This window comes from Bacteroidota bacterium (assembly GCA_016711505.1).
Taxonomy (GTDB): Bacteria; Bacteroidota; Bacteroidia; order AKYH767-A; family 2013-40CM-41-45; genus JADKIH01.
The window spans coordinates 288,358-346,028 of sequence record JADJSV010000002.1; the positions used below are offsets into that span (position 1 = coordinate 288,358).

Genomic DNA, 57,671 nt, shown 5'->3' on the forward strand with positions numbered 1-57,671 from the left:
TACTGTTTCGGTTGAAACTGTTCATTAGGATCAGCTTTTTGCCTTCAGTAACGATAACGTCTATCTCATTTTGTCTGATATTTAAAAAAAGTTGCTTGCCGGAATTGTTGCGCGAAAGTCTGCTGACAGAATTCAGTAACACTTCTGAATGATGAACGAATTTCGGATCCTGAAACAGATGAGAGAGTTCTTTCTGCAATTCATTCTCAATGCTGTAAATTGTAAACAAATCGTAAATACTTATGTGTGCACGATGAACAGAAACATCTGTTGCCTCCTTGAAGTTGAGTTTAAAATATGCTTGTTCATCACCTGGATGATGGAGTGCTTCAGGTATTAGAGTATATTGTGTTGAAGTGATACAGATCCTTGCTTTAGAAAATTCATATTGTCGGAGGATCTTACTTTTCGATGTTGCAACTTCAAGATGATCTTTCCAGGAAAAATTTTCGCGAAATTCGGGATTTGGAAAAACTTCGAATGCCAGAAACTTGTTTGATTTTTTCTCAAGCAACGACAACTGTATTGAAGATTTTTCTGCTAATACCAGCAAATCACACAGTCCTGAACTCTTGTTTTCAAGAGTTGGGTCGATGATCAGCATTGAAGCATCCGTTTGCGGTAAAAAGACATTTGTACTCACAAGGGCGAAGGTACAAAATCAATTGAAATATTATAATGTGGGATTACTTTCTGATTGTAATAGCAGATGTAGTGATCGAATTACTCTGGTGCCCGGCCCGGTCTTTTAAATAGATGGTGTAGGAGACAGATTGCTGAGTGCTGTTATCTGTAATTCCCTGCCCGCCTAGTTCAATATTCAATGTTCCTTCAATCGGAATCGCAGAATCATCCGGTGCAAGCTGACGGATCCGATATTCATATGTAATTCCAATCCGGTTATCTCTTACAAAACAATTTTTTACACCGGTTGTGTTTTCTCCAAGATCGCCATCACCATCATTATATTTAATTGTAACGGTTACCGAATCTGTATATTCATTTGCAGTAGTTGGTGAAATGCCAACGAATTCAATTGCAGGTGTGGAGTCAAATTCAATTTTCTCTTTCTTACAGGCAGAAGAAAGAAATATCAAAATTGAAAATGTCAAAATTTTATTGAACATAGAAGCTATAGATCGTTTTGTAATAATCCAATGAGGAATTTTTTGGGAACTCAGCATCTGAAGTATGATCACCATCGTTCACATAAAAACGGAAATATACTGTCGTTCCTGATGGCCACGTTCCGGTTGGGACGACAACATACCAAACCTGAAATGCTGCGTAATAGATCAGGGCATTGTATTCAACTGCTCCGGTGAAATCATTTTTATTGGTTGAAAGTTTCACCTTTTTAGAAACATAATTTGCAGGATCAGTGGCATCATCGCCATCAGCAGAGTCTGTTGATGCAAAAGCAAAATTTATTGTCTGGCCTTGTTCAATTATAAAAGCAGTATACCATTCATCATCTACTCGATTCGTGTCGAGTCTTACATTTACTGAATCCAGAGCGATGTATCCTGAAAAATTTGGTTGCAGATTTGGTTTTACCGGAAGCGTTCCATCAACATCAGGGCATCCGGCATTGATCGAGTTTTTAACATGACCGATGTCACCCTGAGAAAGACGCACACCGTTCGAAGGCATGTATTCAGTTGTAGCGGTCGTCAGACGCTCTATGATCCAGGAATCGTCGACATTATGCGGAATTGCTCTTAATGTAAATAGCTTCACAGAGTCAAGTGTGGTCTTGTTTACAGACTGATAAACAAGAGTAGAGTAGGCTGATTCTATTGTTCTGAAATCAGGTTCAAATGTTCCGTCATGACAACCGGGATTTGCACATTTTGGCTGAAAAATATTTTTATACAAACCTTGTATAGAATTCGGATCAGGGTTCGGATCGGGATTTGTGTTCGTAGAATAATCTACTTTATCATATGGGTTTTCAGGAACCTCATCTTTTTTACATGCAAAAAAAATCGATGTCAGAAGTACAGCGAAAGCAATGAAGTAAGAATTATATTTCGATCTTATCATATGAAAGCAGCTTGAAGATCACAGTTAGCCCAATTTCGTAAATAGCCGGATGGAATTGCATCGTCAAAGCCAAGTAAGTTTGCAATAGCAGGAACGATCTCAGTACTCTGACCCATTAGTGTATTGAAGACCTGATTTTGTTTGACAACAGAAGGTGGACCAACTACGAGACAAAAGATCTCTCTTGCCATAGTTAAATTCGGATCTCCGGAAAAATCAGGATCGTTTGGAGCTGTATGATCCAGTGCTGTACGGCCGAAGGCATCTACGGATGTATTACCGTAAAAATTTCTTCCGTGTTCCGGAGCGATGATCAGTACGGTATCGTCTGCCATACCCGGTGTACTTTGAATTGTATTCCATAATTGAGCAACAGCAAAATCAGCTTTTCGTAAATTGTTTGCGTATTGGCTGAACTGGAAATGACAGACATCAACATCCTGCATATTGACAACCATCAATTCCGGTTTAAAGGTTTTGATGATCTCATTTGCAAAAAGAATATTATACATATCGTTATTCATTACACCAGCAGCATTCCAGGAATTCTGAAATTGAAAAGTCTGAGCTTTTGTGTAAAGATCTGTTATGAATTGTTGCAATAAAGCAGCATCAGCAGAATCGTTTATTACTCCCGCACTTCCATCTGAATAAGTATGGTTGAATATACCATTAACAAAATCATGGATATTGGAAATGGCCGCTTCTTCAGTACTGGCAAATGTTCGTGGATTTCCGAGTACATCAAATCCTTGTGGACTAATTAATGAAGTCGGTGAAATAAAGTTGGCACCAAAAGAAGCTCCGTATTCACCTGAAGAAGAATAATTCAATGCCGGATATGGGCCTAATGTATTTGCAACCCACCATGAATTCAATGCAGTTTGTTGCGGACTATTGTGTTTTCTATAGTATTCAAAGATCGTAGGATTACGAGGATGTTCACGGATATTCAGATCTATATCTACATAGTTGCCCGTTACAGCAACAGTATGTCCGTTATAATGACCTGTCGGTCCGTTTTTATATCTGAACTCTTTGAATAATGTTCCGAAGGTTTGTAATGGAGCTGATAACGGCGAAGAGGGTAAAGTTTGCATTGCAGCGGCAATATCCGGAGAGATCGCTCCGCCACCTGAAAAAAGGTTCGGCATAAGATTTCCGTCGTTCATATGAACTGACTCAAGGTTCCTGACTCCACCCGCATAAAGACAAAAGACAACGTGATTAACTTTACGTAATCCTGATGCAGCAAACAATCTTCCACTCGGAAGTATGTAAGGTGCAGCAAATACACCTGCGGAGGCAAGGGCTGTTTGCTTTATGAAGTCTCTTCGTTTCATTTTGTTGTGAGTAGTAATTAGCAATACACTAATATTCATTAACCAGAATCTGAAGATATTTTTTCACAGTGTTTAAATTTCCGAAAAAAAATTTCACTTCATTTCACTTCACTTCATTTCATTTCACTTCATTCCACTTCATTAATAAAACCTGTATTCATCCGAAGTCATCAACGCAAAATAAATTGTCATAGGGGTAACAGAGTTATTTGTACGCACGAGTTCCTGCCATTTGAATTTTTCGAATTCATTTGGCTCACGGTTGAAGAATTTTTTATAGGTGTTAGTAATGAATAATATTGTGTCGCCGTTTACAGTTGGAGTTGATGGTAATTGGATCGTTGTGTCATTGAGGAAATTTGCAATGATTCTTTTTTCAATTACCTTGAGATCTCCGAATGAAGAATACGCAACGCTAAGGTTTACAAGTTTTGTCTGTGGGATGACTGTTCCATAAAGATCAGAATATGCAATAGAGATAAATTCTGTTGTTGATTTCTGATTTGTTTTTTGTCCACCGCCTTGCGTTACATCAATTGGATCAATTCCATATTGATATTTCTTTTCCTCTGTACAGGAAAAGATAACGATTGTGAGCAGAAGGAATAATATTTTTTTCATTGAATACCTATAAACTCATTTGATGTCAGAATGACTTTTTGAACTGCAGTATAATCGTTGGTAGAGAGGAACAACTGAGTGCCTGTTGCCATTTCATATCCGGTCGGATTGCGGAACAAATACTTTTGGTATAATAAAACCACTTGCGCTTCATAGTAATTAGAAGCGTTGGTAAGGATTTCCAGATAATCTTCCTTTGATTCCCCTGCTTGCAGAAACAGAAAAGAGTTGTTGTTCTCAACCATATTAATGCCATTGATCTGTTCCGAAGCGGTTGGATTTCGATTGATCAGGTGCTGAAAACTTGAGATAACAAAATTCGCAGAACCCATATTGATCTGATCGTAAATGTAGTTGTTGCACATTCTTCTATGAAGTTCTCTGATGTCAATTGTTGCATTTGTAAATTCAGCGAATGCATTTTGCATTTGAACGAGTCTGTCGACTTCATATTGAATATAGGGCCATTGAAATATTGCCGTTGTGTCGTTCAGGATATTGGAGAAAATAGCGATCCACATAGTAAATTCTGACGTGTCTGCATTATTTAAAATGTTGAATTTATTTTGTTCGTATAGATTAGGAAGGTAAGCACCTGATGAAAAGATAGAATTTACAAAAGTATTTCGTGATGATTCGTTTACATGATTGCTTATAAGACTTGATTCAGCTAACAAGGCTTCTACGCTATCCGGTTCACGACCCAAAGTTAAAATGTAACTTCTTGTGATATATCTCTGGACAGTTGTTGAATCAATCGTATAATCATTCGGTGGCACGTTGTCGGGAATTGTTTCCAGAACTTCTTTTTTACAAGACTGGAACAAAGCGACTAATACTAATAAAAAAATAATTTTCCGCATCGGTGGGAGAATAAACAAACAGGTTTGCCTAACTTTGAATTAGGCATTTGGATGTTGGGGTGTAGTCTGCAGACTACACCCCAACATCCAACACAAATATAACAGAAATATTTTTGGTTAAATTAAACATTAATAACTTTCAGGATCATATTCACTCCGAATCCAACAAGTACTGTTCCTATAACTCTATTGATCCATAGCATTACATTCGGTTTTAACAGATTTTTAATGCGGTGGGCGACATAGCTTTTCAAGAGGTCAGTTAAAAAGACAGTTGAAAGCAGACTTCCGAAGAACATAAGGTGGTGGGAAGGGGTGTAATCTTCTTTTACTGACATAACACTCACAATTCCCAGCCAGAATAATAACACTGCCGGATTGATTATGTTCAGCAAAAAGCCTTTTAGCATAAATTTCGCATGTACCGTTTTTTTATTGTCGTCAATTTCTTTAACGACAACCTTTCTGAAAAAATTGAACAATCCAAAGCCAATCATTAGAATTCCGCCAATCCAACCCATTGTAATTCTATATTGATCTAAAAGATTCAATTGTGATGCAAAAAAAACACAGACTCCAATCAGGGTAGCATCACTGATGAGGACACCAACTGCAAGGTGAACTCCTGCTTTAAATCCTTCATGTAAACTTGTTTGTAAAAGCGTGAAAAAGACCGGACCAAGCATGACGGCAAGTAGTAGTCCGAAGCTGATGCCGGAAATGAGCGGGTCGAACATTTTATTTCTTTTTTGCTAAAAAAGATTTCCATTCTTCAGCTTGCATCGACTTCATAACTCTCGGAAATTTATTCTGTCCACCCATTTTTCCTTTAGTGGTCATATATTCATAAAAATATTCAACCGGAACTGTTTCGATAATTATATCTTTCAATGCAGAAATTCTCTCAACAGCATAATCATCATTTATTTCCTTTAATTTATTATCAAGGATCTGCTTTGCTTTACCAAGGTCAAGTTCTTTATTTACCCCGAGGAACCATTGATGTGCAAATGAATTTTCAAATGGAACTCCGGTCACCATGTATTCGGGAATTTCTATGTCAAGTTCAGCGGATAAATGTTCAATAGCCTTATTCATATTATCGACAGACAAGTGCTCGCCGACAAGACTAAGAAAATGTTTCGTTCTTCCACTGATTATAATATTGCCTTGTGAAACATCTACAAATCTGACCACATCTCCGATCATGTATCTCCACGCACCGGCACAACTGCTGAGCAACAAAGCGTAATCAACATTGTTTGCAGCATGTTCAATAGTTACTGCTTTTGCCGAAAGTTTTAATTCACCTGAGCTATCAAAGTTTTCATCATTGAATGGAATGAATTCGTAAAAAATTCCATTGTCAGTGATAAGTTTCATATGCCGGACATTCGGTTCGTATTGAAATGCAAAAAATCCTTCTGAGGCCGGATACATCTCTATATAATGCACTTTCTCTGAAAAAAATCTTTCGAATCCTTTTCTATAGGGTTCGAAAGAAACTCCACCATGAGCATACACGCGGAGATTCGGCCAGATATCATGAATTGTCTTGAGATTATAATGTGCTATCACTTTTTCCAGGAGCAATTGCACCCAGGAAGGAACGCCGGTAATGATTCCAATATCCCAGTTGTGTGCTTCTTTTGTGATCTCTTCCAGTTTTACATTCCAGTCTTTCTCTTTAGAGATCTTCTTTCCGGGTTTATAGTATTTCTGAAACCAGATAGGAGTACGTCTTGCAGAAATTCCACTAACATCACCCTCATAGTAACCGCCATGTTTTTTCAGATCAGTACTTCCGCCTAGCCATAAAATTCCTTTTTCGAATGTCGTAGCGGGAAGATCATATTTGCCAAGTGTGATGATCTGTCGGATACTAGCCTTACGGAGTGACTTCACCATTTCTGCAGTTACCGGAATGTGCTTGCTGGCAGCTTCAGAAGTGCCTGAACTTAATGCAAAATATTTAATGTGACCCGGCCAACAAACATCTTTTTCCTCTGCCAGACAGCGGTGCCACCATTGTTCGAAAATGGTATTGTAATTATATACCGGAATATTGTTTTGAAATTCGCTTACAGGATCAGATGAATTAAGAATTCCTTCGAAGTTGAATTTTTTACCAAAGGAAGTGTCGGCGGCTTTACTAAGTAAGCTTTTCAATTCCTTCTTTTGATAATATGCCGGACTACGGAATCGAAGTCGAATCTGACTGCTCAGTTTTAATCCTTGTTTAATAAGTACTCCGAGTAATGGCATTTCAATTCCTGAATAAGCCTGCAAAATAATCAGAAGTTTGAGTTATTGGCTATGAATCAGGCAGTAAGTATTCAGTTGAATTGTTGAAAACTGAAGCAGAAACATTTCAAAGGATGAAAGCTTGTTAATAATTTTTGCACGGCCCTTAAGGGCCGTGCAAAAATTTATCATGCAGGAACTGCCAGTTTATTTTTCAAAGTCACATCAATAGCATCCAGAAACTCTTCTGTATACACATAATGTTTTCCATGATCAACCTTGTTTCCATGAATTGTTACTGCAAGATCTTTGGTCATGATACCCTTTTCAACTGTTTCAATACACGCTTCTTCAAGTGTTTTACAGAAACGGATCAATTCCTGATTGTTGTCAAGTTTACCACGGAATTCCAATCCGCGAGTCCATGCGAAAATCGATGCGATCGGATTAGTTGAAGTCGGTTTACCTGCCTGATGATCTCTGTAGTGACGTGTTACAGTACCATGTGCTGCTTCTGCTTCCATTGTTTTTCCATCAGGAGTTACAAGCACAGAAGTCATTAGTCCTAATGAACCGAATCCTTGCGCTACCGTATCAGATTGTACATCGCCATCGTAATTTTTACATGCCCACACAAAATTTCCATTCCATTTTAAAGCTGATGCAACCATGTCATCGATCAAACGATGTTCGTATGTAATTCCTGCAGCTTCAAATTTAGATTTGTATTCTGCATTATAAATTTCTTCGAAAATATCTTTAAACCTACCGTCGTATTTTTTCAGGATTGTATTTTTTGTTGAAAGATAAAGTGGCCACTTTTTCATCAATGCCTGATTAAAGCAAGAGCTTGCAAAACCACGAATGGATTCATCAGTGTTATACATTGCTAATGCAACACCATCACCTTTGAAATTATAAACTTCAAAAACCTGCGCATCACCGCCACCTTCAGGTGTGAAAGTCATGGTCAATTTTCCTTTTCCTTTGATCACAGTATCAGTAGCACGGTATTGATCACCAAATGCATGACGACCAATACAGATTGGCGCAGTCCAGTTTGGCACAAGACGCGGTACATTACTGATCACGATCGGCTCACGGAAAACAGTGCCATCTAAAATGTTTCTGATCGTTCCGTTTGGCGATTTCCACATTTGTTTCAGGCTGAATTCTTTTACACGTGCTTCGTCAGGTGTGATCGTTGCACATTTAATTCCGACACTATATTTCTTAATTGCTTCAGCTGAATCAATTGTTACCTGATCATTCGTAGCATCACGATGCTCCATTCCAAGGTCAAAGTATTTGATGTCAAGGTCAAGATATGGATGAATGAATTTATCTTTAATGAATTTCCAGATGATGCGAGTCATTTCATCGCCATCGAGTTCGACTACGGGGTTGGTAACTTTAATTTTTGAAGACATTTTTCTTATTGGTTAATTTTATGGTTGATGAATAGCCTTAATTTGTCTTTCGTTTTTCGTTTGTGGTCTTTCGAAAGACGAATTACGATTTTGCAAAATTAACAAGAAATTCCAATTTCCATTAAGATATTAAAATCAGCCATCGTTCACAATTTCGTTAAATTTTATACTTTTGCCATCACTTTACCGTGAACGTTTATAATTCAATTGATAATTTCCCTGGCACTGCCAATGCAGTGGTGACGATTGGCACTTTTGATGGTGTACATATTGGTCATCAGCAGATCATACGCAATTTAAGGAAGCTGGCTGCCGAAACTCACGGTGAGACGGTTCTGTTGACATTTTTTCCGCATCCAAGAATGGTTCTCCAGCCGGATGACAATGATTTGAAGCTCATTACCACAATGGTGGAACGTGAAGAGTTATTGCGTTCATTTGGAATTGACCATCTGATAATTCAGCCTTTCAATAAGGAATTTTCCCGGATCAGTGCCACTGAATTTGTCAGGGATCAGCTCATGCAGAAAATTGGTATGAAGACATTGGTCATTGGCTACGATCATCATTTCGGAAGAAACAGAGAAGGTTCATACAAGGACCTTGAGGAAATGTCTCCGGTTTATGGATTTCGTCTCGAAGAAATCAATGAACAAGTGATAAATCACGTTGCAGTAAGTTCAACGAAAGTGAGAAAAGCGCTTCTGGAAGGCGATATTGTATCGGCAAATCAACTTTTAGGTCATCGATTTTCATTCAGGGGAAAAGTTGTGGAAGGGGATAAGATCGGCCGTACAATTGGATTTCCAACGGCAAATATTGAGATCCCGGAGCCATATAAACTAATTCCTGCAATTGGAATTTATGCTGTTAGGATTCAAGTCGGCAACGTAGTAAGAAACGGAATGCTATACATTGGGCATAGACCTGTGATCGATGGTAAAATTTTACGCATTGAAGTCAACATTTTTGATTTCGATGAAGATATTTACGGGCAGGAGATACAGGTCATTTTTGTATCCAGGATTCGCGGAGATATGTCTTTTAAAGATCTGCAGGGACTGAAAGAAAAGCTAAATGAAGACAAAACTGTTGCAACAAAAATCCTTTCCTAACGTTTCCTTTAAAAAGCCCTGACTTGAAACTTGGATCACTCATATTTTTATTATTTCTTTCTGTCTTTTGCAAAGGCCAGGAAACGGAATTGATCCTGAATGATTCGTCCTATATTTATCGGTCAGTTGAAGAAATCAAAGCTCATCCTGAAAGAGTATTCAGGTTAAATCTGAGTAAACAAAAGTTAGACACATTTCCACCGGAAATTTTTGAATGTACAAACCTTATCGAACTCGACTTAAGTAAAAATAAGATTGAGGAAATTCCACCGCAGATCGGTCGATTGATCAATCTGGAAAAACTGTCAATGGCCAATAACGGACTTGTGCATCTTCCAAAAGAAATTGGAAAACTCACACAGTTAAAATATCTGGGATTGAACAGAAATATTTTAGAAGATCTTCCTGCAGAAATTGGAGATCTGGAAAGTCTTGAAGTTTTTGAAATGTGGGACAACGAACTCAAAGATCTTCCTGACGAAATGGGTAAATTAACAAATCTGAAGATCCTCGAAATCCGCGGTATCCTTTTCACAGAAGAACAACAAGCCCGGATCGATAACATGATTGTCAAGACAGCGAAGATTTTGATGTCGCCGGCGTGTAATTGTAAATAACGAATAACGAATAGTGATAGGTGAAACTTATTGGTAGGTACTTACTTTTTTCTTTTTTCTTTTTTTTTCTTTTAAGTTTTCATTATCACTTTATCACTTAGCTATAATATTAATTAAAAACGAACAACAACCCCCGCCATCCAATTCGCTCCTGCTTGAGGATAGTAGTAATTATAATCCGTGCGTTGGTTCGAACTGTAATCGCTAAAAGTATATCCATTCGAACTGTATTTCTCTCCGAAAATATTGTTGAGCATGAACTTGAATTCGATTCCTTTTAATCCTTTGATTGAAGGAGAAAAACTTCCGCTTAAATTGGAGAGAAAGTATGATTCAAGAATGCTATTTTCATTTGATGTATTGTCCAGGAATTGTTGACCAACATATTTTATATTGGTGCTCAGACGGAGAGTTTTGAACGGATTATATACAACTCAACAGCTGGATATTACTGATGGTGAAAAACTGATTGTTGAATTGTTATATGAATTCATCCTTAGTCCATAGATGTGGTAATCATAAGTGAATTCATTATAGACTTTGATTTTATTTTCACTTAAAGTAAGGTTTGAATCCAACACCAGTTTTTTTGAAATTGAATAGCCGAGTTCAATTTCAACTCCTGCGCGATAGCTGTCTTTCACATTTTCACGGATGTATTCGCCCACATCATTTATATTGCCGGTTAGAATGAGTTGATTCTGATAGTCCATATAATACCCGTTAACAGTTGCAGTTAATTTTGTGCCCGTAAATTTGTAACCTGCTTCATAGTCGATCATACTTTCTGCATCAGGCCTTGTGGATGGAGTAGAGTTAAGATAGTCGTCGCGTACCGGTTCTTTATTTCCTATTCCGGCAAATAAATAAATTTGATTTTTAGAATTAAGCTTGTATGATATTCCGGCTTTCGGATTAAAGAAATTGAGATCAGTATTATTCGAAGCGTCAGGTACTAATTTGCTGAAATTGTAATTTACAATTCGTTCCTGCAGATCTCCGGTAAAAGTTATTTTATCATTTAAAGTATAAGTTGCCTTGAGAAAAATATTCACATCGTTTTTAGTAGTGTTATCTTCATAGTAAGTAAACGGAAATGTTGATGCAGGAAATATACCTGCTGAAATTATTTCGTTGAAATGCCTGCCTTCGTAATTGTAAATTCCGCCACCAAGTTTCAACTCAAGTGCTTTCTGTTCGTAGTCAAATGACCATGTTGCACCATAATAATCAGTAGACAGCCATTTCCTTCGTACAATGTCTGTCTGATCGATCGTTGAGTCCCCGATCAATATACTGCCAAGTCCATAACTACTGAAATCGGCACCTGGTTTGAACTCTTCATAATAGCCGTCCCCTTTAGTATAATGTAACCCCAGATTCGCTGTGAGTTTTTTACTAAGAGTCCGTGAATAGAAAAGCTGATAGTAATCCTGCTGATAATTGTCGGTTTGATTTTCATAATAGCGAAGATTTCCAAAGGCATCTGTATATTCTCCTGCAGGATTATAAGTGCGGTCTTTAGCTACTTGTTCTTCTGATATTCCATACCACGCCTGATATGTTTTTTCTTTTCCTGAAATGATCACTGCCCGGATAAATTCTTTTTCATTATAGTAACCGCCACTTAGACTGAGAGATCTTAAATCAGATGTTGCTCTGTCGATATATCCGTCTGAATTTATCATCGACATTCTTCCGTCAATTGTAAAATGTTTGTTCAGTACACCTGTCCCGAATGAGATTGTATTTTTATTTGTATTAAAAGAACCATATGACGAACTAATTGCTCCATATGGATTCTGGGAAATTTTCGTTGTCTGTAAATTAATACTTGCTCCAAAAGCTCCTGCTCCATTAGTAGAACTTCCTAGTCCACGTTGAAACTGAATATTGTCAGTTGACGAAGCGATATCAGGCAAATCGACCCAATAAACCTGATGTGATTCTGCTTCATTAACAGGAATGCCATTGATTGTAACATTCACTCTCGTCGGATCATTACCGCGTACACGAATTCCTGTATATCCAACTCCGTTTCCTGCATCAGAAGTAACCACTACAGAAGGCAGATTACTGAGAAGAACAGGAAGATCCTGACCCAGATTTTTTTGTTCCAGTTCTTCTTTACTTATATTATTAAATGCAGCACCGGTTCTATGATCTACACGTGTTGCATTAATTGTTATTTCGTCGGCTAAATACACTTTCAGTTCAAGTAAAACTTTGTTCGTAGCAGAAGTGGAAATTGAGACAGTCTGTTGATCATAGGCAATATGAGTAATTATAACTTCATAAGTGCCTTCCGGCATTTTGCTGAATGAAAATTTTCCCTGTGCGTCAGATGTTGTTCCAACAAAAGAATTTGTCAATCGTACCACCGCTCCTGAAACAGGTGACTGGTCTTTTGAATCTACGATTGTACCGCTCAAATTATTTTGCGCAAAAATGATAGTGGATGAAAAACACAGTGAAAGAGTTATCACTCTGATTTTGACAAGTAGTCCTGAAATAAAATGCATTGTATAGATCTGTTAGGCAACAAGCGTTCAGGATGGGTGCATGAACGTAAACAAAGTGTTTTACCTTTTCCCTTCGCAGGCATTATCCTGTGCAGGTTTTGTGGGTATAATCTCAGCCCTTTTAAAAGAGCACCCCATAGATTCGGGACAAATGTAGAGATTTTGTTCTTTAATTGACAGAACCCCCAAAATAAAAATTTGTTTGAAAATGGATGCTATTATTGAGTATAATGCTAATAAGCTTCCGGAAGCATGAAGAAAAAGTTCAGATTTATTATTATTTTTACTTTGAAATTTATATTCCGGTTTCTTTATGAAAAATCATTCTTTGCTCTTGTTGATTCTTGTTATTTTTTCAAGTGCTGATATTTTAGCGCAATCAATAGTTATCGATTCAGTAGTTGTTAAAAGTTGCCATTATCAACCTGTAGATGAACCGGAATATAACGCAACTACAATTGATTCATTCAGTGTGGATCGATCATTTGTTAGCAGCACACAATTAGATTCTTTAAATTCCATACTGTCAATTGACAATTACAATTATTCTCCATCCGGAAAAATGTTGTTACATACCCGACAGGATTTTTCACCAGGTGTTAGTGTTGATTCAGCCATCCACTCCTATATTTATAATGCTGCCGACAGTTTATTAAATTATACAATGATGAGTTATAATAACGGTGCATTCATAGGAAGTTCTCGGGTAATTTGTCAGTATGACAGTATTAATCGGACAAAACTGGAAACTAGTGAGACTAGCAATAGCTCAGGGGTTTGGGTTCTTCAATCTCAGGTTTTGTATTCTTTCGATCCTGCAAATAAATTGATTCGTCAGGAAAATAGTAATGCGGTCGGAGGGATTTTAACTTTAAGTAATTCTAAATGGTTTGAATATCTTCCGAACGATTCACTTGATTTATATTACTTCCGTAATTATTCAAATTTACCACAAAACGATTCGGTAATGTATGATTATTCATACGATACAATGGGGTATTTGATTTCAATTGAAAAGTTTATTTGGGATTCTGCAAATGCCACGTTCGGTATTCCTCTTGAACATTGGATAATTTATTATGATTCCACACATACATTGATCGGAAATAGTTCAGCTTGGTATCTTGGAATTCCTGGTGCACTATGGGAACGAATGGATAGTACATACTACGAATATGATACCAAAATCGCCTGATCTATGAACAACAAAGTCTTATTCCACATGGTGGCCACTGGACGGAATACACTTATTATTCGGGGACAAATAATATTGATTCAGTGAATTATTGTCACTGGTGTACGCATTCAGGCAGTTGTTCTTTTTGTAAATATGAGTACTATTCTCTGATCCTTGACATACAGAATTATCAGAAAGAACAGTTCTCGATTTTTCCAAATCCTGCAAACAACGAGTTCGTAATAAATTTGCCGGAGGATTTGTCTGAAAATGTGAGGATAGTCATAACAGATCCTCAGTCAAAAATTGTTTTTCAGAAAACATATCCTCATAAAAGTAATTCTATTTCAATTACAGATTTGGATCTCAGAAGTGGAATTTACTTCATTACCGTTGCAGGGAATCATTTTAACCGGACTCAAAAATTATTGGTCGTTAAATAAGTTTGAAAAATCTCAGGTTGATTAATATTTTGCAATCCCTTTATTTTTTATTTGTTCATTAAATTTCATTTCATACTTTGGGTCAAATTATCCGGGCGTTATGGCAAAAAAGATCTTTATTATTCTTCTGTGTACATTACTCTCAAATAGCACTTTCGCCCAGAAATATTATATGGGCATCGGTGGCCGTGCAGGAAAATTCTACACAGGAGCATCATTCAAATATTTTTTCAATTCTACGAATTCAACAGGGATGCAACTTGAAGCAGCTTATGCTAATATAACTGTTGGCGGATACAATCTGAAAGGCTTTATTATAAAACAGATTCCGTTCAAAGTGCCCATCATCCAACTTCCTCTCGATTTTGTTTATGGTGCAGGAGTTCATGCAGGTTATTTTCCTTTTGAACCTCAGGGTTATTATAAAAAGGTTGATGGCAATGCTATTTATTATACAAAGGATGTAGTAACAGTTGGTGTAGATGCAACGATCCAGATCGAATACAAAATTCCAAGGGTGCCTTTTACTTTAACCATTGATGTCGTACCGTTTTACGAATTTGTAAATCGTGGACCGGAAATTGTTGATTTCGGAGTTTCTATCCGGTATGTTTTTAAATAGAACTGTAATTGTAATTTATTTTTTGAGAAATTCTTCTACAGCATTTAATGCATTCTCAAAACGATCTTCACCTTTTCCTGTAATGACAGCATAATTCAAATTTCTCTCGTCCAGTTCTTTTTTATACCATTCAAAAAAGTAAATTCTCCGGTCACCATTTTCTCTTACATTATCGGCAACAAATTCAATGTCGGGATACGTTAGCAAATACAGGTCAAATGGATTGTTTTTTATTTCATCTAATATCCATTGCGGACAAGAGCCATATTTATGAATCAGCCAGACCATGCCATTGATCGCTTCATTGTCTGCAAAAAGAATTTTGTTGCTCTTGCTTTCTGCAAGTTTATTTTCTTCAATCTGCATCTTTATACAATGTAAAACATCATCCATGGTATAGGGCTGAAGAAGATTTGAAATATACTCCCGTGCATATTCAGGAACCCAAAGCGTATTGTAATGCGAAGCAAGTTGCGCGCACAGAGTACTCTTAGCAGTTGATTCCGGACCTATGAATGCGATTCTTTTCATGCCACGGAATTTGTTTTGCCGAGATCTTTTTTCCATTCATAATAACCTTTAATGGCAAGGATCAGAAAAATAAAATATAAAATAGAAGTCAAAGGGAGTCCCTTATAATAGTACAATGGAATATAAACTGAATTGACAATTATCCAGATCACCCAGTTAGTAATAATTTTTTTTGCAACCATCCATTGTGCGACCAAACTAAGAATTGTCAAGGCGGAATCGAGCCAAGGCAGGGAAGCATCTGTAAACTTCTGAAGGAAGAATGACAGGGAAATAAATGCAAGAAAACTGATTAATATCATGTTTGTTGAAAAAGAAACAAAAGTCATTGCAGGTATAGTGAAACTTTTTCTACTTTTCTTCCAATGTATCCAGCCATATATTAAAAGGAAGAGGTAGATACATTGTAAAAGAGAATCTGCGTATAATCTTATCCCTTCTGAAGAGAACATTATTGCATAAAGAGCGACATTAATAATGCCGACCGGAAAGCAAAGTATGTTTTGTCGTACTGTTAACCATACACCTGTCACGCCGGTGATGAATCCCAGTACTTCAATTAATGATGATTGTTGACCAAGAATTGTGAATTCAAACATAAATGTTTCTGTTCACTTCCCTGAGTTATGGGAAATTGTGCGACAAAAGTAACGAAGTATTAGGAGAAAAAAGTAAAAAAGATTAAGGTCTTATCAGCCAAAAACCCCACTAACGATAAAATATAAAATATGCTTTCAAAATTTATTGAATCATTGCATGTCAGATTTTCGACGGCAAATTTCCGTGAGATAGTTAAACCATTTATTGTAAAATCGAAAGTCGACAAAAGTAATACGATTGTTATGGTCAATCGTGGTCACTTACGAATGAATGATGAATCAGAATTTGCACCGGAAGGTTCGTTCTATTTTATTCCTGCCGGAAGAAAAATGTCGGTCAGTCACGGATTAAATCCTGAAGTTGAATTCAATAGTTATACTCAGATCCTTGAAATCGAAGGTCAGGAATACCTGAAAGCGGTTACTTCCAAAGATCAGCTGGAAAATGTGAAGGAATTACTCACATTTGTGAGATTCGATGTTGAACTATTCGACATCATTCCGTTTTTCAGATCACTTGATCTTCCCATATTTCATATTGAGCCGAATGAAGAGTTGAGTTTTTTGCTTAAGCGAATCGCAATTGAACAAGAATCGAAACGCCTTGGTTATAATAATATCATCACAAATTATATGGGTGAATTGCTCATTTATATTTGCAGGTATATAGAAGCTCAACCTGATCTTCAGCAATATTTAACTAAGCTGGAATTTCTTGCCGATAAGAGACTTGTTGATATCGTAAAGTATGTCGGTGAGAATCTTGACAAAGACCTTTCAAACAAAACCATTGCAAGCATTGCATTCATTTCAGAAGATTATGTTGGCCAGTTTTTCAAATCACTGACAAAAAAGAATCTCCAGGATTATATTGAAAATCAAAGATTGGAAATGGCTATGCGTTTATTGAAAACAATTCCTGACAATATTCAGGAGATAGCACACAAGGTAGGATTTAAAGATCCGGCTTATTTCTCGCGGAGGTTTAAATTGAGATATGGTATAAATGCAAACTCCGTCCGCAGGTAGAAATTAATTATCCTGTAAAGCATGAATGGTAACTGCAATTTCTGAAATGATCATCGGATCTTTTTCAATTGCATTTCCAATCACAATAATATCGGCTCCTGCATTACATAATTCAGCAGCTTTTTCCGCTGTACGGATCCCGCCACCGGCAATAAGAGGAATGTCGATATTCTTTTTAACATCCTTGATCATTGTTGGTGCTACAGGGAATCGGGCCCCACTCCCTGCATCCATATAGATCAATTTCATTCCAAGCATTTCACCGGCAATTGCTGTGCATGCAGCAATATCATTTTTGTCGTGCGGAATAGGAAATGTATTGCTCATATAGCTAACAGAAGTAGGCGAGCCACTATCGATCAGCATGTATCCTGTTGAGATGGCTTCCAGATTATTCTGACGGATCAACGGAGCAGACAAAACATGTTTGCCGATTAGCAGGTCGGGATTTCTGCCACTGATAAGGGAAAGAAAGAGAATAGCGTCAGCAGCAGGTGAGATCTGCATTGTGTTTCCGGGAAATAGCACAACGGGAATTGAGGCACTTCGTTTTAAAACTTCAATGCACGATTCAAAAGATTCAGTCAGTAGAATGCTGCTGCCAACAAAGAAAAAATCTACTTCGGCATTAGTAGCGATACCGGCAATTTTAATACAATCAGCAGGAGATGATTTATCAGGATCAACGAGCACTGCAAGCATTTTTTTTCCTGCTTTTCTTTTTTCAAGAATTGAATTATAAATGTTCATCTTTCGAAGATAATTATTTTGTTACTCTGATAAACCGGTTTTTGGCCAAAGGCAATTAATCACTTGCCCACGTTATCATCATAGGTGCGAAAGTTTCATAATGGACGTGATATCTTTTTTCATGTCCTGACTTTAGTATAGAAGCATATAAATTCCCGGAATGAGCTTCAGTAAATTCTTCAACATTCAGATGTTTTTTGAAATCAACATCACCGATTTCGTGAATTTTGTAAAGCACTTCCTTCGCGCCCCAGATGATCTGAAGTTTTTCAATTGAAGGATTAAATCCTGTAAACTTTATTTCAGACTCATTAAGAAATTTAGTTGCCAACTTGAAGATCCTTTCATTTATCGTTTCCAGATCGATTCCGCCATGGCTGAATTCGCCGACCATAATGGCTACATAGTTTTTTGTATGCGAAATGGAAATGTTCTTTTTTCCTGAAAGATTGGGTTTGCCGTTCTTTGAATAATTGATCAGAAGTTTTTCGGCAGGAAATAATTCCTGAAGCAGAGCTCTGACTGTTAAGAACTCCCTTTTACGGCTATCGCTTTTGAAATTCCGGAGTAAAGCCATTTCATCGGCAGTCAGGACTGCCTTTTGAATCAGGAAATCGGACTCTTCATTACTTTCCCAAACGGCAATAACTGATGATAGGTGTTCTTTTTTATAAACAATTGGCATTCCGGTGTGTTAAGGACTGCAAGATGACACAATTTCTGCTTAAGGACAAATGAACTCTATTGGTTCTTAAGTAGGTATTATTTATCTTTGCCCGCTGAAATTCAACATTTAACATAAAACCTATCTAATGGCTAATCAAGCAACAACAGTAGAAAAATTCGTGAAATACAAGGTAAAAGACATCTCATTGGCCGAATGGGGCCGTAAAGAAATCACTCTGGCTGAAGATGAAATGCCGGGTTTAATGTCGCTTCGTAAAGAATTCGGAGCAAAAAAGCCGTTAAAAGGCGCTAGAATTGCAGGTTGTCTTCACATGACTATTCAAACTGCCGTTTTAATTGAAACGTTGGTTGAATTAGGAGCTGAAGTTACATGGTCTTCTTGTAATATCTTTTCGACTCAGGATCATGCTGCCGCAGCAATTGCAGCCGCAGGAATTTCTGTGTATGCATGGAAAGGTATGAATGCTGAAGAATTCGACTGGTGTATTGAGCAAACGTTATTCTTTGGTGAAGGACGTAAGCCACTTAATATGATCCTTGATGATGGTGGTGATTTGACAAACATGGTGTTTGACAAATATCCTGAACTTATCAAAGACATTAAAGGTCTTTCTGAAGAAACAACAACAGGTGTTCACCGTCTGTATGAGCGTATGGCAAATGGTACATTACCAATTCCGGCGATCAACATTAATGACTCAGTTACTAAATCAAAATTCGACAACAAATATGGTTGCCGTGAATCTCTTGTAGATGCTATCCGTCGTGCGACTGATCTAATGCTTGCAGGAAAAGTTGCAGTTGTGGCAGGTTTCGGTGATGTAGGAAAAGGCTCTGCTGATTCTTTACGTGATGCTAAAGTTCGTGTGATCGTTACAGAGATCGATCCGATCTGTGCACTTCAGGCTGCAATGGAAGGTTATGAAGTTAAAAAGATGGCGACTGCTGTGAAAGAAGCTGACATCATTGTGACTGCAACAGGAAACTGTAACATCATTACCGGCGAACATTTCAAGGCAATGAAGCACAATGCTATCGTTTGTAACATTGGTCACTTCGATAATGAGATTGACATGGCCTGGTTGAACAAAAATCATGGCTCTTCAAAAGTGGAGATCAAACCTCAGGTTGATAAATACACAGTAGGTAACAAAGATCTGATCATCCTTGCTGAAGGTCGTCTTGTAAATCTTGGTTGTGCAATGGGGCATCCATCATTTGTAATGTCAAATTCATTCACGAACCAGACATTAGCACAATTAGAATTGTGGACAAACACAGCTGCTTATACAAACAAAGTTTATACACTACCGAAACACCTTGATGAAAAAGTTGCACGTTTGCACCTTGCCAAAGTTGGTGTTGAACTGGAAGAGTTGACTGATGAGCAAGCTAATTATATAGGCGTTGCTAAGAATGGTCCGTATAAAAATGATATGTACCGTTATTAACGAATAGCTAATATCGAATAACTACTAAAAGCGGCTGTCTCTTGGAGGCAGCCGTTTTTTTTTCTTTTAATTTACTTTTTCAGTCCGTAAAAAATTTTGCGGTAATTAGTTGCAAGTGGGTTTTCGGATAAAATGGGGGGAGCAAGAACAAAACGCTCTCTGACATCCTTGTCAAATTGTGATGCGTCAACTGTAGTAACTGCAAAACCATTTTCTTCCATTTTGCGAACGAAGTCGTCACCATAAATTCTCAAATGATCAAGCTGTCCAAATTTTATAATTCGTTCATGCGGATCAACAACTGAAAGATCTTCGAAAGTGATCTTCAGATTATCTTTTTGCGGGACTGTAAAAATGCAGTAGCCACCTTTTCTGAGAATACGATATGCTTCTTTAATCGCTCCGGTATCATTTGGAACATGTTCGAGAACATCACATGCTATAATACAATCATACGATTCATTTTTGATATCGGGCATGTCAGAAATATCCAGGCGGAAATCAATTTTAGAGTAATCGTAGCCTTCAGCAAAAAAATCTGCAGTCTTGTATTTTGATGTTGTCCCAACAAAAAGTTTTTGCATAAATCCTTCTGGTGCAAAGTGAAGCACTTCTTTGTTTTTTATTGTATGCTCCATCTTTCCGTTTTTCAGTTGGAATAAAGATCCAAAGAGTAAACGATGTCTGACACTTGAAAGGCAGTTAGGACAAATTGAATATAAATGCCAATCGTCACTCTGCAATTTGTCTGTTTTGTAGTGGCAGAAATTACATTCTACTTTCGCTGGTAAAATTGAATAGATGATCTTATTCGAAGCAAGGGAAATTTCTTTTTTTAATCTTCGGTTTATCCGTTTAAAAATATTCTCCATTAAAATCTTTTTGTTAGCTATTTAAATCGAAGATATGAAATAAGTTGATAATGGGAAGTGGGTTGGAGGTTTTTAGCCTATAAGGTTTGAACCCCTGCAACCTGTAACCTGAAAACCTGCAACTCAAACTGTAAGAATTTACATCGATTAGCAAATAAGCATGGAAACAGTTTAAAAATGAAGTCGTTTAAGATAATTACCTTTTCTTGCTTTTTCATGCGCGAAAAAATGGAAATGGGTCTGATTATTCAAATAACTATGAACAAATTTTTACAAAGCCATATTGAGCAAGTTTTGGGTGAGAATGCGGATTTACCTGATAATTTTAAGAAATTATTCAGATTGATCAGCGACTCATTCGATCAAATTATTGAAAGCGAAAATAAGTACAGAAGTCTTTTCGATGAAATGGCTGACGGTGCTTACAAAAGTACTCCGGATGGAAAATTCATTGATGTCAATCCTGCTTTTGTAAAAATGCTTGGTTATGAAAGCAAAGAAGAGTTGATGTCAATTGATATCAAGTCCAAATTATATTTCGAAGCTTCAGAACGTGACAATGCGGTTTTGCAGGATAATACCCAGGGCCTGGCAGTTTTTAGATTACGTAAAAAAGATGGTTCGGAAATCTGGGTAGAAGACAGAGGTCAGTATGTAACTGATGAAAAAGGTATTCTATTGTATCATGAAGGTATTTTGCGTGATGTTACTAAAAGGATCCATACTGAGTTTGAATTAATGCGAAGTCAGAAAGAAACTGCTGATTACAAAAAAGCATTGAATCAATCCCTTATCGTTTCTATAACAGATAAAAACGGAGTATTCACTTTTGCAAATAGTAATTTTTGCAAGATCTCAAAATTTGAAGTTGATGAGATTACAGGAAAAATCAAAGTATCATCAATTCCGATATTCATACCATAGATTTTCTAAGTACGGTTTATCAAACAATTTCTTCCGGAAAAGTCTGGCGCGGTGAAGTAAAAAACAAAGCAAAGGATGGAAGTTTTTATTGGGTGGATAGCGCTGTTGTTCCTTTTGTCGATGAGTTTGGTAAGACCTATCAATATCTGACCATCAGTATTGATGTTACTGAAAGAAAACTTTCCGATGAAGCACTACTTGCAAATGAGTTAAAGTTCCGTTCGCTTATTGAAAACAATGTTGACATGATAAGTATGTTCGATGCAAATGGAAAATTTACTTATGTGAGTCCGGCAATATTAAAAGAATTTCAATTCACGTATGAAGAATGCATTTCTGTAAATGTAAAAGAAATAATCCATCAGGACGACCTTCCTGTTGTAAATGAATTTCTCACAAAAGTAATGCACAGTCATTCTGTCCCTGTAAAATCTCCCGTGTTCAGAATTATGAAAAAGGGGGGTGCATATGTATGGGTAGAAGGAACTTTGACGAATCTTCTGAATAAAATGGGTGTCAATGCAATTGTAGCTAACTTTAAAGATATAACTGAAGGAAAAAAATACGAAGAAAAACTCAAGCACAGAAACTCTGAGTTGATGAAATCGAATATGGAGCTGGACAAATTCGTCTACAGTGTTTCACACGATCTTCGTGCGCCCTTATCTTCGATGCTTGGTGTCATTGGAATTTCCGAAGAGGAAACAAATGAGCCTTCAACAAAGGATCATCTTCATATGCTAAAAGCGAGTATTAAAAAACTGGATCTTTCTATCCGGGATATACTGGATTATTCAAGAAATTCAAGAATGGAAGTCAACAGAGAATCAATTGACCTGAAAGAGTTGTTGAAAGACATTACTGAAAATTTGAAATGTCAGAATAATAGCAGGAACAAAGTAAAGATCGATGTGGAAATGGACGAAAATCATCCATTAGTTTCAGATAAAAACAGATTGAATATTATATTGAACAATCTGATCTCAAATGCAATTACATATCAGGATCCATTAAAGAATGATCCGTTGGTAAGTATTAAAGTTGATACATCAGATACAGAAACGAATATTATCGTAAAGGATAATGGAATAGGAATCAGCAAAGACCTTCAGGAAAAAATTTTCGATATGTTTTTCCGCGGATCAGAGAATTCAGACGGTTCAGGATTGGGATTGTATATTGTTAAAGAATCGGTTGAAAAATTGAATGGAACCATAAATGTAAATTCTGTTCCGGGTAAAGGTTCGGAATTCCGCATTTTAATTCCGAATAATTAAATCGCACAAATGAAAGTAGCATTACATACAGAATTACACATTAAACACACGGTCAAATGTTAAACCCACTATTACAAAATCAGGTTCGGTTGCACTTCGGTAATTCAATCGAAATGCCTGATAAATTTATGGAATTGCTGAATTCTATAAGTGATACGTATGATCAATTTGAAACATTAGCAGAAGAAAATTCCGAATTGAAGAAAACAAATGAACAACTTGATCACTTTGTATACAGCGTATCACATGACCTGAGAGCCCCGTTGAGTTCTATGAAAGGTCTTGTAGAGATCACAGAAGAAGAGACAGCTGAACCGGTAACTCTGGAGCATATGAAATTGCTCTTAGGAAGTATTGGGAAGCTGGACCATTTCATTCTGGATGTATTGGATTATTGCAGAAGCAAACGTCTTGAGATCAAGCCGGAACGAATAGACTTTAAGGAATTGATAGAAAATATTTCTGATAACCTCAGACATATGAATTCCGGTAACAGGAATGTGGATATTAAAATCAGCATCACGCAGTATAAAGAATTTTGTTCTGATAAAATTGGTGTTGGAATTGTTTTGAATAATCTGGTGTCGAATGCTATCAGATATCAAAATCCGATGTCAGAGCAGCCTTTTGTAGATATAGAAGTTGAAGCCACAGATAAAACTGCTAATATTATTGTTAAAGACAATGGAATTGGAATCAGTAAAGAAGGTCAGACAAAGATCTTTGATATGTTTTATCGGGTTTCTGATGAAACGGACGGAACAGGTTTAGGATTGTTTCTAGTTAAAGAAACCATTGAAAAACTTAATGGAAAAATAAATGTAGAGTCGGAATTGGGAAAAGGTTCGGTATTTCAGATACTGATTCCGAATAATGTGATTTAAATACGAAAAAATTATGGCTGTAGAAAACGGTAATCCGATTTACAAAAGAGTGATGATCATTGATGATACCTATGTGGATCGCTATGTAGCAGAGAGAAATATTCTGAAGTATGGTATTTCAAGTGAAGTTGTCAGTAAAGAATCCGCTAAAGCCGGATTGGAGTATTTAAAATCATGTGAGTCAAATCCGTCATTACTCCCTGAATTGATCTTTCTGGATATTCGCATGCCAGAAATGGATGGTTTTGGTTTTTTGGATGAATATGAAAAGTTGCCTGAGGCAGTGAAAGGAAATTGTGTTGTAATGATGCTGTCAACTTCCCTGAATCCTGAAGATCATGAAAGAGTGAAAGGCAACAAATACGTCAGTCGTTTTCTGAACAAGCCCCTTGATAAGGAGAAAATTGAAATCTTGTTGAATAATTGATTTTTTTAAATTGAAATGTGTTAGTTGTATATGAAAAAAATTTAACACTAAGATCACTAAGTTTTTAGCACAAGATCACAAGTGGCTATTCATAAATGAATTGTCCGTGTTCTTGTGCTAAAAACTTAGGGAACTTAGTGTTTTATTTTTGGAGTTATAAAATTCGAAAGCACCAAGACCATTAAAAAATAAAACAAAGGCTCCGTCTCATACCGCATTCTGGCTGCTTCATTCGGATCAATTGTGCAATAGATAAATCCTGTTATCAATATCCAATGCAGAATAAATTTTATTTCAAATGTCAGCGACTTGTACTTTGATAACATGAGGATAATTGTAATCGGATAGAGTAGAGTATACAATGAGAGCCTGATAAACGAAGAGCCTCCATTGGATGATTTGATTTTAATATTTGGCAGATCGAACCAGTCGAAGAGAAAAGAGTTGTTCCAGAAAAATGCATTTTCGCTTTTGTTATTGTATTCGTCAATCGCCGGACTACCGAAATAACTGAAGGTGCCGTATGCAATCGTGAGAAATGAATATTTGAATTCCCAATTCTCCCTCGTTTCTTTTTCATAATTTTTAGAGATTGGAATTGTCCGGACGTTATGCAATGTTGCCGGATCATTCAATAATTTATTTCCAGAATATTTCTTTATCAATTCCGAATTTTCATCATACAAGCCTTCGTATTCAAAAGGTAATTTATATCTTCCGCGACTATTGAAATTATTTACTTCTTTTCTTAAGTGGTCAGGATAATGCGCTGAAATATTTTGCCCGAAAAGACTTGAACCACTCCAGAAACCATATTGCACATAATTTTTTGAATACCATAATAGTGGAATTAGTAATAAAAGCAACCCCGGAATCATTTTATTAAATGGAATTAATTTTCTGAAAGACATTAATAGTAACAGGATCCAGAGTGGGTGATAAGAGGCTCGTAAAAGAGATAGCACAACAAATAGTAATGCAATCAGATTGAATTTATTTACAACAGATTTGTCAGAATAAAGAATTTGTAAGCATGCGATGCTAAGAAAGAATAGTATTGCAGGATAATAATAAAAACTGAACCAGATAAAATGTAATGGATTTCCTAGCAAAAGGAAGGCGAAAAGTGCTGCATGGCCTATTTTTAATTTCCGGAGCAAATTGTAAAACATAAATGTTCCGGCGATCTGCATGATCATAAAAGATGCGAGGCAAAATATATAGAAGGGTAAGTGGATCTGGTAGCAAATGCCTGCGATAAAGTTTAAGAGAGGTGGGTTTGTATGGAGATGAAAAATATTTTGGATAAAGTTTTCCTGAAAAGCATATTCCGGTCGCCAGTAAATTCCTGGATCAAATTCGTAATGGATGAGTCCTGTTGTTTGGACCAAAAGATGACCTGCTGTTATCCAGAAAATCATTATCCATTTAAAATTAGCAGGCTTCATTTCCATAGTTGTGGGTGAATATAGACAAAACCTTGCATTTAGGAAATTCATCTGAAAAGCAAATTGACTACCTAATTTTAGTAATATTGATACATAAATAAAACAGAAATGAAGCTGAAATTTACTTTACAATGTATTCTTTTGTTCTGGATAAAATATATGTCCGGATCACCGGCAACTACTTCGGAGAATATTAAAGTAGATCAATTTGGTTACCGACCGCTTGATGAGAAAATAGCTGTTATTTCAAATCCATTAATCGGATATAACAACACAGCAACATTTATTCCGGGAAGTGTTTATCAGTTACGTGAGTGGAGTACGGATGCTGTTGTTTTCACTGGAAGCCCATCTTCATGGAATAGTGGTGCCACGCAAAGTCAAAGTGGAGATCAGGTTTGGTGGTTTGATTTTTCCACTTTTACCTCTCCCGGAGCATATTATATTTTTGATGTTTCAAATAATGTCGGCTCATATCGTTTTGAGATAGATGAGTGTGTTTACAATGATGCATTGATTCAAACTGTGCGAATGTTTTATTATGCTCGTTGCGGAATGAGAAAAGACTCACAGTACGCCGATTCGGCTTGGGCGGATCACTCTTGCCATCAAAGGACAGATCAGGATTTTGAATGCAAATTATACAACAATAGAATAAGTAGTACTGCAAGAGATCTTTCTGGCGGATGGCATGATGCGGGTGATTATAATAAATATGTGAACTTTACGTGGGGAACAATGATTGACCTATTACTGGCATACGAAGAAAATCCATTGATATGGGGAGATGATTATAATATCCCTGAAAGCGGAAATGGAATTCCTGACCTCCTTGATGAAATTAAGTATGAGTTGAGCTGGCTTCGTAAAATGCAACAAACGGATGGTTCAGTTTTATCGATCGTAGGTGGTGGAGCTGCAAGTCCGCCGAGCAGTGATCAGAATTTCAGAGTCTATGGTCCTGCTACCACTTCTGCATCATTTACAGCAGCCGGTATTTTTGCATTGGCTTCAATTCAGTTTACTTCGATTGGACAGGCTATCGATGCTTTCTATTATAAAAATGCTGCAATAGCTGCATACGATTGGGCGGTGGCAAACCCTGGTGTTACATTTTATAATTCAGGTTTACTCGGCGCAGGTGAACAGGAAACTGATAGCTATGGAGTGGCAGCGAGAAAATTTACAGCATCAGTTTTTCTTTATGCATTGACTACAGATCAACAGTATCGTACGTTTGTGGATGCTAATTATCAGGATCTGCATTTGCTTCAGTGGACATATGCATATCCATTTGAAGGTGTTGAGCAGGATGCACTTTTGTACTATACCAAAACCCCCGGTGCAACGACATCAGTCATAAATGATATAATTAGTGCTTACACTTCTTCAATGGTTTCAAATAATGCTGACAACCTTCCTGCATATTTAAGTAGAACCGATGCGTATAGTGCATGGCTGGCAGATAATAATTACACATGGAACAGCAATCAGACGAAATCCAAACAGGCAAACATGTTTTTAAATATGAATGCCTATAATCTAAGCACGGTAAATCAAAATAATTTTACGAATGCAGCTGCAGGGTATGTCCATTATTTCCATGGTGTAAATCCTAATTCGAAAACATTTATAAGCAATATGGGTTCTTTTGGGGCAGAAAATTCTGTTTCTCAATTTTATCATGCATGGTTTGAAAACGGAAGTCCGCTCTGGGATGAAGTTGGCGTATCCACTTATGGTCCGCCACCAGGCTATATTCCCGGTGGACCAAATCCCGGTTATTCGCTTGATGGTTGCTGCCCGGGTTCATGTGGAAGTCCGATTAATAATGCACTCTGTAATATAAACGTAACACCACCAATGAATCAACCGATTCAAAAGTCGTATAAAGATTTTAATGATAACTGGCCATTGAATTCATGGACAGTAACAGAAGCCGGGATTTATACAAATGCTGCTTATGTAAAAATGATTTCGAAATTTGCTTCACCTTTGTGTCTGCCTACAACTATTTCTGCGTTGAATTTATCGGATGAAGGAAAGATCATTAAATCAATTTTTCCTTCGCCTTCTAAGAACGAGGTGACAGTTATACTGAACAGACTTATTTCAGGTGGAAAGATTTCTTTGTTTGATATCAGTGGAAGAAATGTTTTTGAAAGATCTATCGATAATGAGAATTCCATACTGATTGATTTATCAGCAGTAACATCCGGAATGTATGTTTTGAAAGTTAATTCAGGTGAGATTACTGAAGTTGCCAGAGTGGTAAAGCAATAATGTTAGAAACATGGATTTCATGTAGCACATTCCGAAATCCGCATTCCGCATTCCGAAATATTTACAATTAATACATGTCAATTCACTTTTAGAAGTACAATCACTGCACTTTAGATGTAAAATAATGCACTTCAATCAGTTGAATTTTTCCGTTTGAGACCAAAATCATTATTTTTGAAGCACAATAAGATTAACTTGTTGGCTTAAATAATCATTTCACTCAAATGCATTTATACAAACGACATTTATTCCTACTGGCCCTCGTGGTTCTTAATTTCATTGGATGCAGTAAGAAGCAGGAGAAAATTCAACCTACTGTTGAAGCCATAACGGAGTCGGTGTATGCCTCCGGAATCATTAAAAGCAGAAATCAATATCAGGTTTATTCAACAGTGAATGGTTTGCTGAATGAGATAATGGTTAATGAAGGGGATGTTGTAAAAAAAGATCAGCCTATTTTAAGACTGTTGAATGAATCTTCAAATTAAATACTGCCAATGCCCGACTTGCTGCGGAGCTTGCCGAAAAGAATATCAATGGCGATAAGCTGAATGAACTCAAAGCAAATCTTGAATTTGCAGGATCAAAATTGAAAAATGATTCTGTGCTTTTTATCAGACAGAAAAATTTATATGCACAACAAATAGGAACGTTGATCGATCTCGAGCAAAGAGAACTCGCCTATACTAATTCGCAGACAAATTTCCGTTCTGCAAAACTCAGATATGATGATGCCAAAACCCAGACAGACTTTGCTGCCCGGCAAGCAAAGAATAATTTGAGTATAAGTACCAATGTTCAGAATGATTTCATAATAAAAAGTGAAACCAATGGACGTGTTTACAGCATTCTGAAAGAAAAAGGAGAACTTGTCAATACTCAAACTCCTGTTGCAATTATCGGCGACGCTGAAGTATTCGAACTGGAATTGCAGGTTGATGAATACGATGTTACTAGGATAAAAGCTGGTCAGAAAATTCTGTTAAGTCTTGATAGTTACAAAGGAAAAATATTTGAAGCCGTTGTAAGGCGAATTGATCCTATTATGAATGAGCGGACACGTTCGTTTAAAGTAGAAGCAGATTTCGTTCAGAAGCCCGATGAACTTTTTCCAAATTTAACTGTGGAGGCAAATATTGTTATTCATACAAAAGAAAAGGCATTGACAATTCCAAGAACTTATCTTGTCGAAGATCAATTTGTATTAAATGAAAAAGGGGAGAAGAAAAAAGTGGTTGTTGGATTAAAAGATTACAACAAAGCAGAGATCATAAGTGGCATTTCATCATCAGACTTTATCTACCTTCCTGTTAAATGAATCTCCGGCTGATCTTTAGTATTTCTAAATCTCTTTTGCTTGCCAGATTGAAGCAGACTGTTGTTGCAGCAGTTGGTGTCACGTTCAGTATTACGATGTTCGTAACACTTTTGAGTTTCATGACAGGCTTAAATACTATGTTGGATGGTCTGATACTTAATCGCACACCACATGTACGCTTATTCAATGACATCAAACCTGCAAAAGTTCAGCCGATTGATGCGTCACCTGAATTTAAAGGAGATTATAATTTTATCAATTCGATTAAATCGGGTGCCGGACGAAAAGAGATCTATAATAGCGGCGCAATCATACAAAAAATAAAAACCGATGATCGGGTTTTAGGATTAGCTCCGCGGATCAATGCTCCTGTTTTTTTTAACGATGGTGCTATTGAGATCACTGCATCTATCAATGGTGTTGATGTTCAGGAAGAGACCCGGCTTTTCCACTTCAATGAATATGTTACAACAGGAAATCCAATCGATCTGAAGAATGTTTCAAACAGTATCATTCTTGGTAAAGCACTTGCGCAAAAATTACTGGCAAATGTAGGAGATGTAGTACAACTCACGACCTCGCAAGGTGAGCGGTTTCCATTGAAAGTCGTAGGATATTTTGAATCCGGCTTACTTGATTTTGATAAGACGCAGGCATATGCCTCAATAGGAACTGTTCAGAAGATTTTAGGAAAAGATAAAAGTTATGTGACCGATCTTCAGGTTAAGCTGAAAGACATTTTACTTGCACCTGAAGTAGCAAAAGAATATGCAGAACTTTTTCAAACGGATGCAGAAGATATTCAGACAGCCAATTCGCAATTTGAAACAGGTAGCCGTGTTCGATCAATAATATCTTATTCGGTTGGAATTACACTTCTTATTGTTGCGGGATTCGGCATCTATAACATTCTCAACATGATGATCTTTGAAAAAATGGAGACGATTGCTATACTGAAAGCAACGGGCTTTGCAGGGATAGATGTAAAACGGATTTTTCTCACCATTGCAATGACAATAGGGTTTGTCGGTGGAATAGCAGGATTACTTTTTGGATTTCTGTTATCGTCATTGATCGATCAGATTCCATTCAATACAGCAGCATTGCCAACTGTAACAACGTTTCCGATCAACTACAATATTGTTTATTATTTCATTGGAGGAATTTTTTCTTTGATCACAACCTACTTCGCAGGATTTTTCCCGGCACGCAAAGCAGGGAAAGTTGATCCTGTTGTTATAATCAGGGGGAAATAATATGAGCGAAATAATTTTAGAATCCAGAAGTATCAATAAGAATTTTCATGATCCTGTTACAGTTCAGGTGTTGAAGGATATTAATTTCAAAGTCAGTAAAGGTGAATTTGTATCTGTAGTGGGTAAGTCAGGTTGTGGAAAATCTACGCTATTATATATTCTTTCGACGATGGATACAGATTATACAGGTGAATTACTGATTGACGATATTTCAATGTCAGGCAAAACAGAGAGTGAACTTGCTCGGGTCCGCAATGAAAAAATAGGTTTTGTATTTCAGTTTCATTATTTATTGAATGAATTTTCTGCTTTGAAAAATGTAATGCTACCGGGTTTGAAACTTGCCAAGTATTCAGAACAGGAAGTAGAGCATCGCGCTATGGAGTTAATGAAGAAACTCAGCATTGAGCAGTTAGCGTTAAAAAAAGCAAATCAATTGTCAGGTGGCGAGAAACAGCGTGTAGCTATTGCACGTGCCTTAATAAATGACCCCGACATTATCATGGGTGATGAGCCAACAGGTAATCTCGACAAGAAGAACAGTGAAATAGTTTTCGATATTCTCAAGCAGTTAACAATAGAATTCAAGCAAACAATGTTAATAGTAACTCATGACCCGGAGTTTGCGGAGAAGACGCAGAGGGTGATTGAGATGGAGGATGGTAGGATTATTAAGCAGTAGTTTTTTTTAACAAAAACAGAGACATAGAAAATCAGCGGAAATAGAAGTCCCTTTTTTCTCCTTGTTTTCTTAGTGCCCTGTGTTAAATTTTTAATTTAAGCATGCACCCCTCCACAATCTCCTCCACCATTTTCTCACAAAACGCATCCAGATCATCCGGCTTACGGCTTGTTACAAGTCCATTGTCGACTACAACTTCTTTATCTTCCCACTTTGCACCGGCATTTGTCAGATCAGTTTTCAGGGAAGGCCATGAAGTCATGTTTTTGTCTTGCAACATACCTGTTTCTATCAGCAACCACGGCCCATGACAAATTGCAGCAATTGGTTTTGATTCCTGCATAAAGTGCTTGGCAAAAGCCACGGCATCTTTGTCCATGCGTAATGCATCCGGATTCATAACTCCACCGGGCAAGACAAGCGCATCATAATCTGATGCTTTAACTTCACTAAGTTTCTTGTCGCATGATACTGCTTCGCCCCATTGATGATCTTTCCATGTTTTCACTTCTTTGCCTGAAGGTGAAATTACATGCACATTAGCGCCTTCATCAATTAATTTTTTGTATGGAACTCTGAATTCAGAATCCTCAACGCCATCTGTCATCAGTATAGCTACATTCTTTCCTTTTAATTTCATTTGGATATTGGTTTTAAATAGAAACTATAAAATATACGTGCCATACAAAATGTCAATTACACTTGCCATTCGAATTAAAACCAGCCCCGTAGGGGCGACATGTTTGCAGAAAAAATGGCAACGCCAAACCGAAAGCCCCATCGGGGCGACCTGTGATTTGGAATAAACCTGCAATCAGAGCATTTTGAATTTCAAAATTATTTTTTTTAAAGAAAATCCTATCGACGCATCCAGTTGATGGCATGAAAATTTACCCTCTTAATAAAAAAATCCCAATCATGCCTTCTGTCAAACTTTCATCATCAACCGATAATCACCAACATCATCTTCATTATCAGGAAGCCGGTTCGGGTAAACCTGTTATTTTAATTCATGGCTGGCCACTAACCAGTATAATGTGGGAATATCAGATCGATCACTTGGTTCAAAACGGTTTCCGCGTGATCACTTACGATCGCAGAGGATTCGGAGAATCATGCAGACCGTGGGGTAACTACGATTATGATACATTAACATCTGACCTGAATGAACTGATTACAGCTCTCAATTTATCAGATGTTGCTCTCGTTGGATTTTCTATGGGTGGAGGAGAAGTTGTACGTTACTTCAGCAAGTTTGGAGGTAAAGGTGTAACAAAAGCTGTACTCATTTCATCGATCACTCCATATATGTTAAAAACGCCTGACAATCCCGATGGAGTTCCGCAGGAAATGTTTGATAAAATGCTTGCAGCCATGAAAGAAGACCGCATTGCATTTCTCGATGACTTTGGTGAAACATTTTTCGGCGTTACGCTATTGAATAATAACATCAGTGATCAATCATTGAATTATTATCTGAATGTTTGTTCGCAAGCATCTCCACATGCTACAATTGAATGTGCGAAAAGTTTTTCTTCAACGGATTTCAGAAGTGAGATGTCATCAGTGAATGTTCCGACTCTCATTATTCACGGCGACAAAGACGAGACAGTTCCTATCAAACCAACTGCCTTGGAAGCGACGAAGGTCATAAAGAATAACAAGCTTATTGTTTATGAAGGAGAGCCGCATGGGATATGGTTTACGCAGAAGGATAGGCTGAATAAAGACTTGGTAACGTTTTTAATGAGTTAGTTTATTTTAGACTTGTACTTAAATTATTAACACTAGAATTCCAAAACATTGGAAAAAAAATAAACATAGAGGTCACAAAGAAAAAAGGGAGGAAAAGGAGAAATGAAGTTTCTCCTTTTCCTCCCTTTTTTTCTCCATGAACTCTGTGTTTAATTTTTCATTATCAAGTCATGAGTTTAGAACGAACGACTTAAAAACAAAAAAGGCGACACTCTCGCATCGCCTTTCCAAAAAATTATTTACAACCCGATTAAGCCCCTTCCGCCAGAATAATAACTTTATTATTCAGCATCTCCACAACTCCGCCTTTTACATCGAAAGTTTTTACGCCTTCTTTGTCTTTCACTTTTACTTTACCATTAAGGAGAGTAGAAATGATCGGTGCGTGATTGTTGAGCATTTCGAAGCGACCACTTTTTCCGGGAACGGAAACTGAAGTTACTTCGCCTGCGAAGATTTTTTTATCGGGAGTGATGATCTCTAAATGCATGTATTATTATTTTTGAGCTTCCGCAAGGATTTTCTTTCCTTTTGCAATAGCGTCATCAATTGTTCCTACTAAGTTGAAAGCTGCTTCCGGATATTCATCCACTTCACCATTCATGATCATGTTGAAACCTTTGATAGTTTCTTCGATCGGAACGATCACACCTTTTAATCCTGTGAACTGCTCAGCAACGTTGAACGGCTGAGAAAGGAAACGCTGAACACGACGTGCACGAGACACTGTCAATTTATCTTCGTCACTTAACTCGTCCATACCAAGGATGGCAATGATATCCTGAAGTTCTTTGTATCGCTGAAGAATGTTCTTCACACGTTGCGCAGTATTGTAATGCTCTTCACCAACAACAGCAGGAGAAAGGATACGGGATGTAGAATCTAATGGATCCACCGCAGGGTAGATACCCAACTCAGAGATCATACGGTTCAATACAGTTGTTGCATCCAAATGGGCAAACGTAGTAGGCGGAGCCGGATCAGTTAAATCATCGGCAGGAACGTAAACGGCCTGAACCGAAGTAATAGATCCACGTTTTGTTGAAGTGATACGCTCTTGCATCAATCCCATTTCAGTAGCAAGAGTAGGCTGGTAACCTACGGCTGAAGGCATACGACCAAGAAGGGCCGATACCTCAGAACCTGCCTGAGTGAAACGGAAGATATTGTCGATGAAGAAAAGGATATCACGACCACCTGATTTCTCATCACCGTCACGGAAATATTCCGCTACAGTAAGTCCTGAAAGGGCAACACGTGCACGTGCTCCAGGGGGCTCATTCATTTGTCCGAACACCAATGTCGCTTGTGATTTAGCAAGCTCAGCCATGTCAACTTTTGACAAATCCCAGCCGCCGCTTTCCATTGAATGTTTGAATTCGTCACCATAACGGATAACGCCTGATTCGATCATCTCACGAAGAAGGTCATTTCCCTCACGGGTACGCTCACCTACACCGGCGAAAACTGAAAGTCCTGAGTAGCTTTTTGCAATATTGTTGATCAATTCCATGATCAATACGGTCTTACCAACACCGGCACCACCGAACAGACCGATTTTACCACCTTTTGAGTATGGCTCGATAAGGTCAATTACTTTGATACCTGTGAAAAGTACTTCCGCTTCCGTCGAAAGGTCTTCGAAACGAGGAGCCTGACGGTGGATAGGAACTGAAATTTGTTTTGAAACTGCACCGATTCCATCGATAGCATCACCTGTTACATTGAACAGACGACCCTTGATGATATCTCCTGCCGGCATTTGGATCGGAGCGCCCAGACTACGGACATTCATTCCGCGAGTCAAGCCGTCAGTCGATTCCATAGAGATCGTACGGATCCGGTCTTCACCGATATGTTGCTGACATTCAAGGATAATAGGAGTATTTCCCGGACGCTCGATTTCCAATGCGTCAAGGACATTTGGTAATACACTGCCTTCATCTTCGAAGCTGACGTCAATAACGGCTCCGATAATTTGGGTGATTTTTCCAATATTCGCCATGATGGTTTATATGTTTTTAATGGATTTTAATTTGAGACCGCGAAAGTAGTGAATTTCTACCTTAAAAAGTAACTGTGTTCGTAAAAAATAACACCTCAATTTCACCTATATATTTCGAGGTTTGTTTACCTTAAAAATTCATGCAATTCCTGTTTAATTCCCTTATATCATGAGAAAATTCTCACCCCTTGGAAAATGATTTTGCCATCCGTTTTTATCGGAAAACATCGAATTTCGATTTCATAGTCAATTGTATTGCGTATTCATGTGCGACCCCTCCGGGGTCGTAATTGCGACGCAATTATTGTTTTTCTACCAATATGTGACCCCTCTGGGGTCGTTGGGGTTGGGTTTAAAAGTTGACAAATTAATTCGCCAGAACAAGGCTTCTTGATTAAAGAGAAATTACACAACCGTAGGATGTAAGTAAGTACAAACCCTAGTGCGGTTCCATATTGGTAAAGAATTACAAATCCGCAGGATGTATGTAAATCCCGACCCCAGCGGGGTCACATATCGGTAGCGTGGTCCCATATCGGTAGAAATTACAAATCCGCATGATGTATGTAAATCCCGACCCCAGCGGGGTCACATATCGGTAGTAGCGTGGTCCCATATCGGTAGAAATTACAAATCCGCATGATGTATGTAAATCCCGACCCCAGCGGGGTCACATATCGGTAGCGTGGTCCCATAATGGTAGAAATTACAAATCCGCATGATGTATGTAAATCCCGACCCCAGCGGGGTCACATATCGGTAGCGTGGTCCCATATCGGTAGAAATTACAAATCCGCATGATGTATGTAAATCCCGACCCCAGCGGGGTCACAAATCGGTAGCGTGGTCCCATAATGGTAGAAATTACAAATCCGCATGATGTATGTAAATCCCGACCCCAGCGGGGTCACAAATCGGTAGCGTGGTCCCATATCGGAAGAAATTACAAATCCGCATGACGTAAATCCCGACCCCAGCGGGGTCACATATCGGTAGTAGCCATATCGGTAGAAAATTACAAATCCACATGAAGTATGTAAATCCCGACCCCAGCGGGGTCACATATCGGTAGCCATATCGGTAGGAAATTACAAATCCGCATGATGTATGTAAATCCCGACCCCAGCGGGGTCACCCGGAGCCTATCGGTAGGAAATTACAAATCCGCATGAAGTATGTAAATCCCGACCCCAGCGGGGTCACAAATCGGTAGCGTGGTCCCATATTTGTAGAAATTACAAATCCGCATGATGTATGTAAATCCCGACCCCAGCGGGGTCACATATCGGTAGCCATATCGGTAGGAAATTACAAATCCGCATGATGTATGTAAATCCCGACCCCAGAGGGGTCACATATCGGTAGAAAAAACGAATGTTTTTCGTGATACGACCCCGGAGGGGTCGCACATGATTTGGAAATCAGTTTCATTTAAAAAAAATTTCATTTCAATTTACGTTTTGATTTTGCATGCGAAATATAAGGACGGGATTATTTTTTTACGTAATTCTTTATTCGCCATCATTGCCTTAAAAAAAATCACTAAGAACTTTCCCCATTTGAACCAAAAACTATGAAGAAATCCTACTATTTTCGTCCCATGTCGCAAATCGAAATAATCTACCAACACTTTCTAGCAAATCCTGTTGTTTCAACTGATACCAGAACTATCTCCACAGGCTGTATATTTTTTGCGTTGAAAGGTCCTACGTTCAACGGAAATACTTTTGCCGGACAAGCATTGGAACTTGGTGCATCACTGGTGGTAGTTGATGAGAAAGATTACAAGATAGATGAACGTTGCATTCTTGTTGATGATTGTCTGAAAGCTCTTCAGCTATTAGCGCAACATCATCGATCGAAATGTGATTTTCCATTTTTAGCCATAACAGGATCGAATGGAAAAACGACAACGAAAGAACTGATCAGAAATGTTCTTGCAAAAAAATTCAATGTTCATGCAACGAAAGGAAATCTGAATAATCACATCGGTGTGCCGCTTACAATTTTGTCGATGCCTGCAAAAACAAATTTTGCTGTCATTGAAATGGGTGCAAATCATCAGAAGGAAATTGATTTGTTGTGCAGCATTGCCATGCCGGATTACGGATTGATCACTAATGTTGGTAAAGCGCATTTGGAAGGTTTCGGCGGATTTGAAGGCGTGAAAAAAGGAAAGGGGGAGATGTATGCACATCTGCACGGACAAGGCCGGACTGCATTTATCAATACAGACAATGAACATCTGAATAAAATGGCAGATGAATACAAGCCTGAAAAGATAATTTCTTACGGAACATCGTCAAACGTTTTTTGCAAAGGCGAACTGATTTCATCTGAACCGACAATTACGTTGCACTGGAAATGTGAAAGTGCACACGGTGAAATTCAGACTCAGATGATCGGTGCTTACAATTTCGAAAATATTTTAAGCGCAATCTGCATCGGAAATTATTTCCGTGTGAAACCCGAAGATATTAATGAAGCCATCGCTGCATATGTTCCTGATAACAGTCGTTCGCAGATCATTCAATACGGAACGAATACAATAGTGCTCGATGCATACAATGCCAATCCAAGTAGCATGGAAGCTGCGCTTCGTAATTTTGAAAAGATGCAATCGGATTCGAAGATCATTTGTATTGGTGACATGGCGGAATTAGGAGAAGAAAGTGTTGCGGAACATAAACGAATTATTGAGCAGTTGAAAAAAATGCATTTTCAACAATTGATCTTAGTGGGAAAAAATTTCGGAGTATATGCGAATGAAATAAAAAGTATGCACTTTGAAAATTCAAGTTTAGCCGCTGATTATTTCAAAAAGAATCTTCCGGAGAATTCGTTGATTCTTGTTAAGGGGTCGCGGAGTTCAAAAATGGAGTTGCTTATCAATTAAAATTAACACAAGAACACTGAGAACACAATAAGATCACGGAATTCCGTGGTCTTATTGTGTTCTCAGTGTTCTTGTGTTAAACTTGCTTCCTTTTGAAAATTTTTCCAAATACTCCTTTCGGCTTCGAATCCTCATCATAATACCCATACCCGTGATACCCGTAACTATACCCGTATCCATAACCGTAACGCTGATGATTTCCTGCGTCATTTAAAAGTATACAAATGTTTTTTACTTGTCCGGCAGTGTAGTAGGTGTTGATAGTCTTGATGTAATCCTTCTTCGAATAATTTTCTCGTAGAATAAAGATGTTGATGTCAGCAAGATTCATTAGCATCATAGCGTCACTAACGATTCCGACCGGTGGTGTGTCGATAATAATGTAATCGTACATCTCACGCAATTCATTCATCAGATTGATCGTTTCTTTCTTCGCAAGTAATTCAGCCGGATTAGGTGGAACCGGTCCTGCAGGAATGATGTCGAGTCCGGGAACATTTGTTTTGCAGATCACGCTTTCGAGTGAACTTTTACCTATGAGATAAGTGCTCACGCCAATATCATTACTCACTCCAAGATCCTGTACCAACTGCGGCTTGCGCAGATCCATTCCGACAATGATCACCTTATGACTTTGCAGTGAAAGAACTGCGGCAAGATTTAATGTCGAAAAAGATTTCCCTTCGCCACCAACACTTGATGTGATCAATACGATCTTGTGTTGATCAGATAAACCGAAAAACATGAGGTTAGCACGAATGGAACGAAAAGCTTCAGCAATCGACGATTTTGGTTTAGTAGAAACAACCAGTCTTTCGCCTGTAGTGTGATGTCCGACAACTCCAATGATCGGTGTCTTGGTCATCTTCTCAATGTCTTCGCGATTGGAGATCGTATTACGGATATAACTCTGAAGTAAAATGATCAGCAAAGGAACGATCAGGATCAGCATCAAAGTAATTATCGCAACGGCTTTACTATTTGGAATAACAGGAATGTCATTCACTGTTGCAGTGTCCAGAACTTTGTTGTCGCTTACAGCAGTTGCTTTGGCAATTCCTGTCTCCGCTTTTTTCTGAAGTAGATAAACGTAAATATTTTCATTGACAGTAAAGTTCCTTTGAATCGCTAATAATTCGCGTTCAATATTCGGAATTTTACGAATGTCGTTCTCGTATTTTGAAAGTTGTGAATTGATTCCCTGTAATCCTGTTTTTGTCAGATTGCGGAGGTTGTTGATGCTTTCAACTAATGATCGTTTTGTTTGCCCGATCTGCTCATCGATAACCTTCAATGCCGGCGACTGCGCGCTTGAACCGTACGATAAACTCTTACGCTTATTCTGTAGCTCTTTCAACTTGGCAATGAGTTCTACCAGTGTGGGATCGGGATTGTTAAGAGTAGATGGAGAAAGCGATTCAAGGTCGAGGTTGGATGTGATGTAATCATACAGGTAGTCGAGCGACTTAAGATCGATCTCTGCTTTTACTCTTGTTTCATCAACAGAAGTTACACGTTCAAGATATGCTTTTGATTCTTCACTCAGATTGACCGTACCTTTGGATTCTTTGAATTTTGCAGATCAAGTTCTGTAGCATTCAATGTTTTAGAGATCTCCTCAAGTTGTTCGTCAACGAATTTTAAAGTCAGTGCGGCAACCGATGATTTGTCTTTGACATCACGATTAATATAAACTTTTCCTAATGTATTCAGAAAGTCAACTGCGCGATCTTTGATCTTATCCTGGACACTGATCGTTACGATGGTAGCGTCTTTATTGATCGGTTCGATCTTCATTTTCTCGTTGTAATAAGCGAGAAGTTTATTCATCGAATTGATTACGAAAGCATATTTTGTTTTCTGTGAGTTGTCGAAAGTGAATTCGTTTTTTGAAATTGTGATGGTGAAATTTGGTGTACGAATCTCCTCACCATAACTATGTTTGTTACTGTAACTATATTGGAACGCACGGTTGTCAGCATCCAGTTCAAGTTGAAAGGTGTTCTCATCGATAGGAGAAAGTTTAAACTCTTCGTCGTAAACGCCATCATTCACACGGCTCACAGTAACCAGGAATGGGGAATTCTTGTAAACCGGATAACTGAAAATGCTCGACTTGTCAAAATAACTTACGCCAAGATTCAATTCATTGATTGTTTCTTCAAGAACTGACCTTGAGCGGAGGATGCCAATTTCCGTTGCAATATTTTTTGTATTTCCTAACAGATCTCCTGTTAAGATATCTTCGATATTTTTTGATGTATTCTTTGAATCCTTTATTAAAACGCTGGACGTTGCTTCATAAACCGGAAGGGTAAAGCGAGTATATAGAAATGCACCAAGTGCAAAAATGATGAAAGAAAAAATAAAATAATGCCATTTTTTCCGGATACTCCCAAAGAGTAAACGAAGATCTATTTCGTCATCATTTATCCGTTGGTTTTCGGAATTAGTTCTCATTGGAATTATTTATTGGTATTGGTAATTAAAAATGTCATTACTATAACAGTGGTAGTAAGAATTGAAGTAAAGACGGTGACAGAAGGACTGATACTCTGAAATGCTTTTCTTTTTATTGGTGAAATATAGATTACGTCGTCGGGGTGTAAAAAATAAGTGTCGGCAGTAACTGAATTTGCATCGGTTAGATCGATATAGAAATCTTTCGTCTGGTTATTTTCAGTACGGATCAAATGGACATTTTTTCTATCGCCATATTGAGTAAGATCGCCTCCTAAACCCAGAACTTCCAGCAGTGTTGCTCTTTCATTCATGATTGGATACGTTCCCGGCTTATTGACTTCACCAAGGATCGTTACCTTGAAATTTAATTTTTTGACTGTGACGATCGGTTCATCGATAAATTCTTTGAATTTTGTTTCAAGCAATGAAACAGCTTCCGGAATTGTAAGTCCGGTTAAATTCACCTGCCCGATAAGCGGAAGCTTCAATTCACCTTTTTCATTTACAACAAATCCTTTTTCATAAGCGGATCTGTTATCACTAACAGGTTTGTCAAAACCTGTAGCTAAATACGGATAAGCTTCAGCGTTGATGGTGAAAATACTGATGCCAAGGATGTCGTTCGGATAAATTCTCAGTTTAGAATTTGCATCCTGCTGCAACGAAGGCGTTTTTCCTTGAAAATAAATTACATCTTTTTGCGAAGTACATCCGGCGAAAATAATTAATGTAAGAATGAATAATGTCCGGAGATGGTTTCGCATTTTTTTTACCGTGATGATTTAATTTGTTTAATGTTTAATGTTACGTGTTAACAAAGGCTGGAAGCAAAATTAAATCCGGCAGTTTAATCGGAGCCAATAAATCCGCAATCCGCAATCCGCAATCCGCAATGCGAAATCAATTTCACTTTCCAATAATCGCACGCGCAATTACAATTTTCTGAACTTCACTCGTACCTTCATAGATCTGAGTGATCTTTGCATCGCGCATCAGTCGTTCAACATGGAATTCTTTTACATATCCATACCCACCGTGAATTTGTACGGCTTCGATAGTAGTATCCATAGCAACTTTAGAAGCAAATAATTTTGCCATTGATGCAGATAGACCATAATCAAGATGCTGATCTTTCATCCAGGCTGCTTTGTAACAAAGTAATCTTGCGGCTTCAATTTCAGTTGCCATATCTGCCAGCTTAAATTGAATTGCCTGATGCTGACAAATCGGAACTTTAAATGCTTTTCTTTCTTTCGAATATTGCAGAGCTAATTCATAAGCACCACCTGCAATTCCAAGAGCCTGCGAAGCGATACCGATTCTTCCACCCGTAAGTGTTTTCATGGCGAACTTAAATCCGAATCCGTCTTCACCGATGCGGTTTGCTTTTGGTACTTTCACATCCGTGAACATCAATGAGTGAGTATCACTTCCGCGAATCCCAAGTTTATTTTCTTTCGGTCCTATCATGAATCCGGGCATTCCTTTTTCGAGGATCAATGCATTAATTCCTTTGTGACCTTTTGCAACATCAGTTTGAGCCATTACCAGATAAACAGAAGCGTTGTTCCCGTTAGTGATCCAGTTTTTCGTCCCGTTCAAAATGTAATGATCTCCTGCATCAATTGCAGTTGTTGCCTGAGAAGTTGCATCAGAACCAGCTTCAGGTTCTGACAAACAAAATGCGCCAATGATCTCACCCTTTGCGAGCGGTACTAAATATTTTAATTTCTGTTCTTCATTTCCAAAATTTTCAAGTCCCCAGCAAACCAGAGAATTGTTTACAGACATAACAACTGAAGCAGAAGCATCGATCTTCGAAATTTCTTCCATTGCCAGGACATAAGAAATGGTATCCATTCCACCGCCACCATATTTCGGACTCACCATCATTCCAAGAAATCCGAGTTCGCCCATTTTCTTGATCTGCTCTGCAGGGAATTTTTGATGTTCGTCGCGTTCAATTACACCGGGTTTTAGTTCATTCTGTGCAAAATCACGTGCAGCCTGACGGATCATTAAATGTTCTTCGCTTAGTCCGAAATTCATAATTAACTTGATTATTCCGCTTTTAGAGCGGATTTGTGGAGATTGTGAGATTTTAATTGAGGACGACAAACCTACTCGTTTTCGACGTTATTCACAAACCTATTACACCATGACAAGTAGCTCATTAACAATAGATTTAGACAATTGTTGAAATTTTATCAAATACCTTTTCTGTGGAGAATTAAACAATCTCAATATCTTCGCCGCAATGACACTCTCCAAATACAATGTGGTCGGAATAATGTCCGGCACTTCCCTCGATGGGGTCGATCTTGCATATTGCACTTTTTTACATGAATTAAACTGGAAATTTCAATTCCATTTTGGGAAAACTATTCCTTATAGTAATCAGTGGAAAGAAAAGTTAAAGACTGCGCAGTTCCTGTCGCCGGAAGAACTCAATGCTCTTGACGAAGAATTTGGGACTTACCTTGGCGGGTTGGTCAAAGATTTTATAGATGAAAGAAATCTTGAAGTTGATTTTATCTCATCTCATGGTCACACCATTTTCCATCAACCTCAGAAAGGAATCACTGTTCAGATAGGTTCCGGTCAGGCAATTAAAAATGTAACCGGTAAAACTGTTGTCTGTGATTTTAGAAAAGGAGATGTGGCTCTGGGCGGACAAGGAGCGCCATTGGTACCAATAGGCGACAAGTTACTTTTTTCTCAGATGGATTATTGTCTGAATCTGGGTGGCATTGCTAATATTTCATTTGAAAAAAATAATGAACGAATTGCTTTTGACATCTGTGCCTGTAATATTGTGTTGAATGAACTTGTTGGGGAGCGTGAACTGGTATATGATGAAGACGGCGAAATTGCGCGAACCGGAAAATTAAATAAAGCGCTACTTGAGGAATTGAATCAGATCAACTTCTATAAACAACCATTTCCAAAATCACTTGGGCGGGAGGATATTGACAGAGAAGTTTTTCCGGTATTGGCAAGATACGAGATCAGTCTCGAAGACAGATTGAATACCTTTTGTAAACATATTGCAATTCAGATCAGCGAAGTTCTTGGGAAAGATATCTCGGATGCAAAAATGCTGATCACGGGTGGTGGAACACTGAATAAGTTTTTATTGGAATGCATAGAAGATAAATGCAATCTGAAAATTGTCATTCCGCCTAAAGAAATTATCGACTTCAAAGAGGCCATCATTTTTGCTTTTCTGGGAGTGTTGAGAATAAGAAATGAAATCAATTGTCTGAAAAGTGTGACCGGAGCCGAACGAGACTCTAGTGGCGGGGTTGTTTTTCTGCAGTAGGTTACTTTTTCAGGCGACCCGTTTGAGGTCAAAGGTAAAGGGTCAAAGGTTATTTAGTGTCGTACACCAATTGACCTTTGACCCTTGACCTTTGACCTGATTACCTAAGGAAAAAAGTTTCAGTTAAAAGTCATCATCATCATCCTCGAAATCTCCAATCGGAGCATCGTCATCAAGTTTGATGTCATCATCATCGTCATCATCTTTAGATACTACTTCATCAACTTCGTCTGAATCATCAGTTTCATCAACGTCAGCATCTTTAAGATCAATTTCTTCAATATCGACGATTAATAAATCATCATCATCATCATCATCAATGATAATAGCTTTTGGTTTAATTGCCTGAGCTTTTTTCGGTTCAATATTTTTTGCAACCGGAACTACTTTTTTCGGAGCAGCTTCTTTTTTAGCGGGAGCAGGTTTTTTAGCTGCCGGTGCTGCTTTCTTAGCAGGAGCTTTTTTAGCCGGTGCTTTTTTCTTAGCAGCCGGTGCAGCTTTTTTCTTAGCAGGAGCTGCCTTTTTAGTTGCTACTTTTTTCTTCGCGGCTTTTTTAGCCGGAGCTTTTTTGGTAGCTTTCTTAGCAGCTTTTTTAGCCGGAGCTTTTTTCGCTGCTTTTTTTACTTTGGATTTCTTAGTTGCTTTCTTTTTAGTTGCCATGGCTGGATGTCTGGTTTTGACAGTATGCAATATTAAAAGGTTAGTTTCAAAATTACAATATGATTGTCGTTAATTCCAAAAATAATTAAATATTTTTTTTCTCCGGAATAAATTCAATCTCGTGGAATAGAATTCTTAATGAGATCAGACAAAAAAGGGCAAGGACAGAGTAGTTTTTCTGAGAAAGATCCGGTCGATTTTAACCATGTTATTTGCTCAGGAATCCTTACGTTTGCGCTTCCAAATAAACGTATGAAAAATAATACTACAGCAGAGGTGACATCAATCAGGGAATTGATTCAAAGGTTTGAAGAAAAGCGTCCGGAAATCGTTTTTGAATGGAAGGACAGCGAAACTGAAGCGGAAGGGTGGGTAGTAATCAATTCACTTCGTGGAGGTTCTGCAGGTGGAGGTACCAGAATGAGAAAAGGCCTGGATAAGCGGGAAGTTGAATCTTTGGCTAAAACAATGGAGATAAAATTCTCTGTAAGCGGCCCTGAAATAGGTGGTGCCAAGTCTGGGATTAATTTCGATCCGCAAGATCCCCGGAAAAAAGGAGTGCTGGAAAGATGGTTCAAAGCCGTTATGCCTTTGCTGAAATCCTATTATGGAACCGGCGGTGACCTGAATGTGGATGAGATCCATGATGTAATTCCTATTACAGAAAAATATGGTCTGAAACACCCGCAGGAGGGTACTGTTGTAGCACATTTGAAAGTTTCAGAAGAAAAAAAGGAAAGAATTATCAGACAATTGCAAGTTGGTGTGAAAAAAAGACTTGACAGTCCGGTGTACTCTCCGGATATCAATCGGATGATCACAGTTGCCGACATGATTACCGGATATGGAGTTGCACATGCAGTTTATGCGCACTATAAATTGAATGGAATTGATATTAAGGGTAAGCGTGCAATAGTTCAGGGTTGGGGAAATGTTGGTGCTGCTGCCGGATTTTATCTGGCACAAATGGGAGCAAAGGTCGTTGCGATAATCGACCGCCTTGGGGGTGTTATGAATAAGAATGGTTTTTCTTTTGAAGAGATCACTTCGCTTTACCTTGAAAGAAACGGAAACCAATTGAATTCGTCAGCAATTATTCCTTTCGAAGAGATCAATAAGAAAGTATGGGAAATGGGCGCGGAGATTTTTATTCCTGCTGCTGCTTCCCGGATTGTCAATGAAGCAGAAGTAAGATCGCTGCTTGAAAATGGATTGGAAGTAATTTCATGCGGAGCGAATGTCCCTTTTGCAGACAAAGAGATCTTTATGGGACCAATTGCTGAGTATGCAGATTATGAAGTAAGTGTTATACCAGATTTTATTGCCAACTGCGGAATGGCAAGAGTTTTCAGATATCTGATGACTGATAATGTTCCAATCACAGATGAAGCGATATTTAAAGATGTTGCTTCTTGTATTTCTGCTGCATTGGAAGAAGTTCAAAATGTTAATTCTTCAAAGGTGAATATCAGTAAAACAGCTCTTGAAATTGCAATTAAAAAACTTCTGAAATAATTACTTGATGGGTAAGATTAATGTATTGGATCACACTTTTCTTGGGAATACGATTGAAACTTACCTGTGGTTTTTCGGGATCTTATTCGCCGGAATTATCCTTAAAAAATTTCTTACAAGAATTCTGACGCGATTTGTGTACGAAATTTTCAAACGCTATGGCAAGACAGTCGGTGTAGAAACTTTTATAAAACTGATGAATCGCCCATTGCAGTTTTTTATAATGGTACTCATCGTCTATATGGCATTTAATCGTTTATCATTTCCTGTTGAATGGCATATCGGTCCTCAACACAAATTTGGTTTAAGGCTTGTACTGTTCAGATTATTTCAAGGTGTACTTATCTTCTCTATAATCTGGATAGCTGTCAGGACAATAGATTTTATAGGAATGATTTTTCTTTCCCGTGCACGACGAACTGAAAGCAAATCAGATGATCAACTGGTCCCGTTTGCAAAAGAAGCTATCAAGGTGATAGTAGCTGCAATTGGGTTTTTGATTCTGATCGGTGTAGTTTTCAATCTGGATATTGTAAGTCTTGTAACAGGATTGGGAATTGGAGGTTTGGCCTTTGCCTTAGCAGCAAAGGAAACATTGGAGAATCTGTTAGGATCATTCACTATCTTTCTTGATAAACCATTTGTAGTTGGCGACTCTGTAAAAGTTGGAAACATAGAAGGAAAAGTTGAATCAATTGGTTTCAGATCTACACGGATCCGTGCTGTCGACAGAATGATTGTCATTGTTCCCAATAAAAAATGACCGATGCAGAATTGATCAATGATACTGATAGAGCGTCTCGTCGTTCTTCTTTCACCATATCACTTTCAAATCAGACTGCAGAAATTCAAATGCGAGCGATCATAACAGAGATCAGGAGAATGCTCACAAATTTTACACTTATCGAACCTAATCCAACGGTTCGTTTCAAACAAGTGAATACAAGTTCACTCGATATTACAGTTGCCTTTTTTGTTCTTACTCCCGACATGGATGAATACCTCGCTCTGCAGGAAGAAGTAAATTTCGAGATCCTGAAGATCATGAAAGCTAATAATGCTTCTTTTGCTACGCCGACTTCAACTGTTTTTTACCAATTTAATTATTGTTCTCTCCAATCGCAATATATTTTTGGTTCCATGAAAAAGAAAATTGAATTTTCTACAGCGCGGTTATATACTTTGTTTTATAAACAGATTTTAATAAACCTGATGCTTATTTGCATGGGAAATATGGCATATGCATCACTTGGTGTATCGGTCGCAAATTCTAACTGGACAAATGCATCAACCTGGAGTTTTAGTGGAGTGAACCGTCTGCCAAATTGCAGTGATTCAATCAGGATCGGAAGCAGTAATACTGTGACTGTAAATAGTCAGGTTGATTATACAGCATGTTCCGGACCTATGATCATATATGTATATGGAATTTTAGAATTCACGAATGGAAATAAGCTGGATCTTCCTTGCGGGTCTGTCGTCTTTATTATGTCCGGTGGTCTGATTAAAAAAAGTACTGCAGGCGGAGGGAGTTCGACATTAATAAGTATCTGCGGCGTTACAGAATGGAAAGCCGGTGACGGTCCACTTTCCGGAGTAGACACGCTAGGATCTGCTACAACCTTGCCTGTAGAATTGATAAATTTTGAAGCAGATAAAGTTGATGGGGCAGTAAAATTAACCTGGTCAACTGCTACCGAAGTCAATAATGAATATTTTACCATAGAGCGAAGCAATGATGGAAAACATTTTGGCGAATTAGAAAAAATCACCGGTGCCGGAAATTCTTCTTTTAGTAATACCTATTCCATGCATGACAATGACCCGCTTGAAGGTGTTTCTTATTATCGTTTAAGTTAGACAGATTACGATGGTAAAAGAGTGACATTTCCTACCGTTGCAATTAGAAATGTGAAAGGTGATAAGAATGAAGTTTTACTTTTGAATAATCCTTTTGTAAGTAGTATAGCATTTTCAACAAAGCACATCAGAACAGGTGAATTGCAGATCTCACTATTCACTGCAGACGGCAGAGTAGTGCTGGAGGAAAAAAGAATAGCCAATGAAAACTCTTTTTATACTATTGATAATTTAGAACATTTAAGTAATGGGTTTTATTTGTTGCAAATAAGACAAACAGGACAGATTATACATTCTTCCACAGTAATTAAAAACTAACAAATAACGAATAGCTAACAACTGGTTAGTTATAAATATAAAGTTTCTGCCCCGCCTGATCATAATCCACACGGTATTGTTTCATAGGCGTTGTTGCCGGGCTTGAAATAACAGAGCCGTCGACCAGATTATATTTCGAGCCGCAATGAGAATCTTCGACTGTTAATCCCCCTGTAACGACATTTAATAATGCATCAGCATTAGTTGGGTCATAAGTACACCCTCTGTCAAAGACCACCCATTCGTCGATGGAACGGTGGTATACGATGAGACCTTTATATCCGGCATCATCGATGTACATATAATTACCTACAATTTGCAGGTAATTGTAAGGCGGAAGGTTCATGTAAACGAACTTGCTGACACTTACGGAAGGGAAATTTGCGTTAACAGATGATTTCTTGCATCCGGAAGATGGAAGAATTATAACAATCAGTATTAGTAAGATTAATTTTTTAATGAGAAACTTCATCGGCAAATTTGTATGGCATTGATTACCTTTGCAAGATAATCAATCTTATAGAACGTATGAACAGATTAACTATTCTGATGATATCAGGCTTTATTTTGTTTTCATGTAAGAATTCCGGAAACAAAGAGAATTCTCAAGTACAAGATTCTTCAGCTGTAGAGTCAAAGAAATCCGGCGAATCGGAGTATACTTGTCCGATGCATCCCGAAGTTGTCAGAAAGGAAGCAGGAACGTGCCCGCAATGCGGAATGGAATTGCAAATAAGAAGTTGAGATATCAATAGAATACAATTAATTGAAATTCGTTTGAGGAATGTCGGGATTAACCTTATAGAAAGACTTAAGAAAAATGGGAAATAGATTTGGGGATAAAATTAAAATGGTACTGAAAAGTATGCTTGTTCTGGTTATCTGCGCTTTGCCATTCGCTTCATTTTCTCAGGATGTGGATGCGCGATCGCCCAAGCCAAACAGCGGAAGTAGCCAGCAAGTGAAAGCAGACAAAAAGAAAGAAAAGCAGAAAAAGGAGGCTGCCAAAGGAATTGAAAAAGGAAAGCAGCGGCACGAGAAATTGCAGGCAAAGAATACAAAGAAAATGATGAAGGCAAGTAAGCGAAAGTCAAAGCGTTGGAATGAAAATAAAAGAGAGTTCTTTTTAAAACGCTGGTTTACCAAAAAACATCATTAATTTATGCCTTAACGAATAACGTATAACTAGACTGTATTTGTAAACTCGACTTTTTTAATTGTAGGAGTTGTGTATTGGAAAGTAATTTCGATTTTTTTTAAATGCTAATTTTTCACTTCACTTCACTTCACTTCACTTCACTTCACTTCACTTCACTTCACTTCACTTCACTTCACTTCACTTCACTTCACTTCACTTCACTTCACTTTTTACTGTAAGATTTCACATTTAATTTACAAATACCTTGACTTAAATAGTTTATTTTTGGTTCAGATGGATTGCGTTTATTTTGAAGAAAGAATTTCAATTTTTTAGTACTGGAATTTTAATGATCCGGGAATTATTAAAAATTTTATAATTATTAAAATTTATGAAGTAATTAATTTAATAAATCTTCGAAATTGCTGAAATAAGCCACAGTGGCGGGTTTCGGGCAATATAAAAAACGGGAATTAATTAAAAAAACCTGTAAACCGCATCAAATAAGGCTTTCAGCGCATATGACCCTCCATTTGCCAAGCGTAGCAAGTCATTCGCCAAATACTTACTTAAGTTTTGTATAAAAAACTTTTTGGGGAGAGTGTGAAGATATAGTTTTGTGGATATATAATTTATTCCACCACATGAACACAATTACCCACGCAAAAAGTGTTGCGGCAAAACAATTTACGAGCCGTGCAAACACATTGTCAGTAAAGCAATCAGCGAAAGGCAATTTGCTTTTATCAATCTGGCAAGCATTATTCGGAAAAAGCACAGGTTATGCATTTCCTAAAATCGCCGGACTGTTTTTAGTCGGGATTTTATCTATCCAACAATCTTCTGCACAGCAATTAGTAGATGAATTTACCAGAGGCAATAGTAATACTGTTGGTGGTGGATGGAGTGAAGATGAAAACAGTTCTTCCTATTGTTCAGTTAATACTAATAGATTGCAGATAGGAGGGAATAATGATGATGCAGATTTCATTTATAGAGATGCATCTTCTCTTTTCAATACCACTTATTCTACTAATACTGCACTCATGACGTGGCAGTTCAATATGAGGCAGAATGATGCTACTCCTAATGGATTTGATGGGAATAGTGCAGGTGGTATGGCTTATGTTCTAGGTTGTTCTGAATCCTCCTTTACTACTAATTCTGGCGAAGGGTATGCGGTCATATTTGGGTCATCTAGCAGCACGGATGTTGTACGTTTAGTTCGTTTTTCCGGTGGTGTTGATGCAGAGGCCAACTTCACAAGCATCGTTGCAGGAACAACCGGTTATGGTACGCAATATTTTGCCGTTAGAGTAACATATAATCCCGCAACAACTCAGTGGTCATTATATTTAAATGTAAATGCAAGTAGCTTTAATGATCCTAATACTGCACCATATACTTTAATTGGTCAGGCAAATAATACTACTTATACATCACAAAATTTAGATTATACAGGTTGTTTTTATAAGCATGGTAATAATGGCGACTTAGCTTATTTTGATAACGTTTGGGTGCCAACAAGTGCGCCGGTTATTATTACGCAACCTGCAGCAACTGTAAATGGTTGTAATGGGTCCAGTGTTACATTTACTGCAAATGCAAATTTTGATACCGGCAGACAGTGGCAGAAATTTATTTCAGGTGTGTGGACTGCTATTGGCGGTGCGACAAATGATACTTATACCATCAACCCTGCATCTCCAGCTGACGCCGGAGATTATCGCGTTGTATATACAAACGCAATCGGCACTGCTACTTCTTCGGTTTCAACTTTAGCAGTTGGAACACCTTCTGTTGGTGGAACAGTGGACTTTTCAATGACAGTATGTACCGGACAAAATAATTCTACATTAAATTTAAGTGGACATACAGGTTCTGTGACTCGTTGGGAATTATCAACAAATGGTGGTACTTCTTGGAGTAATATTTCTAATACAACGACATCCCATCCTTATTCAAACATAACACAAACCACTATGTATAGAGCTGTTGTAACCAATGGTGGTTGTGCAAGCTCAAATTCTGTTCCGGCTACAATAACTGTAGTTCAACCTGCTCTCTTCTCCGTAACAGGTGGAGGAAATTTTTGTGCAGGAAGTGGAGCGAACGTTGGACTGAGTGATTCTGAAACAGGAGTCGATTATCAATTGATGAATGGTGTTACCCCGGTTGGTTCTCCAATTCCAGGTACCGGTAATGCAATTTCATTTGGGTTACAAGCTGCAACAGGTACATACACTGTTATCGCTATTCATAACGCTTATTTATGTGAACGCACAATGACCGGCAGTGCAAATCTTGTTTCATTGCCAGTACCGACTGCTACTGCTACTGCCAGTAATCATCTTATCTGTGGAACAGGGACTACAACTTTAACTTCAACAGGAGCTTCGAATACAACAGCGCTTAAAAATTTTGCAAGCGGAACACTAAATATGGGATTTACAAATACTAGTTTCGTTTCAGATACCATTACAGTTTACGATGCACCTACCTCAATGGCTGCTGTCACAAGTTTTTCGGTTACAGTTAACATTACTCATAGTTACGACTCAGATGTTGAGATTTATCTTGTCAGACCGGGAGGAACACTAACCGTAGCTGCTAATGGTACTTATACTCATACAATATCTGCCGGTGGTTCAGTTTGTTTAGCTGCTGATGCCGGTGGAACTGGAAACAATTTTACTTCTACAGTTTTCTCCAGTTTAGGAACGCAAACCTGTGTTGCAAATGGAAACCCTCCTTTTACAGGAACTTTTCTTCCGGAGAACGCATTCTCAACTCTAACAGGAGATCCAAATGGTGTTTGGACATTAAAAGTTGCTGATGATGCAGCCCAAGATAACGGAACATTGTTGAATTGGACAATAACAATGAATACAATTTCTGGTGTTACATATACTTGGACTTCTTCTCCATCCGGATTCTCTAGTTCCGTTCAAAATCCAGGAATAATCTCGCCAACAATTTCGAGAGATTATATTGTAACTGTTACAGGAAATGGAAATGGTTGTACAGCATCTGCATCGACAGGGGTTGTAAATGTTTCTCCTGCCATGACAGCATCATGCAGCATAGTTAATAATGCAACTTGCGTTGGCGCTAACGATGGATCAATTAATGTTACCGTTTCCGGTGGTACTGCTCCATATACAGGAACAGGAACTATCGCAGGATTAGGTGCCGGTTTACATACATTCACCGTAACAGATGCATTAGGATGTACTTCAACTTGTTCATCTACTATAACTGTTGCAGATGCAACACCACCGGTTATTTCCGGTTGTCCGGCAAACTTTACTGTCAACTCAGATCCGGGTCAATGTGGTGCAATTGTAACCTGGATCGAACCAACTGTTACAGATAATTGTTCAGTTGATTTCTTTACATCGAATTATTATAATGGAGATCTTTTCTCTATTGGTTTAAATAGCGTAACATACATTGCACAGGATCCTTCAGGAAATCAATCGTTATGTTTCTTTGACGTAACGGTTCTTGATGTTGAAGATCCGATCATAACTTGTCCTGCAGACATTACAGTGGGAAGTACACCGGGATTATGCGGAGCTATTGTATCATTTACTGCAAGCGCTACCGATAATTGTTCTGCAACACTTTCTTATGTTCCGGCATCAGGCTCAACATTCCCTATCGGAACAACATCTGTTACTGCAACAGCAACAGATCAGGATGGAAATACAGACGTATGTACATTCAATGTTATAGTTACCGATACAGAATTCCCATCTTTTGCAGGTTGTCCGTCAGACATAACAATTGGTACAAACGGTTCTTGCGACCGTATCGTAACTTGGACACCGCCAACAGCGGCCGACAATTGTTCAGGAGTGACTTTAAGTTCAAGTCATAATCCGGGCGATGTTTTCCAATTAGGAACAACAATAGTAACATACACAGCAATTGATGCTGTTGGAAATACGACGATCTGCACATTCAACGTTCTTGTTGAAGACACAGAAGATCCGGTTGTAACTTGTCCGGCAGATACCACAGTAACGGCAAATTCAGCAGGGTGTTCAGCAATTGTGACTTTCAGTGCATCAGTGACAGATAATTGTTCAGCTACATTATCTTATTCACCTGCTTCAGGTTCAACTTTCTCAGGAACAACTCCGGTGACAGTTACAGCAACCGATCCGGCTGGAAACACTTCAACATGTACATTCAACGTAATTGTTGTAAACGACTTAGTTGCATCTTCTTCAGCAACTTCAATTCTTTGTAACGGTGGAACAGCAACAGTTACAGTTTCAACAACAGGAGGAACGGCACCTTATTCAGGTGATGGAACATTCACAGTAACTGCAGGAACTTATAACTACACAGTAACAGATGCTAACGGTTGTACATCTTCTACATCGATCACAGTTTCAGAACCTGCTGCATTAGTAGCATCATCTTCTGCAACTGCAATTCTTTGTAACGGTGGCTCAGCTACAGTAACAGTTTCTGCAACTGGTGGAACGGCACCTTATTCAGGTGATGGAACTTTCACAGTAACTGCAGGAACTTATAACTATACAGTAACAGACGCAAACGGTTGTACTTCTTCTACATCGATCACAGTATCAGAACCGGCTGCACTTGTTGCATCTTCTTCTGCAACTGATATTCTTTGTAATGGTGGAACAGCGACAGTAACAGTTTCAGCGGTAGGTGGAACGATACCTTATTCAGGTGACGGTACATTCACAGTTGGAGCAGGTACATATAATTACACAGTAACAGATGCGAATGGTTGTACATCATCAACAAGCATTTCTTTATCAGAGCCAAGTGCAGTTGTGGTAACAGCAACACAAGGCGCAGATATTCTTTGTAACGGCGGATCAACGACGGTAACAGTTTCTGCAACAGGAGGAACATCACCTTATACAGGCGAAGGTACATTCACTGTAACAGCAGGAACACATAACTATACAGTAACAGATGCTAACGGTTGTACCGGAAGCACATCGATCACAGTTTCAGAACCTGCAGCACTTGTTGCATCATCTTCAGCAACTGCAATTCTTTGTAACGGTGGTTCGGCAACAGTAACAGTTTCTGCTATAGGTGGAACAGCACCATATTCAGGTGACGGAACATTCACAGTAACTGCAGGAACTTATAACTACACAGTAACAGACGCTAATGGTTGTACATCTTCTACATCGATCACAGTTTCAGAACCGGCTGCACTTGTAGCTTCATCTTCTGCAACTGATATCCTTTGTAACGGTGGTTCAGCAACAGTAACAGTATCTGCAGTTGGTGGAACAACACCTTATTCAGGTGATGGAACATTCACAGTAACTGCAGGAACATATAACTATACAGTAACAGACGGTAACGGTTGCTCATCTTCAACATCGATCACGGTAACAGAGCCGGCAGCATTGGTAGCATCTTCTACACAAGGAGCAGCAATTCTTTGTAACGGAGGAACGACAACAGTAACTGTTTCTGCAACAGGTGGAACAACACCATATACAGGAGACGGTTCATTTACAGTTGGAGCAGGAACACATAACTACACAGTAACAGATGCGAACGGTTGTCCATCACTAACAAGCATTACGATAACTGAACCAAGTGCTGTTGTAGTAACAGCAACACAAGGAGCAGATATTCTTTGTAACGGCGGATCATCATCTTCTGCAACTGCAATTCTTTGTAACGGTGGTTCAGCTACAGTAACGGTATCAGCAGTTGGTGGAACAGCACCTTATTCAGGTGACGGTACTTTCACAGTAACTGCAGGAACTTATAACTATACAGTAACAGACGCAAACGGTTGTACTTCTTCTACATCGATCACAGTATCAGAACCGGCTGCACTTGTTGCTTCATCTTCTACAACTGATGTTCTTTGTAACGGTGGTTCAGCTACAGTAACAGTTTCTGCGGTTGGTGGAACAATACCTTATTCAGGTGATGGTACATTCACAGTTGGAGCTGGAACTCATAACTACACAGTAACAGACGCAAACGGTTGTTCATCTTCAACAAGCATTACAGTATCTGAGCCAAGTGCAGTTGTGGTAACAGCAACACAAGGAGCAGATATTCTTTGTAATGGCGGATCAACGACAGTAACAGTTTCTGCAACAGGAGGAACTTCACCTTATACTGGCGAAGGTACATTCACAGTAACAGCAGGAACACATAACTATACAGTAACAGATGCTAACGGTTGTACCGGAAGCACATCGATCACAGTTTCTGAACCTGCAGCACTTGTTGCATCTTCTTCAGCAACTGCAATTCTTTGTAACGGTGGGTCATCAACAGTAACAGTTTCTGCTGTAGGTGGAACAGCACCATATTCAGGTGATGGAACATTCACAGTAACTGCAGGAACTTATAACTACACAGTAACAGACGCAAACGGTTGTACATCTTCTACATCGATCACAGTTTCAGAACCGGCTGCGCTTGTAGCTTCATCTTCTGCAACTGATATCCTTTGTAACGGTGGTTCATCAACAGTAACAGTATCTGCAGTTGGTGGAACAACACCTTATTCAGGTGATGGAACATTCACAGTATCTGCCGGAACTTATAACTATACAGTAACAGATGCAAACGGTTGTACTTCATCTACATCGATCACAGTAACAGAACCGGCAGCATTGGTAGCATCTTCTACACAAGGAGCAGCAATTCTTTGTAACGGAGGAACAACTACAGTAACGGTTTCAGCCGTAGGTGGAACAACAGCTTATTCAGGTGATGGAACATTTACAGTATCTGCAGGAACTTATAACTACACAGTAACAGATGCGAACGGTTGTACATCTTCTACATCGATCACAGTATCAGAACCTGCTGCACTTGTTGCTTCTTCTTCTGCAACTGATGTCCTGTGTAATGGTGGAACAGCTACAGTAACAGTTTCGGCAGTTGGTGGAACAGCACCTTATTCAGGTGATGGAACATTTACAGTATCTGCAGGAACTTATAGCTACACAGTAACAGACGCAAACGGTTGTACATCTTCAACATCGATCACAGTATCAGAACCTGCAGCACTTGTTGCATCATCTTCTGCAACTGATATCCTTTGTAATGGTGGAACAGCAACAGTAACAGTTTCTGCAGTTGGTGGAACAACACCTTATTCAGGTGATGGAACATTCACAGTAACTGCAGGAACTTATAGCTATACAGTAACAGACGCTAACGGTTGTACATCTTCAACATCGATCACAGTAACAGAACCTGCTGCACTTGTGGCTTCATCTTCTGCAACAGATATCCTTTGTAACGGTGGAATAGCGACAGTAACAGTTTCTGCAGTAGGTGGAACAACACCTTATTCAGGTGATGGAACATTCACATTATCTGCAGGTACACATAACTACACAGTAACAGATGCAAACGGTTGTACATCTTCAACATCGATTTCAATATCAGAACCAGCTGCACTTGTTGCATCATCTTCTGCAACTGATATTCTTTGTAACGGTGGTTCAGCTACGGTAACAGTTTCTGCAGTGGGTGGAACAACGCCTTATTCTGGTGATGGAACATTCACAGTATCTGCAGGAACTACAACTACACAGTAACAGACGCTAACGGTTGCTCGTCTTCAACATCGATCACAGTATCAGAACCGGCTGTACTTGCTGCATCTGCAACAAGCACTGATGCGTCTTGTTTAACATGTGCTGATGGTACAGCAACGGTATCCTCAATAACAGGAGGAACTGCGCCGTATACGGTCACTCCAACATCTCCTGCAACAGGATTGTTAACAGGAAATTTCTGCTTCACAATTACAGATGCTAATGGTTGCTCAACTACTGCATGTACAATGGTTGGATATATTGCTTGTAACATTACTGCAAGTGTAATTGAAACAGCTCCGATACTATGTAATGGTGGAACAGCAACAGTTGTTGTGTCTGCAGTCGGTGGAACTGCGCCTATCACAGGTGAAGGTACATTCAGTGTACTTGCAGGAACACATACTTACACAATAACAGATGCTAATGGTTGTCCGGCAACAACTTCAATTACAATCAGCGAACCGGCTGCTTTGATCGCTTCATCTACACAGGGAGCAAGTATTCTTTGTAATGGCGGATCAACGACAGTAACGGTTTCAGCAGTTGGTGGAACAGCACCTTATTCAGGTGATGGAACATTCACAGTATCTGCAGGAACTCATAACTACACAGTAACAGATAATAATGGTTGTACATCTTCTACATCGATCACAGTATCAGAACCGGCTGCACTAGTTGCATCGTCTTCTGCA

The 57,671-nt window shown here is 38.4% G+C and carries 52 protein-coding genes, 1 pseudogene and 1 riboswitch (2 of these 54 only partly in view); of the genes and pseudogenes, 26 read left to right on the forward strand and 27 right to left on the reverse strand.

The features are described 5' to 3' along the window. From IPL24_04920 to IPL24_04960, 9 genes are all read right to left on the reverse strand, one after another. Positions 1-643, reverse strand: partial view of a DUF3822 family protein gene (locus IPL24_04920; GenBank protein ID MBK8363030.1) — the 5' portion only. Its footprint begins 242 nt before the window's first position; 643 of the gene's 885 nt are visible here — the first part of the coding sequence; it begins with the start codon at positions 641-643; its stop codon lies beyond the left edge, outside the window. 43 nt (positions 644-686) lie between these two features. Beyond that, the gene (locus IPL24_04925) at positions 687-1,112 is read right to left on the reverse strand and encodes a hypothetical protein (GenBank protein MBK8363031.1); all 426 of its coding nucleotides are present in this window, start codon (positions 1,110-1,112) and stop codon (positions 687-689) included. Positions 1,113-1,116: 4 nt separating this feature from the next. After that, positions 1,117-2,046 carry a hypothetical protein gene (locus IPL24_04930; protein ID MBK8363032.1) on the reverse strand — a complete coding sequence of 310 codons (930 nt, stop codon included), beginning with the start codon at positions 2,044-2,046 and terminating at the stop codon, positions 1,117-1,119. Beyond that, positions 2,043-3,389, reverse strand: coding sequence for a hypothetical protein (locus IPL24_04935; protein ID MBK8363033.1), 1,347 nt, complete (start codon positions 3,387-3,389; stop codon positions 2,043-2,045). The genes IPL24_04930 and IPL24_04935 overlap by 4 nt, the downstream gene beginning before the upstream one ends. A 141-nt stretch (positions 3,390-3,530) precedes the next feature. Next, positions 3,531-4,010 (reverse strand): hypothetical protein, encoded by a 480-nt coding sequence (locus IPL24_04940; protein ID MBK8363034.1) that lies wholly within the window; start codon positions 4,008-4,010, stop codon positions 3,531-3,533. Then, entirely contained in the window at positions 4,007-4,873 is an 867-nt protein-coding gene (locus IPL24_04945; GenBank protein MBK8363035.1) for a hypothetical protein, read from the reverse strand. Before IPL24_04945 ends, IPL24_04940 begins: the two co-directional genes overlap by 4 nt. Positions 4,874-4,995: 122 nt before the next feature. Next, positions 4,996-5,610 carry a LysE family translocator gene (locus IPL24_04950; protein MBK8363036.1) on the reverse strand — a complete coding sequence of 205 codons (615 nt, stop codon included), beginning with the start codon at positions 5,608-5,610 and terminating at the stop codon, positions 4,996-4,998. 1 nt (position 5,611) lies between these two features. Further along, on the reverse strand, positions 5,612-7,138 hold the full coding sequence (locus IPL24_04955; GenBank protein MBK8363037.1) for a GH3 auxin-responsive promoter family protein: 1,527 nt from the start codon (positions 7,136-7,138) through the stop codon (positions 5,612-5,614). A gap of 167 nt (positions 7,139-7,305) precedes the next feature. Further along, entirely contained in the window at positions 7,306-8,547 is a 1,242-nt protein-coding gene (locus IPL24_04960) for an isocitrate dehydrogenase (NADP(+)) (protein ID MBK8363038.1), read from the reverse strand. A gap of 188 nt (positions 8,548-8,735) precedes the next feature. Here IPL24_04960 and IPL24_04965 point away from each other — a divergent pair, with 188 nt between their 5' ends. Both IPL24_04965 and IPL24_04970 read left to right on the forward strand, forming a co-directional pair. Further along, positions 8,736-9,662 (forward strand): bifunctional riboflavin kinase/FAD synthetase, encoded by a 927-nt coding sequence (locus IPL24_04965; protein ID MBK8363039.1) that lies wholly within the window; start codon positions 8,736-8,738, stop codon positions 9,660-9,662. Positions 9,663-9,685: 23 nt separating this feature from the next. Beyond that, positions 9,686-10,279, forward strand: coding sequence for a leucine-rich repeat domain-containing protein (locus IPL24_04970; protein MBK8363040.1), 594 nt, complete (start codon positions 9,686-9,688; stop codon positions 10,277-10,279). A gap of 113 nt (positions 10,280-10,392) precedes the next feature. Here IPL24_04970 and IPL24_04975 read toward each other — a convergent pair whose 3' ends face one another. Both IPL24_04975 and IPL24_04980 read right to left on the reverse strand, forming a co-directional pair. Beyond that, positions 10,393-10,536 carry a hypothetical protein gene (locus tag IPL24_04975; protein ID MBK8363041.1) on the reverse strand — a complete coding sequence of 48 codons (144 nt, stop codon included), beginning with the start codon at positions 10,534-10,536 and terminating at the stop codon, positions 10,393-10,395. Between the two features lie 177 nt (positions 10,537-10,713). Continuing rightward, entirely contained in the window at positions 10,714-12,711 is a 1,998-nt protein-coding gene (locus IPL24_04980) for a TonB-dependent receptor (protein MBK8363042.1), read from the reverse strand. A 140-nt stretch (positions 12,712-12,851) separates the two neighbouring features. Next, positions 12,852-12,948, reverse strand: a riboswitch (TPP riboswitch). Between the two features lie 181 nt (positions 12,949-13,129). On the opposite strand from IPL24_04980, the gene IPL24_04985 reads away from it, so the two are divergent. The 3 genes from IPL24_04985 to IPL24_04995 all read left to right on the forward strand — a co-directional run bounded on the left by IPL24_04985 (position 13,130) and on the right by IPL24_04995 (position 15,043). Next, on the forward strand, positions 13,130-13,996 hold the full coding sequence (locus IPL24_04985) for a hypothetical protein (protein MBK8363043.1): 867 nt from the start codon (positions 13,130-13,132) through the stop codon (positions 13,994-13,996). A gap of 83 nt (positions 13,997-14,079) precedes the next feature. After that, a complete protein-coding gene (locus IPL24_04990) occupies positions 14,080-14,421 on the forward strand; it encodes a T9SS type A sorting domain-containing protein (protein ID MBK8363044.1) in 342 nt (113 codons plus the stop codon). A gap of 100 nt (positions 14,422-14,521) precedes the next feature. Continuing rightward, complete coding sequence (locus IPL24_04995) at positions 14,522-15,043, forward strand: hypothetical protein (GenBank protein MBK8363045.1); 522 nt, start codon at positions 14,522-14,524, stop codon at positions 15,041-15,043. 15 nt (positions 15,044-15,058) lie between these two features. Here IPL24_04995 and IPL24_05000 read toward each other — a convergent pair whose 3' ends face one another. After that, positions 15,059-15,574: an ATP-binding protein gene (locus IPL24_05000; protein MBK8363046.1), complete on the reverse strand. Its 516-nt coding sequence runs from the start codon at positions 15,572-15,574 to the stop codon at positions 15,059-15,061. Then, positions 15,571-16,173, reverse strand: coding sequence for a nicotinamide mononucleotide transporter (locus IPL24_05005; GenBank protein ID MBK8363047.1), 603 nt, complete (start codon positions 16,171-16,173; stop codon positions 15,571-15,573). The genes IPL24_05000 and IPL24_05005 overlap by 4 nt, the downstream gene beginning before the upstream one ends. Positions 16,174-16,302: 129 nt before the next feature. Between IPL24_05005 and IPL24_05010 the strand changes: the two genes are divergently transcribed. Then, positions 16,303-17,202 carry a helix-turn-helix transcriptional regulator gene (locus tag IPL24_05010; GenBank protein MBK8363048.1) on the forward strand — a complete coding sequence of 300 codons (900 nt, stop codon included), beginning with the start codon at positions 16,303-16,305 and terminating at the stop codon, positions 17,200-17,202. Positions 17,203-17,205: 3 nt separating this feature from the next. Here IPL24_05010 and IPL24_05015 read toward each other — a convergent pair whose 3' ends face one another. Next, positions 17,206-17,952 (reverse strand): geranylgeranylglyceryl/heptaprenylglyceryl phosphate synthase, encoded by a 747-nt coding sequence (locus tag IPL24_05015; protein MBK8363049.1) that lies wholly within the window; start codon positions 17,950-17,952, stop codon positions 17,206-17,208. Between the two features lie 55 nt (positions 17,953-18,007). Next, positions 18,008-18,637, reverse strand: a complete 630-nt coding sequence (locus IPL24_05020; protein MBK8363050.1) for a 4'-phosphopantetheinyl transferase superfamily protein — start codon at positions 18,635-18,637, stop codon at positions 18,008-18,010. 127 nt (positions 18,638-18,764) lie between these two features. Here IPL24_05020 and IPL24_05025 point away from each other — a divergent pair, with 127 nt between their 5' ends. Then, positions 18,765-20,090 (forward strand): adenosylhomocysteinase, encoded by a 1,326-nt coding sequence (locus tag IPL24_05025; GenBank protein MBK8363051.1) that lies wholly within the window; start codon positions 18,765-18,767, stop codon positions 20,088-20,090. Positions 20,091-20,161: 71 nt separating this feature from the next. Here IPL24_05025 and IPL24_05030 read toward each other — a convergent pair whose 3' ends face one another. After that, positions 20,162-20,962 (reverse strand): class I SAM-dependent methyltransferase, encoded by an 801-nt coding sequence (locus IPL24_05030; protein MBK8363052.1) that lies wholly within the window; start codon positions 20,960-20,962, stop codon positions 20,162-20,164. Between the two features lie 258 nt (positions 20,963-21,220). Between IPL24_05030 and IPL24_05035 the strand changes: the two genes are divergently transcribed. The 4 genes from IPL24_05035 (at position 21,221) to IPL24_05050 (ending at position 24,474) form a co-directional block, all read left to right on the forward strand. Further along, positions 21,221-21,886 (forward strand): PAS domain S-box protein, encoded by a 666-nt coding sequence (locus IPL24_05035; GenBank protein ID MBK8363053.1) that lies wholly within the window; start codon positions 21,221-21,223, stop codon positions 21,884-21,886. A 92-nt stretch (positions 21,887-21,978) separates the two neighbouring features. Continuing rightward, positions 21,979-23,163, forward strand: a complete 1,185-nt coding sequence (locus tag IPL24_05040) for a PAS domain S-box protein (protein MBK8363054.1) — start codon at positions 21,979-21,981, stop codon at positions 23,161-23,163. A 56-nt stretch (positions 23,164-23,219) separates the two neighbouring features. Next, the gene (locus IPL24_05045; protein MBK8363055.1) at positions 23,220-24,047 is read left to right on the forward strand and encodes a HAMP domain-containing histidine kinase; all 828 of its coding nucleotides are present in this window, start codon (positions 23,220-23,222) and stop codon (positions 24,045-24,047) included. 13 nt (positions 24,048-24,060) lie between these two features. Then, on the forward strand, positions 24,061-24,474 hold the full coding sequence (locus IPL24_05050) for a response regulator (GenBank protein ID MBK8363056.1): 414 nt from the start codon (positions 24,061-24,063) through the stop codon (positions 24,472-24,474). Between the two features lie 134 nt (positions 24,475-24,608). On the opposite strand, the gene IPL24_05055 is transcribed toward IPL24_05050, so the two are convergent. After that, positions 24,609-25,922 carry a hypothetical protein gene (locus IPL24_05055; protein MBK8363057.1) on the reverse strand — a complete coding sequence of 438 codons (1,314 nt, stop codon included), beginning with the start codon at positions 25,920-25,922 and terminating at the stop codon, positions 24,609-24,611. A gap of 108 nt (positions 25,923-26,030) precedes the next feature. On the opposite strand from IPL24_05055, the gene IPL24_05060 reads away from it, so the two are divergent. The 4 genes and pseudogenes from IPL24_05060 (at position 26,031) to IPL24_05075 (ending at position 31,461) form a co-directional block, all read left to right on the forward strand. Next, positions 26,031-28,205 (forward strand): glycoside hydrolase family 9 protein, encoded by a 2,175-nt coding sequence (locus tag IPL24_05060; GenBank protein MBK8363058.1) that lies wholly within the window; start codon positions 26,031-26,033, stop codon positions 28,203-28,205. Positions 28,206-28,429: 224 nt separating this feature from the next. Beyond that, positions 28,430-29,523: pseudogene (locus tag IPL24_05065) on the forward strand (efflux RND transporter periplasmic adaptor subunit). Beyond that, complete coding sequence (locus tag IPL24_05070) at positions 29,520-30,779, forward strand: ABC transporter permease (GenBank protein ID MBK8363059.1); 1,260 nt, start codon at positions 29,520-29,522, stop codon at positions 30,777-30,779. Before IPL24_05065 ends, IPL24_05070 begins: the two are co-directional and overlap by 4 nt. 1 nt (position 30,780) lies before the next feature. Continuing rightward, positions 30,781-31,461, forward strand: coding sequence for an ABC transporter ATP-binding protein (locus IPL24_05075; GenBank protein ID MBK8363060.1), 681 nt, complete (start codon positions 30,781-30,783; stop codon positions 31,459-31,461). An 82-nt stretch (positions 31,462-31,543) separates the two neighbouring features. Here IPL24_05075 and IPL24_05080 read toward each other — a convergent pair whose 3' ends face one another. After that, complete coding sequence (locus IPL24_05080; protein MBK8363061.1) at positions 31,544-32,101, reverse strand: type 1 glutamine amidotransferase; 558 nt, start codon at positions 32,099-32,101, stop codon at positions 31,544-31,546. 278 nt (positions 32,102-32,379) lie between these two features. On the opposite strand from IPL24_05080, the gene IPL24_05085 reads away from it, so the two are divergent. After that, positions 32,380-33,216, forward strand: coding sequence for an alpha/beta hydrolase (locus tag IPL24_05085; protein MBK8363062.1), 837 nt, complete (start codon positions 32,380-32,382; stop codon positions 33,214-33,216). Between the two features lie 250 nt (positions 33,217-33,466). Here the strand turns inward: IPL24_05085 and atpC are convergent, their stop codons facing one another. Both atpC and IPL24_05095 read right to left on the reverse strand, forming a co-directional pair. Beyond that, entirely contained in the window at positions 33,467-33,706 is a 240-nt protein-coding gene (gene atpC / locus IPL24_05090; GenBank protein MBK8363063.1) for an ATP synthase F1 subunit epsilon, read from the reverse strand. A 6-nt stretch (positions 33,707-33,712) separates the two neighbouring features. Then, a complete protein-coding gene (locus tag IPL24_05095; GenBank protein ID MBK8363064.1) occupies positions 33,713-35,221 on the reverse strand; it encodes a F0F1 ATP synthase subunit beta in 1,509 nt (502 codons plus the stop codon). A gap of 1,600 nt (positions 35,222-36,821) precedes the next feature. Between IPL24_05095 and IPL24_05100 the strand changes: the two genes are divergently transcribed. Continuing rightward, a complete protein-coding gene (locus tag IPL24_05100; GenBank protein MBK8363065.1) occupies positions 36,822-38,117 on the forward strand; it encodes a UDP-N-acetylmuramoyl-tripeptide--D-alanyl-D-alanine ligase in 1,296 nt (431 codons plus the stop codon). Between the two features lie 76 nt (positions 38,118-38,193). Here IPL24_05100 and IPL24_05105 read toward each other — a convergent pair whose 3' ends face one another. The 4 genes from IPL24_05105 to IPL24_05120 form a co-directional block, all read right to left on the reverse strand. Continuing rightward, complete coding sequence (locus IPL24_05105; protein MBK8363066.1) at positions 38,194-39,474, reverse strand: polysaccharide biosynthesis tyrosine autokinase; 1,281 nt, start codon at positions 39,472-39,474, stop codon at positions 38,194-38,196. 185 nt (positions 39,475-39,659) lie between these two features. Beyond that, positions 39,660-40,577: a hypothetical protein gene (locus tag IPL24_05110; protein ID MBK8363067.1), complete on the reverse strand. Its 918-nt coding sequence runs from the start codon at positions 40,575-40,577 to the stop codon at positions 39,660-39,662. A gap of 5 nt (positions 40,578-40,582) precedes the next feature. Continuing rightward, positions 40,583-41,344, reverse strand: coding sequence for a polysaccharide export protein (locus IPL24_05115; GenBank protein ID MBK8363068.1), 762 nt, complete (start codon positions 41,342-41,344; stop codon positions 40,583-40,585). Between the two features lie 142 nt (positions 41,345-41,486). Beyond that, positions 41,487-42,629 carry an acyl-CoA dehydrogenase gene (locus IPL24_05120; protein ID MBK8363069.1) on the reverse strand — a complete coding sequence of 381 codons (1,143 nt, stop codon included), beginning with the start codon at positions 42,627-42,629 and terminating at the stop codon, positions 41,487-41,489. A gap of 208 nt (positions 42,630-42,837) precedes the next feature. Between IPL24_05120 and IPL24_05125 the strand changes: the two genes are divergently transcribed. After that, positions 42,838-43,902, forward strand: a complete 1,065-nt coding sequence (locus tag IPL24_05125) for an anhydro-N-acetylmuramic acid kinase (protein MBK8363070.1) — start codon at positions 42,838-42,840, stop codon at positions 43,900-43,902. Between the two features lie 123 nt (positions 43,903-44,025). Here IPL24_05125 and IPL24_05130 read toward each other — a convergent pair whose 3' ends face one another. Beyond that, the gene (locus tag IPL24_05130; protein ID MBK8363071.1) at positions 44,026-44,562 is read right to left on the reverse strand and encodes a hypothetical protein; all 537 of its coding nucleotides are present in this window, start codon (positions 44,560-44,562) and stop codon (positions 44,026-44,028) included. A gap of 285 nt (positions 44,563-44,847) precedes the next feature. On the opposite strand from IPL24_05130, the gene IPL24_05135 reads away from it, so the two are divergent. From IPL24_05135 to IPL24_05150, 4 genes are read left to right on the forward strand one after another with little or no spacing between them, the layout of a single operon-like run. Continuing rightward, positions 44,848-46,077, forward strand: coding sequence for a Glu/Leu/Phe/Val dehydrogenase (locus IPL24_05135; GenBank protein MBK8363072.1), 1,230 nt, complete (start codon positions 44,848-44,850; stop codon positions 46,075-46,077). Positions 46,078-46,084: 7 nt separating this feature from the next. Then, the gene (locus tag IPL24_05140) at positions 46,085-46,840 is read left to right on the forward strand and encodes a mechanosensitive ion channel (protein MBK8363073.1); all 756 of its coding nucleotides are present in this window, start codon (positions 46,085-46,087) and stop codon (positions 46,838-46,840) included. Next, a complete protein-coding gene (locus IPL24_05145; GenBank protein ID MBK8363074.1) occupies positions 46,837-47,937 on the forward strand; it encodes a mechanosensitive ion channel family protein in 1,101 nt (366 codons plus the stop codon). Before IPL24_05140 ends, IPL24_05145 begins: the two co-directional genes overlap by 4 nt. Before the next feature lie 21 nt (positions 47,938-47,958). Then, positions 47,959-48,255, forward strand: a complete 297-nt coding sequence (locus IPL24_05150; protein MBK8363075.1) for a T9SS type A sorting domain-containing protein — start codon at positions 47,959-47,961, stop codon at positions 48,253-48,255. A gap of 25 nt (positions 48,256-48,280) precedes the next feature. Here IPL24_05150 and IPL24_05155 read toward each other — a convergent pair whose 3' ends face one another. Then, positions 48,281-48,727, reverse strand: coding sequence for a hypothetical protein (locus IPL24_05155; protein ID MBK8363076.1), 447 nt, complete (start codon positions 48,725-48,727; stop codon positions 48,281-48,283). A 56-nt stretch (positions 48,728-48,783) separates the two neighbouring features. Here IPL24_05155 and IPL24_05160 point away from each other — a divergent pair, with 56 nt between their 5' ends. From IPL24_05160 to IPL24_05170, 3 genes are all read left to right on the forward strand, one after another. Next, positions 48,784-48,999 (forward strand): hypothetical protein, encoded by a 216-nt coding sequence (locus IPL24_05160; protein MBK8363077.1) that lies wholly within the window; start codon positions 48,784-48,786, stop codon positions 48,997-48,999. A 76-nt stretch (positions 49,000-49,075) separates the two neighbouring features. Further along, entirely contained in the window at positions 49,076-49,414 is a 339-nt protein-coding gene (locus IPL24_05165) for a hypothetical protein (protein ID MBK8363078.1), read from the forward strand. Positions 49,415-50,037: 623 nt separating this feature from the next. Then, positions 50,038-56,976: an HYR domain-containing protein gene (locus tag IPL24_05170; protein MBK8363079.1), complete on the forward strand. Its 6,939-nt coding sequence runs from the start codon at positions 50,038-50,040 to the stop codon at positions 56,974-56,976. On the opposite strand, the gene IPL24_05175 is transcribed toward IPL24_05170, so the two are convergent. After that, positions 56,966-57,250 carry a hypothetical protein gene (locus tag IPL24_05175; GenBank protein ID MBK8363080.1) on the reverse strand — a complete coding sequence of 95 codons (285 nt, stop codon included), beginning with the start codon at positions 57,248-57,250 and terminating at the stop codon, positions 56,966-56,968. The genes IPL24_05170 and IPL24_05175 overlap by 11 nt on opposite strands. On the opposite strand from IPL24_05175, the gene IPL24_05180 reads away from it, so the two are divergent. Continuing rightward, positions 57,225-57,671, forward strand: the beginning of a protein-coding gene (locus tag IPL24_05180) for an HYR domain-containing protein (protein MBK8363081.1). The gene runs 5,307 nt beyond the window's last position; 447 of the gene's 5,754 nt are visible here — the first part of the coding sequence; it begins with the start codon at positions 57,225-57,227; its stop codon lies beyond the right edge, outside the window. The two genes, IPL24_05175 and IPL24_05180, sit on opposite strands and share 26 nt — an antisense overlap.

Coding starts and splice junctions, on each gene's coding strand:
- IPL24_04935 (MBK8363033.1), bottom strand. CDS start 3,389: ATGAAACGAAGAGACTTCATAAAGCAAACAGCCCTTGCCTCCGCAGGT.
- IPL24_04945 (MBK8363035.1), bottom strand. CDS start 4,873: ATGCGGAAAATTATTTTTTTATTAGTATTAGTCGCTTTGTTCCAGTCT.
- IPL24_04995 (MBK8363045.1), top strand. CDS start 14,522: ATGGCAAAAAAGATCTTTATTATTCTTCTGTGTACATTACTCTCAAAT.
- IPL24_05145 (MBK8363074.1), top strand. CDS start 46,837: ATGACCGATGCAGAATTGATCAATGATACTGATAGAGCGTCTCGTCGT.
- IPL24_05045 (MBK8363055.1), top strand. CDS start 23,220: ATGTTAAACCCACTATTACAAAATCAGGTTCGGTTGCACTTCGGTAAT.
- IPL24_05155 (MBK8363076.1), bottom strand. CDS start 48,727: ATGAAGTTTCTCATTAAAAAATTAATCTTACTAATACTGATTGTTATA.
- IPL24_05165 (MBK8363078.1), top strand. CDS start 49,076: ATGGGAAATAGATTTGGGGATAAAATTAAAATGGTACTGAAAAGTATG.
- IPL24_05100 (MBK8363065.1), top strand. CDS start 36,822: ATGTCGCAAATCGAAATAATCTACCAACACTTTCTAGCAAATCCTGTT.
- IPL24_05120 (MBK8363069.1), bottom strand. CDS start 42,629: ATGAATTTCGGACTAAGCGAAGAACATTTAATGATCCGTCAGGCTGCA.
- IPL24_04955 (MBK8363037.1), bottom strand. CDS start 7,138: ATGCCATTACTCGGAGTACTTATTAAACAAGGATTAAAACTGAGCAGT.
- IPL24_05115 (MBK8363068.1), bottom strand. CDS start 41,344: ATGCGAAACCATCTCCGGACATTATTCATTCTTACATTAATTATTTTC.
- IPL24_05010 (MBK8363048.1), top strand. CDS start 16,303: ATGCTTTCAAAATTTATTGAATCATTGCATGTCAGATTTTCGACGGCA.
- IPL24_05075 (MBK8363060.1), top strand. CDS start 30,781: ATGAGCGAAATAATTTTAGAATCCAGAAGTATCAATAAGAATTTTCAT.
- IPL24_05160 (MBK8363077.1), top strand. CDS start 48,784: ATGAACAGATTAACTATTCTGATGATATCAGGCTTTATTTTGTTTTCA.
- IPL24_05085 (MBK8363062.1), top strand. CDS start 32,380: ATGCCTTCTGTCAAACTTTCATCATCAACCGATAATCACCAACATCAT.
- IPL24_04930 (MBK8363032.1), bottom strand. CDS start 2,046: ATGATAAGATCGAAATATAATTCTTACTTCATTGCTTTCGCTGTACTT.
- IPL24_05170 (MBK8363079.1), top strand. CDS start 50,038: ATGAACACAATTACCCACGCAAAAAGTGTTGCGGCAAAACAATTTACG.
- IPL24_05110 (MBK8363067.1), bottom strand. CDS start 40,577: ATGAGAACTAATTCCGAAAACCAACGGATAAATGATGACGAAATAGAT.
- IPL24_05080 (MBK8363061.1), bottom strand. CDS start 32,101: ATGAAATTAAAAGGAAAGAATGTAGCTATACTGATGACAGATGGCGTT.
- IPL24_05130 (MBK8363071.1), bottom strand. CDS start 44,562: ATGGCAACTAAAAAGAAAGCAACTAAGAAATCCAAAGTAAAAAAAGCA.
- IPL24_05030 (MBK8363052.1), bottom strand. CDS start 20,962: ATGGAGAATATTTTTAAACGGATAAACCGAAGATTAAAAAAAGAAATT.
- IPL24_05050 (MBK8363056.1), top strand. CDS start 24,061: ATGGCTGTAGAAAACGGTAATCCGATTTACAAAAGAGTGATGATCATT.
- IPL24_04975 (MBK8363041.1), bottom strand. CDS start 10,536: ATGCTCAACAATATTTTCGGAGAGAAATACAGTTCGAATGGATATACT.
- IPL24_05035 (MBK8363053.1), top strand. CDS start 21,221: ATGAACAAATTTTTACAAAGCCATATTGAGCAAGTTTTGGGTGAGAAT.
- IPL24_05000 (MBK8363046.1), bottom strand. CDS start 15,574: ATGAAAAGAATCGCATTCATAGGTCCGGAATCAACTGCTAAGAGTACT.
- IPL24_05005 (MBK8363047.1), bottom strand. CDS start 16,173: ATGTTTGAATTCACAATTCTTGGTCAACAATCATCATTAATTGAAGTA.
- IPL24_05175 (MBK8363080.1), bottom strand. CDS start 57,250: ATGTTACAAGCAATATATCCAACCATTGTACATGCAGTAGTTGAGCAA.
- IPL24_05140 (MBK8363073.1), top strand. CDS start 46,085: ATGGGTAAGATTAATGTATTGGATCACACTTTTCTTGGGAATACGATT.
- IPL24_05060 (MBK8363058.1), top strand. CDS start 26,031: ATGAAGCTGAAATTTACTTTACAATGTATTCTTTTGTTCTGGATAAAA.
- atpC (MBK8363063.1), bottom strand. CDS start 33,706: ATGCATTTAGAGATCATCACTCCCGATAAAAAAATCTTCGCAGGCGAA.
- IPL24_05015 (MBK8363049.1), bottom strand. CDS start 17,952: ATGAACATTTATAATTCAATTCTTGAAAAAAGAAAAGCAGGAAAAAAA.
- IPL24_04940 (MBK8363034.1), bottom strand. CDS start 4,010: ATGAAAAAAATATTATTCCTTCTGCTCACAATCGTTATCTTTTCCTGT.
- IPL24_05025 (MBK8363051.1), top strand. CDS start 18,765: ATGGCTAATCAAGCAACAACAGTAGAAAAATTCGTGAAATACAAGGTA.
- IPL24_04960 (MBK8363038.1), bottom strand. CDS start 8,547: ATGTCTTCAAAAATTAAAGTTACCAACCCCGTAGTCGAACTCGATGGC.
- IPL24_05055 (MBK8363057.1), bottom strand. CDS start 25,922: ATGAAGCCTGCTAATTTTAAATGGATAATGATTTTCTGGATAACAGCA.
- IPL24_05070 (MBK8363059.1), top strand. CDS start 29,520: ATGAATCTCCGGCTGATCTTTAGTATTTCTAAATCTCTTTTGCTTGCC.
- IPL24_05125 (MBK8363070.1), top strand. CDS start 42,838: ATGACACTCTCCAAATACAATGTGGTCGGAATAATGTCCGGCACTTCC.
- IPL24_05020 (MBK8363050.1), bottom strand. CDS start 18,637: ATGCCAATTGTTTATAAAAAAGAACACCTATCATCAGTTATTGCCGTT.
- IPL24_05095 (MBK8363064.1), bottom strand. CDS start 35,221: ATGGCGAATATTGGAAAAATCACCCAAATTATCGGAGCCGTTATTGAC.
- IPL24_04950 (MBK8363036.1), bottom strand. CDS start 5,610: ATGTTCGACCCGCTCATTTCCGGCATCAGCTTCGGACTACTACTTGCC.